The 56309-nt window shown below is 66.4% G+C and carries 55 protein-coding genes and 1 pseudogene (2 of these 56 only partly in view); 34 read left to right on the forward strand and 22 right to left on the reverse strand.

The window, feature by feature from the left end:
- The 4 genes in view from NZ773_04450 to NZ773_04465 are tightly spaced (each overlapping or abutting the next) and all read left to right on the forward strand, a layout consistent with a single transcriptional unit that may run on beyond the window.
- Positions 1–423, forward strand: partial view of a sugar phosphate isomerase/epimerase gene (locus NZ773_04450; protein MCS6801177.1) — the 3' portion only. It extends 438 nt beyond the left edge of the window; the window shows 423 of its 861 coding nt (coding positions 439–861); the start codon falls outside the window, past its left edge; it ends in the stop codon at positions 421–423.
- Entirely contained in the window at positions 390–2024 is a 1635-nt protein-coding gene (gene aroB, locus NZ773_04455) for a 3-dehydroquinate synthase (protein ID MCS6801178.1), read from the forward strand. The genes NZ773_04450 and aroB overlap by 34 nt, the downstream gene beginning before the upstream one ends.
- Positions 2021–2569, forward strand: a complete 549-nt coding sequence (gene hslV, locus NZ773_04460) for an ATP-dependent protease subunit HslV (GenBank protein MCS6801179.1) — start codon at positions 2021–2023, stop codon at positions 2567–2569. The genes aroB and hslV overlap by 4 nt, the downstream gene beginning before the upstream one ends.
- Positions 2566–3129 (forward strand): pyridoxamine 5'-phosphate oxidase family protein, encoded by a 564-nt coding sequence (locus NZ773_04465; GenBank protein ID MCS6801180.1) that lies wholly within the window; start codon positions 2566–2568, stop codon positions 3127–3129. The genes hslV and NZ773_04465 overlap by 4 nt, the downstream gene beginning before the upstream one ends.
- On the opposite strand, the gene NZ773_04470 is transcribed toward NZ773_04465, so the two are convergent.
- The gene (locus NZ773_04470; protein ID MCS6801181.1) at positions 3084–4538 is read right to left on the reverse strand and encodes a hypothetical protein; all 1455 of its coding nucleotides are present in this window, start codon (positions 4536–4538) and stop codon (positions 3084–3086) included. The two genes, NZ773_04465 and NZ773_04470, sit on opposite strands and share 46 nt — an antisense overlap.
- Before the next feature lie 206 nt (positions 4539–4744).
- Between NZ773_04470 and larB the strand changes: the two genes are divergently transcribed.
- From larB to nrdR, 4 genes are all read left to right on the forward strand, one after another.
- Positions 4745–5509 (forward strand): nickel pincer cofactor biosynthesis protein LarB, encoded by a 765-nt coding sequence (gene larB / locus NZ773_04475; protein ID MCS6801182.1) that lies wholly within the window; start codon positions 4745–4747, stop codon positions 5507–5509.
- Positions 5502–6320 carry an ATP-dependent sacrificial sulfur transferase LarE gene (larE, locus tag NZ773_04480; protein ID MCS6801183.1) on the forward strand — a complete coding sequence of 273 codons (819 nt, stop codon included), beginning with the start codon at positions 5502–5504 and terminating at the stop codon, positions 6318–6320. The genes larB and larE overlap by 8 nt, the downstream gene beginning before the upstream one ends.
- 3 nt (positions 6321–6323) lie before the next feature.
- On the forward strand, positions 6324–7505 hold the full coding sequence (larC, locus tag NZ773_04485; GenBank protein ID MCS6801184.1) for a nickel pincer cofactor biosynthesis protein LarC: 1182 nt from the start codon (positions 6324–6326) through the stop codon (positions 7503–7505).
- Positions 7506–7615: 110 nt separating this feature from the next.
- Complete coding sequence (gene nrdR / locus NZ773_04490; GenBank protein MCS6801185.1) at positions 7616–8155, forward strand: transcriptional regulator NrdR; 540 nt, start codon at positions 7616–7618, stop codon at positions 8153–8155.
- On the opposite strand, the gene NZ773_04495 is transcribed toward nrdR, so the two are convergent.
- Positions 8086–9432 (reverse strand): ATP-binding protein, encoded by a 1347-nt coding sequence (locus tag NZ773_04495; protein MCS6801186.1) that lies wholly within the window; start codon positions 9430–9432, stop codon positions 8086–8088. The two genes, nrdR and NZ773_04495, sit on opposite strands and share 70 nt — an antisense overlap.
- Positions 9433–9461: 29 nt before the next feature.
- Between NZ773_04495 and NZ773_04500 the strand changes: the two genes are divergently transcribed.
- A complete protein-coding gene (locus NZ773_04500; protein MCS6801187.1) occupies positions 9462–9695 on the forward strand; it encodes a hypothetical protein in 234 nt (77 codons plus the stop codon).
- On the opposite strand, the gene NZ773_04505 is transcribed toward NZ773_04500, so the two are convergent.
- A complete protein-coding gene (locus tag NZ773_04505; GenBank protein MCS6801188.1) occupies positions 9692–9898 on the reverse strand; it encodes a hypothetical protein in 207 nt (68 codons plus the stop codon). The two genes, NZ773_04500 and NZ773_04505, sit on opposite strands and share 4 nt — an antisense overlap.
- 664 nt (positions 9899–10562) lie before the next feature.
- Here NZ773_04505 and NZ773_04510 point away from each other — a divergent pair.
- Complete coding sequence (locus NZ773_04510; protein MCS6801189.1) at positions 10563–11147, forward strand: WHG domain-containing protein; 585 nt, start codon at positions 10563–10565, stop codon at positions 11145–11147.
- 153 nt (positions 11148–11300) lie between these two features.
- Here NZ773_04510 and bfr read toward each other — a convergent pair whose 3' ends face one another.
- Together bfr and NZ773_04520 are read right to left on the reverse strand one after the other, a co-directional pair.
- A complete protein-coding gene (bfr, locus tag NZ773_04515; GenBank protein ID MCS6801190.1) occupies positions 11301–11774 on the reverse strand; it encodes a bacterioferritin in 474 nt (157 codons plus the stop codon).
- Between the two features lie 403 nt (positions 11775–12177).
- Positions 12178–13278: a class I SAM-dependent methyltransferase gene (locus tag NZ773_04520; protein MCS6801191.1), complete on the reverse strand. Its 1101-nt coding sequence runs from the start codon at positions 13276–13278 to the stop codon at positions 12178–12180.
- Between the two features lie 285 nt (positions 13279–13563).
- Between NZ773_04520 and NZ773_04525 the strand changes: the two genes are divergently transcribed.
- The 6 genes from NZ773_04525 to NZ773_04550 all read left to right on the forward strand — a co-directional run bounded on the left by NZ773_04525 (position 13564) and on the right by NZ773_04550 (position 18723).
- The gene (locus tag NZ773_04525) at positions 13564–14031 is read left to right on the forward strand and encodes a CBS domain-containing protein (protein MCS6801192.1); all 468 of its coding nucleotides are present in this window, start codon (positions 13564–13566) and stop codon (positions 14029–14031) included.
- Positions 14032–14128: 97 nt separating this feature from the next.
- Complete coding sequence (locus NZ773_04530; GenBank protein MCS6801193.1) at positions 14129–15307, forward strand: glycosyltransferase family 4 protein; 1179 nt, start codon at positions 14129–14131, stop codon at positions 15305–15307.
- Between the two features lie 31 nt (positions 15308–15338).
- A complete protein-coding gene (locus NZ773_04535; protein MCS6801194.1) occupies positions 15339–16532 on the forward strand; it encodes a CoA transferase in 1194 nt (397 codons plus the stop codon).
- On the forward strand, positions 16529–17068 hold the full coding sequence (locus NZ773_04540) for a chromate transporter (protein MCS6801195.1): 540 nt from the start codon (positions 16529–16531) through the stop codon (positions 17066–17068). Before NZ773_04535 ends, NZ773_04540 begins: the two co-directional genes overlap by 4 nt.
- Positions 17065–17586: a chromate transporter gene (locus NZ773_04545; GenBank protein ID MCS6801196.1), complete on the forward strand. Its 522-nt coding sequence runs from the start codon at positions 17065–17067 to the stop codon at positions 17584–17586. Before NZ773_04540 ends, NZ773_04545 begins: the two co-directional genes overlap by 4 nt.
- A gap of 36 nt (positions 17587–17622) precedes the next feature.
- On the forward strand, positions 17623–18723 hold the full coding sequence (locus tag NZ773_04550) for a beta-galactosidase (GenBank protein ID MCS6801197.1): 1101 nt from the start codon (positions 17623–17625) through the stop codon (positions 18721–18723).
- A gap of 251 nt (positions 18724–18974) precedes the next feature.
- Here NZ773_04550 and NZ773_04555 read toward each other — a convergent pair whose 3' ends face one another.
- Positions 18975–20159, reverse strand: coding sequence for a CoA transferase (locus tag NZ773_04555; protein MCS6801198.1), 1185 nt, complete (start codon positions 20157–20159; stop codon positions 18975–18977).
- A 146-nt stretch (positions 20160–20305) separates the two neighbouring features.
- Between NZ773_04555 and NZ773_04560 the strand changes: the two genes are divergently transcribed.
- The gene (locus NZ773_04560) at positions 20306–21601 is read left to right on the forward strand and encodes a GGDEF domain-containing protein (protein ID MCS6801199.1); all 1296 of its coding nucleotides are present in this window, start codon (positions 20306–20308) and stop codon (positions 21599–21601) included.
- Positions 21602–21617: 16 nt separating this feature from the next.
- Here the strand turns inward: NZ773_04560 and NZ773_04565 are convergent, their stop codons facing one another.
- The gene (locus tag NZ773_04565; GenBank protein ID MCS6801200.1) at positions 21618–22280 is read right to left on the reverse strand and encodes a response regulator transcription factor; all 663 of its coding nucleotides are present in this window, start codon (positions 22278–22280) and stop codon (positions 21618–21620) included.
- Positions 22281–22305: 25 nt separating this feature from the next.
- Positions 22306–23712: a GAF domain-containing sensor histidine kinase gene (locus NZ773_04570; protein ID MCS6801201.1), complete on the reverse strand. Its 1407-nt coding sequence runs from the start codon at positions 23710–23712 to the stop codon at positions 22306–22308.
- A 182-nt stretch (positions 23713–23894) separates the two neighbouring features.
- On the opposite strand from NZ773_04570, the gene NZ773_04575 reads away from it, so the two are divergent.
- Positions 23895–24323: a helix-turn-helix domain-containing protein gene (locus NZ773_04575; protein ID MCS6801202.1), complete on the forward strand. Its 429-nt coding sequence runs from the start codon at positions 23895–23897 to the stop codon at positions 24321–24323.
- A 185-nt stretch (positions 24324–24508) separates the two neighbouring features.
- Positions 24509–25492 carry an LLM class flavin-dependent oxidoreductase gene (locus NZ773_04580; GenBank protein ID MCS6801203.1) on the forward strand — a complete coding sequence of 328 codons (984 nt, stop codon included), beginning with the start codon at positions 24509–24511 and terminating at the stop codon, positions 25490–25492.
- 3 nt (positions 25493–25495) lie between these two features.
- Here NZ773_04580 and NZ773_04585 read toward each other — a convergent pair whose 3' ends face one another.
- The 3 genes and pseudogenes from NZ773_04585 to lipA all read right to left on the reverse strand — a co-directional run bounded on the left by NZ773_04585 (position 25496) and on the right by lipA (position 27770).
- Positions 25496–26239 carry an enoyl-CoA hydratase/isomerase family protein gene (locus NZ773_04585; GenBank protein MCS6801204.1) on the reverse strand — a complete coding sequence of 248 codons (744 nt, stop codon included), beginning with the start codon at positions 26237–26239 and terminating at the stop codon, positions 25496–25498.
- A 26-nt stretch (positions 26240–26265) separates the two neighbouring features.
- A pseudogene (gene lipB, locus NZ773_04590) lies at positions 26266–26892 on the reverse strand (lipoyl(octanoyl) transferase LipB).
- Positions 26889–27770, reverse strand: a complete 882-nt coding sequence (lipA, locus tag NZ773_04595; GenBank protein MCS6801205.1) for a lipoyl synthase — start codon at positions 27768–27770, stop codon at positions 26889–26891. Before lipA ends, lipB begins: the two are co-directional and overlap by 4 nt.
- A gap of 301 nt (positions 27771–28071) precedes the next feature.
- Between lipA and NZ773_04600 the strand changes: the two genes are divergently transcribed.
- The 7 genes from NZ773_04600 to NZ773_04630 all read left to right on the forward strand — a co-directional run bounded on the left by NZ773_04600 (position 28072) and on the right by NZ773_04630 (position 36007).
- Complete coding sequence (locus NZ773_04600) at positions 28072–28587, forward strand: hypothetical protein (GenBank protein MCS6801206.1); 516 nt, start codon at positions 28072–28074, stop codon at positions 28585–28587.
- A gap of 453 nt (positions 28588–29040) precedes the next feature.
- Positions 29041–29814, forward strand: coding sequence for a glucose 1-dehydrogenase (locus tag NZ773_04605; GenBank protein MCS6801207.1), 774 nt, complete (start codon positions 29041–29043; stop codon positions 29812–29814).
- A 65-nt stretch (positions 29815–29879) separates the two neighbouring features.
- Complete coding sequence (locus NZ773_04610; protein MCS6801208.1) at positions 29880–31391, forward strand: 4-hydroxybutyryl-CoA dehydratase; 1512 nt, start codon at positions 29880–29882, stop codon at positions 31389–31391.
- A 513-nt stretch (positions 31392–31904) separates the two neighbouring features.
- The gene (locus tag NZ773_04615; GenBank protein MCS6801209.1) at positions 31905–32648 is read left to right on the forward strand and encodes an SDR family NAD(P)-dependent oxidoreductase; all 744 of its coding nucleotides are present in this window, start codon (positions 31905–31907) and stop codon (positions 32646–32648) included.
- A gap of 56 nt (positions 32649–32704) precedes the next feature.
- The gene (locus NZ773_04620; GenBank protein ID MCS6801210.1) at positions 32705–33892 is read left to right on the forward strand and encodes a M20 family metallopeptidase; all 1188 of its coding nucleotides are present in this window, start codon (positions 32705–32707) and stop codon (positions 33890–33892) included.
- Between the two features lie 600 nt (positions 33893–34492).
- Positions 34493–34906 carry a hypothetical protein gene (locus NZ773_04625; protein ID MCS6801211.1) on the forward strand — a complete coding sequence of 138 codons (414 nt, stop codon included), beginning with the start codon at positions 34493–34495 and terminating at the stop codon, positions 34904–34906.
- Positions 34907–34999: 93 nt separating this feature from the next.
- Complete coding sequence (locus NZ773_04630; GenBank protein ID MCS6801212.1) at positions 35000–36007, forward strand: P1 family peptidase; 1008 nt, start codon at positions 35000–35002, stop codon at positions 36005–36007.
- A gap of 333 nt (positions 36008–36340) precedes the next feature.
- Here the strand turns inward: NZ773_04630 and NZ773_04635 are convergent, their stop codons facing one another.
- On the reverse strand, positions 36341–38413 hold the full coding sequence (locus NZ773_04635; GenBank protein MCS6801213.1) for a cation-translocating P-type ATPase: 2073 nt from the start codon (positions 38411–38413) through the stop codon (positions 36341–36343).
- 324 nt (positions 38414–38737) lie between these two features.
- Here NZ773_04635 and surE point away from each other — a divergent pair, with 324 nt between their 5' ends.
- Positions 38738–39589: a 5'/3'-nucleotidase SurE gene (gene surE / locus NZ773_04640; GenBank protein ID MCS6801214.1), complete on the forward strand. Its 852-nt coding sequence runs from the start codon at positions 38738–38740 to the stop codon at positions 39587–39589.
- Positions 39590–39657: 68 nt separating this feature from the next.
- Here surE and groL read toward each other — a convergent pair whose 3' ends face one another.
- The 6 genes from groL to NZ773_04670 form a co-directional block, all read right to left on the reverse strand.
- Positions 39658–41286 carry a chaperonin GroEL gene (gene groL / locus NZ773_04645; GenBank protein MCS6801215.1) on the reverse strand — a complete coding sequence of 543 codons (1629 nt, stop codon included), beginning with the start codon at positions 41284–41286 and terminating at the stop codon, positions 39658–39660.
- Between the two features lie 17 nt (positions 41287–41303).
- Positions 41304–41606, reverse strand: a complete 303-nt coding sequence (groES, locus tag NZ773_04650) for a co-chaperone GroES (protein ID MCS6801216.1) — start codon at positions 41604–41606, stop codon at positions 41304–41306.
- A 143-nt stretch (positions 41607–41749) separates the two neighbouring features.
- Positions 41750–41947 carry a glutaredoxin family protein gene (locus NZ773_04655; protein ID MCS6801217.1) on the reverse strand — a complete coding sequence of 66 codons (198 nt, stop codon included), beginning with the start codon at positions 41945–41947 and terminating at the stop codon, positions 41750–41752.
- A 53-nt stretch (positions 41948–42000) separates the two neighbouring features.
- Positions 42001–42903, reverse strand: a complete 903-nt coding sequence (locus NZ773_04660; GenBank protein ID MCS6801218.1) for a methylenetetrahydrofolate reductase — start codon at positions 42901–42903, stop codon at positions 42001–42003.
- Positions 42900–45314 (reverse strand): CoA transferase, encoded by a 2415-nt coding sequence (locus tag NZ773_04665; GenBank protein MCS6801219.1) that lies wholly within the window; start codon positions 45312–45314, stop codon positions 42900–42902. Before NZ773_04665 ends, NZ773_04660 begins: the two co-directional genes overlap by 4 nt.
- Positions 45315–45421: 107 nt before the next feature.
- A complete protein-coding gene (locus NZ773_04670; protein ID MCS6801220.1) occupies positions 45422–46303 on the reverse strand; it encodes a MaoC family dehydratase in 882 nt (293 codons plus the stop codon).
- A gap of 47 nt (positions 46304–46350) precedes the next feature.
- Here NZ773_04670 and NZ773_04675 point away from each other — a divergent pair, with 47 nt between their 5' ends.
- Entirely contained in the window at positions 46351–46965 is a 615-nt protein-coding gene (locus tag NZ773_04675) for a histidine phosphatase family protein (GenBank protein MCS6801221.1), read from the forward strand.
- Between the two features lie 327 nt (positions 46966–47292).
- Here NZ773_04675 and NZ773_04680 read toward each other — a convergent pair whose 3' ends face one another.
- A complete protein-coding gene (locus NZ773_04680) occupies positions 47293–48378 on the reverse strand; it encodes a carotenoid 1,2-hydratase (protein MCS6801222.1) in 1086 nt (361 codons plus the stop codon).
- On the reverse strand, positions 48375–50612 hold the full coding sequence (locus NZ773_04685; protein MCS6801223.1) for an MMPL family transporter: 2238 nt from the start codon (positions 50610–50612) through the stop codon (positions 48375–48377). The genes NZ773_04680 and NZ773_04685 overlap by 4 nt, the downstream gene beginning before the upstream one ends.
- A 186-nt stretch (positions 50613–50798) precedes the next feature.
- Between NZ773_04685 and NZ773_04690 the strand changes: the two genes are divergently transcribed.
- The 5 genes from NZ773_04690 to NZ773_04710 are packed head-to-tail and all read left to right on the forward strand — an operon-like array spanning position 50799 to position 53926.
- Complete coding sequence (locus NZ773_04690) at positions 50799–51842, forward strand: glycosyl hydrolase (protein MCS6801224.1); 1044 nt, start codon at positions 50799–50801, stop codon at positions 51840–51842.
- Between the two features lie 24 nt (positions 51843–51866).
- Positions 51867–52244 (forward strand): VOC family protein, encoded by a 378-nt coding sequence (locus NZ773_04695; protein ID MCS6801225.1) that lies wholly within the window; start codon positions 51867–51869, stop codon positions 52242–52244.
- Positions 52241–53275 (forward strand): glycosyl hydrolase, encoded by a 1035-nt coding sequence (locus NZ773_04700; protein ID MCS6801226.1) that lies wholly within the window; start codon positions 52241–52243, stop codon positions 53273–53275. The genes NZ773_04695 and NZ773_04700 overlap by 4 nt, the downstream gene beginning before the upstream one ends.
- A complete protein-coding gene (locus NZ773_04705) occupies positions 53235–53570 on the forward strand; it encodes a hypothetical protein (protein ID MCS6801227.1) in 336 nt (111 codons plus the stop codon). The genes NZ773_04700 and NZ773_04705 overlap by 41 nt, the downstream gene beginning before the upstream one ends.
- A 35-nt stretch (positions 53571–53605) precedes the next feature.
- Positions 53606–53926: a hypothetical protein gene (locus tag NZ773_04710; protein ID MCS6801228.1), complete on the forward strand. Its 321-nt coding sequence runs from the start codon at positions 53606–53608 to the stop codon at positions 53924–53926.
- 6 nt (positions 53927–53932) lie between these two features.
- On the opposite strand, the gene NZ773_04715 is transcribed toward NZ773_04710, so the two are convergent.
- Both NZ773_04715 and NZ773_04720 read right to left on the reverse strand, forming a co-directional pair.
- Positions 53933–54922 carry a D-2-hydroxyacid dehydrogenase gene (locus NZ773_04715; GenBank protein MCS6801229.1) on the reverse strand — a complete coding sequence of 330 codons (990 nt, stop codon included), beginning with the start codon at positions 54920–54922 and terminating at the stop codon, positions 53933–53935.
- 66 nt (positions 54923–54988) lie between these two features.
- Positions 54989–55927 carry an aldo/keto reductase gene (locus NZ773_04720; protein MCS6801230.1) on the reverse strand — a complete coding sequence of 313 codons (939 nt, stop codon included), beginning with the start codon at positions 55925–55927 and terminating at the stop codon, positions 54989–54991.
- 129 nt (positions 55928–56056) lie between these two features.
- Between NZ773_04720 and NZ773_04725 the strand changes: the two genes are divergently transcribed.
- Positions 56057–56309, forward strand: partial view of an inositol-3-phosphate synthase gene (locus NZ773_04725; protein MCS6801231.1) — the beginning only. It continues 827 nt past the right edge of the window; 253 of the gene's 1080 nt are visible here — the first part of the coding sequence; it begins with the start codon at positions 56057–56059; its stop codon lies beyond the right edge, outside the window.

Genomic DNA, 56309 nt, shown 5'->3' on the forward strand with positions numbered 1-56309 from the left:
CATCTTGAAGGATTTGGCCCGAGCCCCTTCCTGAACAGCGAATTCATCCTGCGGGTGCTCGAACGACATCCGAACCTCGCCTACTGCTTCGATGTCGCCCACAACCATATCGCCGATCAGCGCGCGGACCTGACGTACTACGAGTTCTTGGAGGCGCTGCTGCCGCGTCTGGGGTCGGTGCACCTCTGGCAGACACGCAGTTACGAGGACTATATCGTTTACCGTCACCTTCCCTTGCATCCGTCGCAGACGCCCGAAGAGGGATGGGTCGATATCGAGCGGGTCGTCCGCACCATCCACCGCGCTCAGCCCACCGTGCCATTCGTGATGGAATCTCCCGGTAGGTTCCCTCACCCGTGGCAGCACCTTGACTACCGCGAAGGCGTCCGATGGTTGCAAGAGATCCTCGCAACATCGTCCTAACCGGCTTTTCCACCACGGGCAAGTCCACCGCGGGGCGGATTGCCGCTGCGCGGCTCGGCTTCGAGTTCCTCGACACCGATGCGATCATCGAAGCTCGCGCCGGGCGGCCGATTGCGGCGCTGTTTGCTCAAGAGGGCGAGGCGTGGTTCCGCGACCTCGAAAGCGCGGTGCTGCTGGAGGCACTGAGCGGATCGCGCCGCGTCATCGCGACCGGCGGGGGAGCGATCCTGCGCCAAGCGAACCGTGAGGCGATGCGCGCCCAGGGGATGGTGGTCGCGCTTGAAGCCGGGGTCGAGGCGATCCTGCAGCGGCTGGAACGCGAGCAGGAGGGGAGCCGACCGCTTCTCGCCGGCGAGGACCCCGCAGCGCGCGTCTCCGCCCTGAAACGGGAACGAGCGCCGCTTTATGCCGAAGCCGACTGGATCGTGCAGACCGACCACCTCTCCCCTGAGGCCGTTGCCGCCGAGATCGTCCGCGCGTGGAACCTCGTCCGCTACCGCATTGCCTCGCCGAGCGACGGAGCGCGGGCGGTCGTCACCACCGGTTCCGCGAGCTATCCTCTCTACGTCGGTGCCGGCATCCTCGCTCGCGTAGGGCCGCTGATCCGCGAATGGGCGAGCGGGGCGGTGTGGGTGCTTGCCGACGCGCGCGCAGCCGAGCTGTACGGCGAGCAGACCCTGCGCTCGCTTCACGATGCCGGCCTGACGGCAGCGCTCCGCGTCATTCCGAGCGGCGAAGCGAGCAAGGACCTCGGCGTAGCGGGCGAGCTGTATCGGTGGCTCGCCGCGCAGCGTGCCGAACGGCGCGATGTTATTGTCGCCCTCGGCGGCGGCGTGACGGGAGACCTTGCGGGCTTTGTCGCCGCCACCTTCCTGCGCGGGCTGGCGCTGGTCCATGTGCCGACGACCCTGCTCGCCATGACCGACTCGGCAATTGGCGGCAAGACCGGAGTAAACCTGCCGGAGGGGAAAAACCTCGTCGGCGCGTTCCATCAGCCGCGCCTTGTGGTGGCCGATGTCGAGGTGCTGCGCACGCTCCCAGAGCGGGAGTACCGCGCGGGATGGGCGGAGACGATCAAGCACGCGCTGATCCGCGACCCGGAATTGCTCGCGCTGCTGGAACGCCATGCCGACCGGCTCCTCGCCCACGATCGCGACCTGCTCGTCGACGTCATCGGGCGGAGCATGGCGGTGAAGGCAGAGGTCGTCTCGCTCGACGAGCGGGAGGATGGGCTCCGGATGATCCTGAATTACGGCCACACTGCCGGCCATGCCCTTGAAGCGGCCGGGAACTACGAGACGCTCCTGCACGGCGAGGCGATCGCCGTCGGCATGGCGGTGGCGGCCGCTCTCGGCGAGGCCATCGGCGTGACGCCCCCGGCGCTGGTCAAGCGGCAGAACGCCCTCATCGCCCGCTTTGGGCTGCCGCTGCGCGCACCGGTCGTGCCGTTCGAACGCGTCCTTGCTGCCCTTGCGGTCGATAAAAAAGTGCGCGGCAAGCGCAATCGCTGGATCCTGCTCGAGGAAGCGGGACGAACGACAATCCGCGACGACGTTCCGCCCGATCTGGTCGTGCGGGTGCTGCGCGAGGTGATGGCGTGACGACAATTCTGGCAGTACGGCGCGATGGACGCGTTGCCCTCGCCGGCGACGGCCAAGTGACGGTGGGAGACACGGTCATGAAGGCACGAGCGCGCAAAATCCGCCGGCTGCACCATGACACGGTCTTAGTCGGCTTTGCCGGCTCGGTCGCCGATGCCCTCACCCTCTTCGACAAGTTTGAGAGCCAGCTTGAAAAGCACCAAGGGAACCTCCGCCGCGCGGCTGTCGAGCTGACAAAGGAGTGGCGAACCGACCGCATCCTCCGCCGCTTGGAAGCGCAGCTCGTCGCTGCTGACCGCGAAACGCTTCTTCTCCTCTCCGGCGATGGGGAAGTGATCGAGCCTGACGATGACGCTCTCGCGATCGGCAGCGGCGGAGCCTACGCCCTTGCCGCGGCACGCGCGCTTCTCCAGCATAGCGACCTTGATGCCGCCGCGATCGCGCGGCGCGGCCTCGAGATCGCAGCCGACCTGTGCATCTACACCAACCGGGAGATTGTGGTGCTGACCTTAGAGCCGCTCGCGCCGAAAGGAGAACCGCGGTGAACCGCCAGCCGAACGAATACACGCCGATCACCCGCGCCCAGACCATCGAGCTTGAGAAGGAGGCGAGCCCAGAAGAAGCGGAGCGGGTGAAGCCGGAAGTGCTCGCCTTCATCCAAGGCCGCGGCGCTCCCTTCTTCGCGTTTCTCACGACGCTTCGGAAAGACGGTCGCCCCCATTGCCGTCCCGTCAGTACGTTCGTCGAGGGGTGGACGGTCGGCACGATCAGCCAAGACCTCCACCTCAAGAACCGTCACATCCGCAACAACCCGATCGTCGGCTATCTCTGGGTCGAGCAGTGTCCGCCGCCGGGCGTTCGGCCGAAGAATGTCTGGATGCAGGGAATTTGCGAGATTATCGATGACCCGGCGGAGATTGCCGACTTCTATCGCCGCCGCGAGGCTGCTCTCGGCCGGGGGGACCCGCATGCCGACGAGGAATGGAACCGCCTTCTGCTGCGAACTCGCCCCCAGTTCGTCCGCGCCGAGGGCTTCCTCGGCAGACTGAAGCCGGCAATCTATCGGACGTTCGACGAGGGAATGTCCGGCTCGTCCAGCCCGTAAGCGAGCAGCTGGCCCGACCAGCTCCGCGCTGAGGCGGGCGCGGCGGCGTTCCGCAGTCCGCTCTCGACGACAATCATCGGCGAGCCGCCCACAAGATAGGTGGTGGGCTCGCCGGGAACCGTGTTCGCCGTTGCCGGAGGCAGCTCGATGAAATAGGCCCCGCCTTGGGGCCGGATCGCGCGCGTCCGGCCGAGTTTATCGACCAGCTGGGCCTCGCCTGCAGCAGCCGGCAGGGTGTAGACGGCAGGAGCGGGCGTCATGTTCCAGAGCACGGTGGTCCTTGTCCCCGGCTTCGAGAACGTGACGCGCACTACCCCTTTTTCGACTGAGCGCGTGGCTGGCCCTGCTCCTTCAAGAAACTTCACCGCCGTCTTCACGGCATGGTAGGCAGGCTTCGGAACGCCATTGGCGCTGACGAGCCCATACGGCTCCGCCCCGCGCGGATACTCCGGATCGTCGCGCATCTTGTAGAAGCCGATGCGTTCAACGCCCGCCGCGAGCGCATTCGCGACCGCCTGAATGATGTAGGAGGCCTGCTCGTCCATCGTGACGCGGTAGTCCGAGCGAGGCAGGGGCGATTGCGGATCGTCGTGCGGGACCACGTTCGTCTCGTTGATCCAGATCGGCTTATCGATCCCGTAGGCGGCGAGCAGCTGCTTGTAGTAGACAGGCACCTCGTAGAGACTGGCGGGGTCGTTGTAGAGGTGCAGCACCACGGCATCGAAGTAGTAGCCGTTCGCCGGCGCAGTTTCGTCACCTGCTGCTACATCGAGGAACCGCTTAAAGAACAGTTCGCGGTTATATTTCTTGTCCCACCAATAGGTCTGGCCGCCGAGTGCGATCGTGACATTCGGATTGACCGCTTTGGCAGCGAGGTAGGCGCGCTTGACGAGACGATAGTAGTCCGTGACAGAGCCAGACCAGCTGTAGATGGGGAAGGTCGGGTCCCAAATATCAGGCTCGTTCCAAATCAGCCAGGTATCGATCCGCCCGCGGTAGGTAGAGACCACTCGCGAGACATACGCGGTCCAGAGATTGTGCGGGTCATCGGGAGCCAGGGCGAAATTGCGCGGCGGGTCGGCCGGCCGGCCGGTCCCATTCGCCCAAGCGGGCGGGCTCATCAGGAGGCCGACGATCGTCCGGCCGGCGGCGAGCTCGGCGTTCAAATCCGGGTCAGGGAAATAGAAGGGGTTCCAATCGTTCGGGCCGTTCGGCTGCAGCCCGTGCCAGAGGAAGGAGACCCGCTGCCAGGAGAGCCCGGCTTCGCTTGCGAGCGCTCCCGCCCGAAACGCCTCCACGGCGCCAAAGATCCCCGTCGGTTTCGAGGGAGCGGACCCTGCGGCCGCGAGCGCCGGTGCAAGAAGGGCGAGAAGCGCGGCGAGTGCGCCGCCAAGGGTTACCGTTCGCACACGCGATCCACGATGCCGAAGATTGGCACCAAGGTTGTAGCCGACCAGGCAAGCCATCGTCAAGATGGCCCCTCTTCTTGGATCGCTGCCGCGCATCGTCCTTCCCGTGAGAGCACGCCGCCTGTCAGTTGAAAGCATCCCCGCTGCACGCTTGGGGAACTGCGTGCTGGCGATCGGCGCATTGCTATACTTCGGCGGAGGCTCTCATCGACCGCGCGCACTTGCTGGAACTGCTCCGTCAGGTCAAGACGGGTGAACTCGATGAGCGGGCCGCTCTTGCGCAGCTTGAGCGGCTGCCGACCGAGGACCTCGGCTTCGCTCGTCTTGATCACCATCGCGCGCTGCGCTGCGGCTTTCCCGAGGTGGTGTACGGAGCGGGCAAGACGCCCGACCAACTTGCCGCCATTGTGCCGCGGCTTGCTGCCGCCTCTCCCACGGTGCTCGTCACGCGGGCTGAGCGCGCCGGGTTCGAAGCGGTCGCGGCCGTCGTGGCAGATGCCGTCTACTATCCGGCGTCGCGCGCGATTGTGGTCGACCGGCGCGCCGACCGCTCCGGGACTGGGCTTGTCGCGGTCGTGGCTGCCGGCACTGCGGACCTCCCCGTTGCGGAGGAGGCGGCGCTCACCGCAGCGCTGATGGGCGCGCGCGTCGAGCAGTTCACCGATGTCGGCGTGGCAGGAATTCACCGCCTGTTCGCTGTCTTGCCGACGATCCGGAAGGCGCGCGTGGTCGTTGTTGTCGCCGGGATGGAAGGCGCGCTGCCGAGTGTCGTCGCCGGCCTCATTGCGCGGCCTGTTATCGCAGTGCCGACCAGCGTCGGCTACGGCGCCAATTTTGGCGGGCTCTCGGCGCTGCTGACGATGCTGAATTCGTGCGCTAACGGGATCGGCGTCGTCAATATCGACAACGGCTTCGGCGGCGGGTATCTCGCTGCCCTCATCAACGCGACGCCGGAGGAAGAGCATGCATGAGAAACTCGACCGGCTGCGCGCCATCATCGGCGAGCTCGGGAGCGCGCTTGTCGCATTCTCCGGCGGGGTCGACAGCGCCTTCGTTGCCGCGATCGCCTACGACACGCTCGGCGACCGCGCGCTCGCCGTGACAGCCAACTCGCCCACCTTGCCGGCGCGCGAACTGGCAGAGGCGAAAGCGATCGCGGCGCAGATCGGCATCGCGCATCGAGTCATCGAGACGAACCAGCTCGAACACGCCGCCTTCGTCGCCAACAACCCCGACCGCTGCTTCCACTGCAAGGTCGATCTCTATGAGCGGCTTGTTCCCCTCGCGCGCGCCGAGGGATATGCCGCCATCCTCGACGGGCTGAACGTCGATGACTTAAGCGACCACCGCCCCGGCCGCGACGCAGCGGCACGGTACGGCGTCCGCAGTCCGTTGGTCGAAGCCGGCCTGACCAAGGCGGAGATCCGGGCTCTTTCCCAAGAACGCGGGCTTCCGACGTGGGACAAGCCGGCAATGGCCTGCCTCTCCTCGCGTATCCCGCACGGCACGCCGGTGACGCTCGAAGCGCTGCGGCGGATCGAAGCGGCAGAGGAGGCGCTCAAGGCCCTGGGCTTCCGCCAACTGCGGGTGCGCGACCACTACCCCGTCGCTCGGATCGAACTGCCAGTCGAGGATTTCGCTCGGCTGCTGGATGAGCCGCTGCGCCGGCAGGCGCTGGAGGGGATTCTCGCCGCAGGCTATCGCTTTGTCACCCTTGACCTTGCCGGCTTTCGAAGCGGCAGCCTCAACCCTCTCTCCCTCCTCGGGCTCTCCACCGGGTAAGGCGTGCGGGCCGCCTACTTCGACGTCTTTGCCGGGGCGAGCGGCGACATGCTGCTCGGCGCGCTCATCGACGCCGGCGCCTCGGCAGCGGAAATCACCGCGGCTCTGCGCACCCTTCCGCTGGAGGGCTGGGGGCTGGATGTCCGACCGGAGCACCGCGGCGTTATCGGCGGCACCCGGGTCGAGGTGTGGGTCGATCCGGCCCTTTCTCAGCCGCAGCGCCGGCTCGCCGACATTGTCGCCGCGGTGGAGCAGTCGCAGCTGCCCAGCCGCGTCAAGCGCGATGCGGCCGCGGTTTTTCGAGCGCTGGCGGAAGCCGAGGGCCGCGTCCATCGCCAGCGGCTGGACGATGTCCACTTCCATGAGGTCGGCGCTGTCGACTCGATTGTCGATATCGTCGGCGCGGTGGTAGCGCTCGAACTGCTCGGCATCGAGCAGGTGTTCGTCTCTTCGGTGCCGCTCGGAGGCGGGATAGCCCAGACCGCGCACGGAAAGATCCCGGCCCCTGCCCCAGCAACCCTCGAACTGCTTGCGCGTGCCGGCGCGCCGGTGCGGCCAAGTTTCGGCGCAGCGGCAACAACCGAGATGGTCACCCCCACCGCGGCCGCCTTCTTCGCGGCCCTCGGCGTCTTCGAGCAGCCGGCGCTTCGCCTGACCACAGTTGGCTACGGCCTCGGGGCACGCCGCCTTCCTGACCTGCCGAATGCGCTGCGCGTGCTGATCGGCGAGCGCGACGAGCCCTCCGCCCCGCTCCTCCTCCTTGAAACGAATATCGACGATCAGCCGGCGGAGCAGCTCGGCTACGTGCTGGAACGCCTCTTCGCTGTCGGCGTTCGCGACGCGTGGTTCACTCCAATCCAGATGAAAAAAAGCCGTCCCGCAGTGATGATGAGCGTCATTGCGGAAGCAGCCCAAGAGCGCGAGATCGCCGACCTCCTTCTGCGCGAGACCAGCACGCTCGGCGTGCGGGTCATCCCGATCCGCCGCCACGAAGCTGAGCGGGTTGTCAAAACGGTCGAAACGCGCCTCGGCCCCGCTCGTGTCAAAGTGAAACGGCTCGAGGGACGGCCGGTCGCCGCCGTGCCGGAGTTCGAGGATTGCCGGCGTCTCGCCCTCGAGCATGGGCTGCCCATCGCTGAGGTGTACCGTCTCGTCGAGAGCGCGGCGCGCGGCGCGATGGACTAGTCCAAGCACTCGAACGGCCGGCCGACACCGCCTCCGCAGCCCACCACCAGATGTGGTACAGTCGGCAGCAAGCGACAACAGTCCACGGCCCGAACGGGGCGGAGTGACCGATGAAATGCCCATACTGCCACCACCGCGATTCCAAGGTGGTTGACTCTCGCGATAGCGAGTTGAGCATTCGTCGCCGGCGCGAATGTCTCAACTGCGGACGCCGTTTCACCACGTACGAACGCGTCGAACTTGCGCCGCTGATCGTTTCGAAGCGCGACGGGCGGCGCGAGGAATTCAGTCGCGAGAAGCTGCTCGCGAGTGTGCGCAAGGCGACGGACAAGCGTCCAGTCGCGCCGGGACAGGTGGAAGCGATCGTCGAAAGCATTGAAGCGGAACTGAACCGTCTGCCCGGCAATGAGATCGCAACCGCTGAGATCGCCGAGCTCGTTATGGCGCGCCTGCGCCAGCTTGATGACATCGCCTACATTCGCTACGCAAGCGCCTACCGCGAATTCGGCGACCTCGAGCGGGTGCGGGAAGAGCTTGAACGTCTTGCGACAACGCGAGAGCGTGAGCGGCAGCTGCGCGCTCAGCCTCCGCTGTTCTCGCTGGACGATTTCGAGACCGTTGCTCGCACCGAGCGCGCGCCGACGCGGTAGTTCTCCTGCTCGCCGAGCAGGCTGACGACCAACTGGCGCGCCAGCCGCCCCGACCGTCCGGAGTGCTGGATCTCCCAGTGGATGGCGCGCTGCCGGAGCTCCTCGGCCGAAAGAGTGAGGCCGGCTTCGGCCGCAATCGCCTCAACCATCCGCAGATAGAGCGGCCGATCTGGAGGGGGAAAGAACACCCGGATCCCAAAGCGGTCGGCGAGCGACAGCTTCTCGTCTTGGCGTTCGCGGGCGTGGACCTCGACCTCGGCCGACCGCTCTGTCCACAGTTCGGCGACTAGGTTGTGTCGGTTCGAGGTCGCGTAGACGAGCACATTCGGGGGGCGGGCTTCGATGGTGCCGTCGAGCAGGGCCTTCAGTTCCTTGTACTCGCTCTCCCCTGCTTCAAACGAGAGGTCATCAACGTACAGGATGAACCGCTCGTGACGGTGACGAAGCGTCTCGACGATCGCGGGGAGGTCGCCGAGATCGGCTTTCGCGACTTCGACCAAACGGAGGCCGCGGTCGCCGAAGCGGGAGAGGAGCGCTTTGATGGTTGACGATTTCCCGGTGCCGCGTGCGCCCGCGATGAGGACGTCGTTTGCCGGCAGCCCCGCGACAAACTGCTCGGTATTGCGGATCACCGGCGCGCGCTCCCGCTCGTAGCCGACCAGCATTTCGAGCCGCGGCAGGTCGGGCGCGTCCACGCCGCAGAGGCGGCCGCCAGCCCAGCGGAAGGCGCGGTAGCGGCGAAAGATCCCGCTACCGCGCCGGTAGGCCGCGAGGAGCGTTTCGAGCGCAGTTTCGGCGTCTGGGGCAGCAAGCAGCGCCGCCTTCTCCTGCTGACGCTCTGGGTCAGCGGGCTGAACCGGCAGCGGACAGACCTCTGTCCACGACTGTGCCGCTCCTGAGAGCGCCTGACGCACGCCGCGAAGGAGGCGGAAAAGGACCCCCAGTTCGTCGCGCGCGCGACGGCGGATCGCCTCGCCCAGCGGGGCATCCGGAGCGCGGTCGAGCTTCTGCGCCAGCACATTGCTGTCCGCAAGGAGGCGGTCGAGCATCCAATCGGTAAAGGCATCGCCGACCACCGGCGCCGCGGCAAGCTCGGCTCGGGCAACAAGCGCGAGGCTGAGGCGCGCTTCCGCCGCCGGTCCGGCAGCGGTCGGCGCGGCGCTCAGCGCGGCCTTGAGCAAGGAGCCGATTTCATCCTCGAAGATCCCGGCGAAGAGCGTCAGTTCCTCGAGCGCCTCGCTCAGAGCCGAGGGAAGATCGGCGGAGCGATCGTGCATGATTCTGCCCACCCTTTGCGCATGCAGCGATGAATACGACCTGTCATTTCTGCGATGGCGAGCATCCGCTCGATGCTGCGGGAGCGCTCCTCTGCCGGCCGAAACGCCGCTTCAAGAGCGCGTTTGAGGCGGCACTCGGCGCGCCGCCCCATCGCCAAGTCGAGGTTCTGCTCGGCCGGGTGGTCTTCCTCGGCGAACGGCCGAACCCGGAGTTCGTGCGGTCGCTGCTCGAGCGGATCGCCCGCGACGGCTGGCCTGCCTAAATCCGCAAGGCGGTAATTTCGCGCGAGAGCGTGTTGCCCTTGATATGAATCCGCACATGGGTCACGCGCAGCCGGATCGTTCCGCCGGCTGTCTCGAGCGTAAATTCGTCATTGCGCTCGAAGCGATAGTCGCTGTCGATCGTCGCGAGCGATTTGGCTCGAGCGCCGCTAAAGGGGTCGGCCTCGAAAATCTCGGTGCGCATCGCTCTCTCCTTTCCTGCAGTGTAGCGGAATTGTGGGGTTGTCACCGGCGAGTACGATTCCAGGGAAAGAGGTCGTCCTGCCACCTTGGGAGGCTGGAACGCGGGGCGCAGCGCGCGCTGGCGGGTCGTCGCGCCGGCGAGCGCGGGTTCGGACAAGCACCAACGCCTCGCGCTGACCGGCTCTGAGACGAGGGCGCTCCCCTGCGGCGAGCAGCCCTCTGCACGCTGCTGTTTGAGGGGCAGGAGCAGCGGTTCCTGAACGGTCGCGGGCGCGGCAAGAAGAAAACGCCCTCCCGCCCGAGCGCGCTGGCGGTGCGTTCCGCTGCTGCGGTTCTGACACGATCTCTTCGCTTGGTGTGAACGATACGGGGTGTCCGTCTGATGCTGGAACCGCAAGCGCACTTTCGTTGACAACGTCGGTCCTTGTTGAGCAGGAAGGAACTCGGCGCTGCCAAGAGGCTGCGCGCGCCGCGAGCTACGCTGCCCTCTCCGCGATCGCGAAAGGGCCGCCGAAAGGGGCCGCAGCCGGGAGAATGCGCCGCCGACGGAGCGGCGTATTCCCGCCCTCCCCTTGGCGCGCCGGCAGATTGCGGTCAAGCTGAGCCTTGCCCAGCGCCGGGCGCAACCTCATGCCCGAGCGGCCGCGATCACTCGGGAGTGTGTGATGCCTCGTGCTCGCCTCGATACTGCGACGGTAATTCGAGCTGCGGCGGAGCTCGCGGACGAGCGTGGTCTCGACGGCGTCAGCTTCACCGCGCTCGCAGCGCGTCTAGGAGTTCGCGGGCCGTCGCTCTATCACCATGTCGCTGGACCCGCCGCACTACGCCGCGCGATCGCCTCGCTTGCCTTCACCGAATTGGCGGACCGTCTCTCTCGGGCGACAATCGGCAAGGCGCGCGACGAAGCGGTCTATGCGCTTGCCGAAGCGTTTCGCGACTATGTCCGCGCGCATCCCGGCCGATACGCCGCAACCGTCCCCGCGCCGCCGCCGGAAGACCGGGAACTCGCGCGCGCGAGCCGCGAAGTGCTGCGCGTGGTCCTCGCGGTGCTCGCTGGCTACGGCATCAGCGGTCCAGACGCGGTTCACGCCACGCGGCAGCTGCGCGCCGCAATGCATGGCTTCGCGACCCTCGAAAGCGCAGGCGCCTTCGGCGCGCCGATCGACTTCGATGAGAGCTTCCGCCGCCTGATCGCGACGGTTATCGCCGGCGCCCTCCGGCCGGCCGCAGGGTCAAGTTCGCTCAGCTAGCGCTCCTGACGGCTCCCGATGAAAAGCGGGGCCAAAGGATGGCGGGCGGCCAGCGCGCCGTGTCCGCGAGCGCACGCCCCCTGCTTGAGCATGGCGCTGCTTCAGAGTGGGAGAGCAGCTGGCATCCGGGGGGAGGGGTGCGCCGGCTACCCGCTAGCCTTGGCGCAGTTGGCGGCTGAGATAGTATTCGAGGCCGATCTGGCGGATGATCTCAAGCTGGGTCTCAAACCACTCGACGTGCTCTTGTTCCTCGCGGATCATCTCCTCGAGCATCGCTCGGGTCGCATAGTCTTCGGCGTCATTACAGACCGCGATCCCGGCCTGGAGGGTCGCGATCGCCCCGAGTTCTGTTTCTCGCCCGAGATGAAGCATCTCCTCGACGCTGCTGCCAACACGCAGCGGGCTGAGACGCTGGATATTCGGCTTTCCTTCGCGGAAAAGGATGTATTTGATCAGCGCCTCGGTATCGCGCATCTCCTCGATGCTCAGCGCGCGGAAGCGGTCATGGAGCAGCTCGAACCCCCAGTTTTGGCACATCGCAGCGTGAATAGCATATTGGTCGACCGCTGTCAGTTCGTTGGCCAATGCTTGGTTCAAGATATCGAGAACAGCTGGGTCCGACTTCATGAGAGCGCTCCTTTCTGTCGCCGCTATCGGGCGCGGGCAGCAGCGTCCGCGCTGAGCAGGACGCAAGCGGTGCGCGGCGGAGACAATGGATTAGTATTAGCGAACTTTTGAGATTAGGCAATACTAATCATTTTTCTCTGCGGTGAGCGGCAGGAACGCGCGCTCTCCGGCAGCAGCGGAACGACGCGACGTCGGGAGCAGAGGAGGAGGCGGCGGCAGTATTGAAGGTCAGGCAGGAGCGAGGCGAGCGTTCTGTTTCCTCGCTCTGCGGCGCTCGGCCGGCGTGCCGGCAGAACGACAGCCCGCCTGACTCGCGGAGGGATGGCGGAGGCAGGCGGGCGGCTGGCGTCGCCGTCGCGGCCAAGCGGCCGCTGACGGTCCATCTTTGAACGGGGGACAGTTCCTACGCCGGCTTATAGGCGAACCAGCGGCTGTGGTGCGCCGACGTGCTGCTGGGGAAGTTTTCGATCTCAGAGTCCGGGCCCGCGCTCGTCTGGAAGCCTGCGGCGCGCAGGGCGGCCGGGAAATCCCAGTAGGCCCAGCCGAGTTCGTACGGCTCGGCGTTGTCGCGAATGATGAATTCGCGCAGGTAGGCGTCGAGGGGGTTCCATTGCGGCGCTTGGCCAACATCCATCACCGAGAAGAGGCCGCCCGGGCGAAGAACGCGGTACACTTCGCGCACCACCTGCTCGCCAACCTCGACGGGCACTTCATGGAAGAGGATGAAGCAGTGGACGATATCGACGCTGTTGTCCGGCAGCTTCAGGTCCTCCGCGAGCATCTGGGCGAAGGTGACATCGAGCCCCATTTCGACGGCGCGCTTGTGGGCATAGCGCAGCATCGGCGCTGAACAGTCGATCCCCCACACCTCAGCGTGCGGCAGCCGCTCTTTCCAGGCTGTCGTGCTTTGGCCGATTGCGCACGCGAGATCGACAACCCACTCGACCCGGCCAGCAGGGAGGGGAACGCTGTTCACCATGTTCCGCTGGAGGGAGTCGTCATCATTCTTGCCGCCGAACAGCAGTTTCGTGCCGTAGTGATAGAAATAGCCGGCGAGCGGATGATCCGCGTAGCCTCCCGGTTGACGATGGAAATACACCTTGGTGTAGTACTCCGGCAGCTTCAGCGTCGGGTCCAGCAGGAGCCGGCCGGGACCGCGGCTGGCGAATTCCTCCAGTTCGCGGAGAAGCTCCGCTTCGCGCTTGCCGTATGTCTCGAGCAGCGCGACGCCCCGCATGTCTTGGGTCGAGCGGAACAGCCGCCGGTGGGCCTGCAGGATCGGCAGCGCATCAAGCTCAGCGCGGATCTCCTCTACTGAGGCCGGCTTGCGGCCGTGGCGCGCTTCGAAGGCAGCCTCGAGCTGGGCATACCGCTGCTGGAGGGCCGGGGTCAGGTCGTTGATCGCAAAGACACGCATCCCCTCAATGAAATCGAGGTACGCGGCATCGTCAGCGTCCGTCGCCCCGTCAAGCGTGCCGATGCGGCGGGGGAACACATCAACCATTATCTCCTCCAAACATTGCCTCTTTCTTCCTCAGTGTAGACGACACGCGCAAAGATGTGCACCCGGCGCGATTTCGCGCCTCTCGCAAGCGCTCTTCCTGCAGCAGCGATGCCCGCGAACTGCAGCTGTTCGCGCTCCGCGGTGAAGCTGGCGTGCTACAATCGGCCGAAAGAGGGGTCTCATGACCGCGACCGATATCGTTGCCCTGCTGATCCTCAGCTTCGTAGTTCTCGTCCTCGGCGCGATCATCGTACCGGAATTCCTTCGCCGCCCCTCGATGAAGCCGTGAAAGTTGAAGAGTTGATGGACCGTCAGCCATTGACGGCCCGCCCCGAGACGCCTGTTCGCGAACTGGCGCGCCGCATGTACGAGACGCGCCGCAGTTCGGTCCCCATCGTCGATGAGGCGGGGCATGTTGTCGGCATCGTCACGATGACCGACCTCGTCGCCCGCAACGCCAATCTCCACTTCCCGCGGTATATCCAGTTGCTCGATAGCATCATCTATCTCGAGAGCACGAAGGAGTATGAAGAGGAGCTCCGGCGGATCCTCGCCTCGACCGCGGGCGAGCTGATGACGGCTCCCGCGCGAACCGTTCGTCTCGGCAGCGACGCCGGTGACGCTGCGGCGGAACTGTTTGAGCAGAAAATCACGGCGCTTCCAGTCGTGGACGATGCTGGTCGGCTAGTGGGACTGCTCAGCCAGTATGAGTTCCTTAAGCTGATCGCCGAAGAGCCCGCTCCCGCCGAGTGAGCGTCCCCCTGACCGTCTGCCGCCTGCGGGAGCAGCCGGCCGGGAGGATGAGGGCTGACTGCTGCGGTTCTCTTCGACCGACTGGTGGGACGTCGGCGTGAACATCGTTCTGCTTGGCTGCTTTGCGCTGTCGCCCAAAGGCACCGTCGCTCAGCGCGCCTTGCCGCTTGGCCGAGCGCTCGCCCGACGGGGGCACCGCGTGACCCTGCTGATCCCGCCGTACGACAATCCGCAGGAAGCAGGGCAGACCTGGACGGAGGAGGGCGTCCGCGTCGAAGCCTTGACGGCTCGGTTCGGCCTGCTCGGCTGGACCGCGGCGCTCATCCGTCGCGCGCTTGCGCTCCGCCCCGACGTCATCCACGCCTTCAAGCCGGTCGGCCCTTCCGGAGCAGCGGCCTTCCTGCTCGCCCGGCGTTTCCCGCTCGTGCTCGACCTCGACGATTGGGAAGGGTGGCGCGGCTTTGCCCGCGTGGGCGGCTACCCGTTCCCGGTTGCGGCGGCGATGGAGATCCAGGAGCGGCTGACTCCGCGGCGAGCGCATCAACTGACGGTGGCGAGCCGAGCGCTCCGAAAGCGCGAAATCGGGCGCGGCTGCCCTCCGTCACAGCTCCACTACCTCCCGAACTGCGTCGACGCGGCGGCCGTGGCGGGCGACCCTCCTTCTCCGGAGGCAGTCGCCGCCTTTCGCGCGGCGGTCGGAGCGACCGACTGCCCGATCGTCCTTTTCGTGGGACATGTTCCTGCCCACAACGACCTCGACCTTGCGCTCGCGGCGCTCGCCCCGATCGCAGAAAGCAGCGTCGACTTCCGCTGGGTGGTGGTGGGTGACGGGCCCGGACTTCCTCCGCTTCGGGCAGCACTCCCGCCCGCTCTCGCCGAGCGGACCCGGTTTCTCGGGCGGCTGGCGCGGCCGGCGCTCCGCGTCGCGTTTGCGGCAAGCCGGCTGCTGCTTGTCCCCGCGCGCGACACTCCCATCAACCGCGCGAAGTGCCCGATGAAGGTCGTTGATGCGCTCGCTGCTGGGCTGCCTGTTGTCGCCCCGGCGATCGGCCAGCATCTCGAGTACATCGTTCACGGCGAGACGGGGCTCCTCACTCCAGTCGGCGACCTGCGAGCGCTGGCAGCGGCCGCACGCCAGCTCCTCGTCGACCCCGCGTTCGCCTCGCGGCTTGGGAGAGCGGCCGCCGAACGGATGCGGCATGGCTTTACCTGGGACCATTGGGTCGGGCAAGCGGAGCGCGCATACCGCGCCGCTGCAAACGGTATACCATTCTAGGGAGATTTGGGTGAACCTTCTGGAGAGAGCGATGGCTGGTCCGCTCGTCGGGGTACGGGTCCTCGATCTCACCTGGGCTCTTTCCGGCCCCTATGCGACGATGATCCTCGCTGACCTTGGCGCAGAAGTAATCAAAGTCGAGCGGCCGCCTGCCGGCGACATCGCCCGGGAAAATGGACCGTTCATCGGCGATGTCTCGTCCTATTTCTTCTCGATCAATCGCGGCAAGCGGTCGATCACGCTCAACCTGAAACATGAGGAAGGCAAGCGCCTCCTGCGGGACCTGGTAAAGCATGTCGATATCCTGACCGAAAATTTCGTCCCCGGAACGATGGATCGCCTCGGGCTCGGCTACGAGGTGCTGAAAGCGGAAAATCCCCGGCTGATCTACGCGGCGACCTCAGGGTTCGGGCAGACTGGTCCGTACCGCCACAAGCCGGCGATGGACGTCATCGTTCAGGGGATCTCGGGCTTGATGAGCATCACCGGACCGGAGGGCGGCCCGCCTGTTCGGGTCGGGACCTCCATCGGCGATATCGCCGCCGGGATGTTCACCGCCATCGGCATCCTCGCCGCGCTGCACGAGCGGGAGCGGAGCGGGCTCGGCCAGATGGTGGATGTCGCCATGCTCGACAGCCAGATTGCCATCCTGGAAAACGCCCTCGTCCGCTACTTTGTCGCCGGAGAGGTGCCGAAGCCGCTCGGAACGCGGCATCCGATCCTGACCCCCTTCCAAGCCTTTCCGACGAAGGACGGCTACATTGTGCTGACGCTGACCGGCGGCGGCGAGAATATCTGGGCACTCTTCTGCGCCAAGATCGGGCTGTACGAGTACATGGACGACCCCCGCTTCCAGACGAACGCCTCCCGCACCGAGCATCATGCCGAGCTGGAGCAGATCGTTTCGGCGGCGCTTCGCGAACGGACAACGGCCGAATGGCTCGCCGAGTTCGAAGAGCTCGGGATCCCCTGCGGCCCTCTGAATACGATTGCCGAGGCAGTCGCCGACCCGCAGGTGCGCGAGCGCGGGATGATCGTTCCTCTTGTGCATCCGCGCGCTGGCGTGATCCCGGTGAGCGGCAGCCCCGTAAAGCTGTCGCGCACGCCAGCCGATGTCAGCCGTCCTGCTCCTGAACTGGGCGCCGACACCGATGCCGTGCTGCGCGAACTGCTCGGGCTGTCCGACGAGGAGATCGCCCGCTTGCGCGCGGTCGGCGCAGTGTGAACGCTCCTCCCTCCCTCGCGGCATTTCTCGGACGGGTTGCGTTCATCGCTGCCACGGCCTTCGGCGGCGGGATGAGCGTGCACTACTACCACCATTTCGTCGAGCGGACAGGATGGCTGCGCCGCGATGAGTTCTTTCAGGACATGACCCTCGCGCAGCTGCTGCCGGGGCCCAACATGGTCAATGTCGTCGCTATCATCGGGCAGCGGCTGTACGGCCCGCGCGGCGCAGCGCTCGCCACGATCGCCGTGCTCCTGCCCGGCACGGTTCTCCTTGTCGCCCTCGGGTCGTTCATTGCCGCAGTCTCGAGCGGCCCGGCGACGCTCCGCGTGCTCGACGCGGTGGCGGCGGCCGCTGCCGGGCTGCTCGCTGCCACGATTGTCCGGCTTGCGCCGAGTGCCAAGGGCGTGCGCGGCAATGTGGGCATCGTCTTCGTCCTCGTCCTTCTGCTTGCAGTGGTTCGCCTGCCCATGGCGCTGGTCCTGCTCGTCGTCGTGCCTGTCGCCATCGTTCTCAATCGGCCGAGGGCACCATGATCGACTTCCTCACGCTCTTCCTCGTCTACCTCAAGCTGGGTGTTCTCGCCATCGGCGGCGCGGCGGCAGTACTGCCGGAGATGTATCGCGAATTTGTCGTCATCCGGGGGTGGATGACCGACGCCGAATTCGCGCACGCCTACGCCGTCGGTCAGCTCGCGCCCGGACCAAACATGCTGATGCAGGTATATGTCGGCTACCAGCTGGGAGGAGTGGGGGGAGTGCTCGCCGCCTTGCTCGGCTTCTTCGCTCCGACCGCCGCCCTTTGCGCGGCGTTCAGCCGCTGGTGGTACGGGCGCGCGGGGTCGGCGTGGACCGCGGCGCTGATGCGCGCCCTCGCGCCAGTCGCGCTCGGGCTGCTCCTCAGCGGCCTCTGGACGGTCGGCCACGCCGCGATCGTCGACCTGAAAACGGCCGCAATCGCGCTCGGCGCGGCCGCGCTGCTGCTTGGATGGCGGGTCAATCCGCTGCTCGTCATGGCGCTCGCTGCCGTTGTGGGCTACATCCTGCCGGGATAACTTGTCGCTCTCCTCACCGGCCGCTACTCTGCCCCCATGCGTCCTCTTGGCGGCATCGCGCTGAGCGCGCTTATCGGAGCGGTTGTCTTCTCTGCAAGCTGGACGGCGACGGACCCAAGCCCGGCGCCGCGGGCGAGCGGTCAGCTGGCGCATCCCCTCCTCGGCGTTCACACTCGGCTGACCGACGAAGTGGAGCCGTGGAAAATCCGGCGCACGATGGAGATGGTGCGGGAAATGGGGGCGCGCTGGGTCGTCGAGTATTTCCCCTGGACGTACATCGAACTGGCCAAGGGACAGTATGACTGGGCGCATGCCGATCTGGTGGTCGATGCGGCGTATGAGCAGGGGCTGACGCTGGTCGCTCGGATCGATCATGTGCCGGCGTGGGCGAGACCGCCGGGCACCACAGACCGCTATATCGACAGCCGCGGCATTCAGGACTACGGCGATTTTCTCGCCGCGTTTGTCCGTCGCTATCGGGATCGCGTCAAGCACTACATCGTCTGGAATGAGCAGAACACGACGATGGAATGGGGCTTTCGCCCGGTCGACCCGGAAGGATACGTTGAACTGCTGAAGGTCGCTTACCGCCGCATTAAGGAGGCGGACCCAGAAGCGATTGTCCTTCCCGGTGCGCTTGCGCCGACGCTTGAGCAGTCTCGCGACGCGCTGGATGACTTGATCTACCTCCAGCGCATGTATGACGCCGGCGCGAAGGCGTATTTCGACATGATGAACATCCATGCCTATGGCTTGCGGAGCCCTCCCGACGACCCGCCCTCGCCCCAGCGGATCAACTTTGCGCGCGCCGCCCTCATCCGCGAGGTGATGGTGCGCAACGGGGACGGCGACAAGCAGGCGTTGATCAGCGAAGCCGGCTGGAACGACCATCCCCGCTGGACAAAGGCAGTTCGCCCCGCGCAGCGGGTCGAGTACACGGTGCGCGCCCTCGAGAAAGCAGAGGCAGAGTGGCCGTGGCTCGTTGGGCTCTGTTTCTGGACGTTCCGGCTTCCTTTTCCGGCGCGGAACTACAACGACTACTACACCTTTGTCGATGCCGAGTTCCGGCCGAAACCTGTCTACAACGCGGTGCGCGCATGGGCGCACCGCTCAGGAGCGCTCGCGGCTGGACCGTAGCAGAGGGGCTGCGGATATCTCCGCCTCCTCGTCCTCGCTGGCCTCCCCTCGCAGGCCGTCCCCTCGCTCCTGCGGCGGGAGGCAGCCCGCTCCGCTTCACCGGGGAATGCGCGCCTGCGCGAGGGCAGCGGCGTGAGGAGCGGGAGAGCCAGCTCTCCCTCGCTCTCGACTGGGCGCGAGCCCCGCGCTTGGTCGCAACAGCGGAACCGCACGTCAAGAGGCATGGTCCGCCGGCGGCTTGCGTCGGCCGCTCAGACCACGCCTTGCTGCCGCAACGCTGCCCGCTCCTCAGAGGAGAAGCCGATCTCGGCGAGGATCTCGTCGGTGTGCTCGCCCAGCGCCGGCACGGGCAGCGCCTGCGCCTCGGCGCCGCGGGCATTGATCGGGTGACGCATCACCTCGATCTCCCCCACGGGAGAGCCGACCGTCGCGAAGCGGTGGCGGGCGCGCAGTTGGGGATGCTCCCACACCCCTGCCAAGTCGTTCACCCGGCCGAAGGGGATATCTGCCTCTTCGAGACGCCGCTCGACCTCTTCGACAGACAGGGCGGCAAAGTAGTGCTCAATGAGCGCCTCGAGCTCCTGCCGGTTCGCGAGACGATGCGCATTCCGGTCGAAGCGAGGATCGCGCGCCAGCTCTGGCCGGCCGAGCACGCCTGCGCAGAACCGCGCCCACTCCCGCTCGTTTTGAATGGCAAGGTTGACAGCGCCGTCAGCGCATCGGTACGGCCCATAGGGCACGATGCCGCTGTGGCGCATGCCTGCCCGTTGGGGCGGCGTTCCGCCGTACTGGGCGAAGTACAGCGGAGCGGACACCCATTCCGCAATCGCATCGATCATCGCTATGTCGAGGACCGTGCCCTCGCCGGTGCGCTCCCGCTCATAGAGCGCGGCGAGGATACCGCTCAGAGCGTACATGCCGGCAGCGATGTCGGCCACGGAGATGCCCGCCTTGGCTGGCTCCGCCGGCGTGCCCGTTACCGCAAGAACGCCCCCCTCGCCCTGAAGGAGCAAGTCGTACGCTTTCCGGTCGCGCAAGGGGCCGTCCGGGCCATACCCCGAGATATTGCAGACGATCAGGCGGGGGTAACGCGCGCGCAGTGCCTCGCCGCCGAGGCCGAGACGTTCGATTGCGCCCGGCGCGAGGTTCTGAATGAACACGTCGGCGCGCGCGATGAGGCGCGCCATGATTTCGGCGGCTTGCGGCATCTTCAGGTCGAGCGTAAGGCTCCGTTTGCCGCGCCCCACCCAAACAAACCACGACGACAGGCCCCGAACTGTGCTGTCGTAGGCGCGCGCGAAATCTCCGCCGTCGGTGCGCTCCACTTTGATGACATCAGCGCCGAGATCGGCGAGATGGCGCGAGGCAAGCGGAGCAGAGATCGCCTGCTCGACAGCGACAACGCGAACGCCGCGCAGCGGCGCATAGCTCGACATGATCGGCTCCGTACAGAGGTGGACGAATCCTAACTGACGGCGCCTCGCGAGAGGGGCCTTCTACAATAGGGGTGAGGCGGGGGCGACAGGACGCAGCGGCAGAGCGCGGCCGGCATCGTTTCGCCTTGGAGGCGGGAGGGCAATCGGTGAACAGATTGCCGTCGTGGCGGGCAGAAAATGACCCGGAGCTTCCCGCCGGCTATCGCGGGCTGGCATTTCCAGAGCCCCTCGAAACCGCCTACCAGCGCTATCTCGACCGCCGTTTCCGCAGCTGGCTCACGGTAGTTGCCGCCGCAATCGTCGTTTCGCTCGTCATTCGCGCATTCACCATCCCGTTTTTCACTCTTCAAGACATTCCGCCGACGGTCGTCGTAGCGGGATTGTCGATCTCGACCTTCGTCCTGTTCGTCGGCTGGAACATCGTCGTCCTCCTGATCGCTCTTCTCGCCTTGATCCATCTCCTGCGCGGCGGCACAGTTCTCTCAACGCAATGGGTGGCGGTCGTTGGCGGGCTGATCCTTGTCCTTTCGTTCCTCGTCGCGCATACGCTCCGCACAACTCCGAGCTATCTCAGCCCGATCGCTATCCCGGTCGTTGTCTTTGTTCTCGTCCTCGGGTTCCGATTGGGGTTCCTCCTCACCGCGAGTTTCATCGGGCTGATCGTGGCCGCCCAAGCAGCGTTCAGCGCGCTCAACACTTTCTCGCCGCTTGTCAACGTCACTGCTCTGTTCATCGTCCTCCCGTATCTTGCGCTCGCGCTGCTGATCGCCTACTTGCTCGAACGCGACGCCCGCAACGATTTCCTCGCCCAGCGCGCGCTCCAGCGCCAGCAACGCGCATTGGCCGAGCATTCGCAGCGCCTTGCGGAAGAAGCGACCACCGACGAACTGACCCAAGTCGCAAACCGTCGAAAGTTCGAAGAGACGATCGCCGCCGAATGGCGGCGCGCCCGGCGCACGGGAGAGCCGCTGTCGCTCGTGATGATTGACATTGACCACTTCAAGCAGCTGAACGACCGCTTCGGTCATCAGCGCGGGGACGAGGTGCTGCTGCTCGTCGCCGAGCGGCTGCGCGCCTTCGCTCAGCGGCCCGGCGATCTCCTTGCGCGGTATGGCGGAGAGGAGTTCGCACTCATTCTGAGCGGCGCCGCGCTGCCAGCCGGACGCGACATCGCAGAACGGCTTCGGAGAGCAGTTGAGGGCTTAGCCATTCCGAACGGTGCCGATCCTCCGGGCGTCGTCACGGTGAGTGCCGGGGTGGCGACCATCTGGCCCCGGCTCGGCGAGGAAGCGGCACTCCTAGTGCAAGCTGCAGATGCCGCCCTCTATCGGGCCAAGCTGCGGGGGCGCAATCGAGTTGAGACCGCTACTCTCGCCGTTCTCCCTCCCGAGCAATCGGAGCTGGAGCGCCCAGAGAGCAGCAGCGCCCGCAGCGACGCCTGAGTCGAGCGAGGGGCAGTCATGTCAGGCTGATAATCCCCCGCTGGATTGCGATGCGCACCGCCTCGGTACGCGTGCTCGCTCTCAGCTTTTGGAGGATGACGCCGACGTGAAATTTCACGGTGCGCTCGGTGATGACGAGACGCTGCGCGATCTCTTTGTTCCGCAGGCCGGCCGCGACCAGTTCGAGCACTTCGATCTCGCGTTCGGTGAGGGGTTCGATATCAGGCTCACGCGTGATCGACTGCACCCGGTCGAGCAGTTTCGTCGCCACCGCCGGGTGAAGGAGGCTCTGCCCTTGGCTGACAAGACGGACAGCGCGAAACAATTCTTCGCGGGGCACGCCCTTAAGCAGATAGCCGCGCGCTCCCGCTTGAATAGCGCTGATAATCCGCTCATCGGTGTCGTATGCGGTCAGCACGAGCACTCGGCTCTCAGGGCAGGTGGAGACAATCCGGCGGATCGCTTCTGCCCCATCGAGGTTCGGCATTTCGAGATCCATCAGCACCACATCAGGTCCGTGCTCGCGGGCGAGAGCGACTGCCGCTTCGCCGTCCGCTGCTTCGGCGACCACGAGAAAGTCCTCCTGCGTGCCGAGCATGCCGGAAAGCCCTTCCCGCACCACGGGATGATCGTCAACGATCAGGATGCGGATCGGTCGGCGGCTGTCAGTGGGGTCCACGAGGCACTCCGTGGGAGGAAATTCGTCACGCCGGCTTGATTGGGACGTACAGTTCGATGGCAGTGCCGTCGCCCGGCGTCGACCGGATGTGAAGCGTTCCTCCCAAAAGATGCGCCCGCTCCTGCATTCCGATCATGCCGAAGTGCCCCTCATTCACTCCCGCCAAGGAGTCGGGGTCAAACCCGACACCATCATCCTCGATGAGAAGCCGCAACCCGTTGCCGTTCAGTTCGATGGAAACGTTGACCTCGCTTGCTTGGGCGTGCCGATTGATATTGTTCAGCGCTTCTTGGACGATCCGGTAGACGCCGTTTTCGATCGCGGGCGCGATTTCGCCTTCGACATTGTGCCGGAAGGAGAAGTAATACCCGTTCTCCTTGCTCGACTGCTCAAGCAGCGCGCGCACTGCATCGGCGAGGCTTCTGCGCGCCAAGGAACGAGAGCGGAGGTTCTGAACGGAACGGCGCGCTTCTTCAAGGTTGAGCCGGGCGAGCCCAAGCGCGCGGGAGATCGCCTCGCGGGCGCGCGCCGGGTCGGTTGGCAGGGCCGCATCAGCAAGCTCAAGCTGCATGGTCAGCGCGCTGAGGCCTTGGGCGATGGTGTCATGAATTTCGCGCGCGAGGCGGTTGCGCTCTTCGGTGACGGCAAGCTCCCGCGTCTGGTCGTAAAGGCGAGCGTTCTCGATTGCAACAGCGATGAGATCGGCGAGGGTCTGCGCGGTGCTCAGATCGGTTTCGTCAAAAGCGTTGACATGACGGCTCTCGATATCAAGCACGCCGAGCACTTGGTCCCCAATCCGGATCGGCACCGCAAGCTCAGCGCGCGTCTCGGCGAGCCAATCGCGGAACAGGTAGCGCGGCTCTTGTTCGACGTCGTTCGCCATCAAGGGCTGGCCACTTCCGGCAACCCAGCCGACAATCCCTTGCTCGCCAACTTTCAGGCGGTGATGCGGCGTCTCCTGCCCGTACTTTCCCGCGGACGCGCGCGCCTCGAGGACGGTCGGGTCATCTCCGATCAGGAAGATATTGACATTCTCGAAGCTGAAGGCTTGGGCGAGCTCAGAAGCGATGAACGGCAGCAGCTCATCGAGGTTGCGGATCTGGACGAGCCGCTGCCCGACGAGGTTGATCGTGCGAAGCTGCTCCGCGCGGTGGTGCAGACGAGCCGTCCGCTCAATGACGAGCGCTTCGAGCCGCTGCCGATCTTCGGTGTCGCCGTTGTCTGCGCTTCCCGCATTCGTCTGAGGCGTGGGCGACGAGACCACAGGCGCCTCAGCCGTGCGCGGTTTTCGCGCGAACAGCACAAGCAGGCCCGCAACGCTAAGAAAGCAGAGCGCCGCCCGCGACCAGCGGGAACGCCAGCGTGACGACGCGATAAGCGACGTGAGGAAACCGCTCCAGAAAGCGAGGATCATCAGCATCGGGTCTCGCATCGACCGGCCCCTCTCCCTCGCGAAGATTGACACTGCTGTCGATTATGCCGTTGCTCCGCAATGCCGGCAATGTCGGCAGCATTGCCTCTTCCTCCGCTACGCTGCCCCTGCCCGGGCTGCCGGCAAGCGCGTTGCCGCTGCCGCCCTCCAAGAATCCCCCGAAGCGGCTTTATAATCAAGCGATGTCCCCGTCCGACGACCCTGCGCTTGCCCCGGATGAGTCCTCCGAACTCGCTCCCGAGGCGTCTTCTCACCATCGGGCGTCTGCGGGCGAGAGCCACCCCTCGCGCCCTCGCCACCACAGGACAGGCAAGCTTCGCGTAGGCGACATTCGTCGTCGGATTGCGTACGAACGCCGAGAAGCGCTTGACACGCGGGAGCCGCTCGCCATCCGGTTTGCGGGCGAACGGTACGAAGTGCTGTCGGAAGTGCTCGCGGACTACAGTGATGACGCCCGGATCGACCCTTGGGCAGTCACCGTGGGGGTGAGCCAGGCCGCAAAGATGCTGGGGTTCAACGTTCGCGAGGTCCGCTCGCTCATCCGCTTGGGACGTCTTCCCGCGCGCAAGCAGAAGAATGAGTGGCGAATTCCCCTTGACGCCGTGCTCTGAACTGCCGCCGGCAGCGGTCGGACGCAGGGAGAGTATTTCGTGCTGCGCGTCCGCCCGTTCCCACCCGAGAAACGCGCAGGAACGGCGCCAGGGTGGGAGGGCAAACAGCCGCGCCGCCTGACGCTGTCGGTGAGAGCAGCGGAGGGGGTGGGCGGTTTGCGCCGAGAGAAGCGACGGAGAGCGGGATGCCCGCAATTGAGATTGGTCTCAATGAAGACTCGCTTCCCCTTCTCGAGACGCTCGCTATCGCGCGCGAGGCGCAGCGCCTCGGCTTTAGCGGGTTGTGGACGCCGGAAAACCGCGAACGGAGCGGCTTTGTCGCCTGCGCGTTCTGGGGCAGCCATATCCCCGACCTCCGCGTTGGCATCGGCGTCCTCCCCGCGCGAGCTCGCTCGCCGCACAGCATTGCGCTCGATGCCTTGACCGTTCAGGAGGTGACCGGCGGGCGTTTCACGCTCGGTCTCGGCGCTGCAGGCGGGGGACCGGCTTGGGGAACGCCAGCTGACCGCCCGATTGCGGCGATGACCGACTACGTGCGCACCGTTCGCGCCCTCGTCGCGGGCAAGCGGGTGTTCTATCAGGGGAAGACGATCCAGCTCGCGGGAGATGAGATCGTCATGCCGGGCGTTCCGCCGGTTCCGGTCTTTCTTGGGGCGCTGGGACCGCAGATGCTGGCCGTCGCGGGACGCTGGGCTGACGGCGTTCTTCTGAACTGGGCCAATGAAGCCCGAGTGCAATTCGCGCGTGAGACGGTGGCGCGCGCGGCGAGCGCAGTCGGACGCGACCCCTCCTCGGTCACCATCGCCGGCTACATCCGCGTCAGCGTCGACGACGACGAGGAGCGGGCGCGCCAAGCAGTCGCAAGGCAGACACTCAAGTTCTGGCGCATGCCGCACTACCGAGCGCAGTGGGAAGCGATGGGGTTCGGAGAGGCACGCCGCAAGGCGGAGGAGATCCTTGCGAGCGACGACCCGTTCACGGCCGCCGCCAGCCTGCCCGACAGCTTTCTGCGGTCGGTATCAGCGTACGGCACGCCGGCGGCGGCGGCGCGCCGCTTCGCCGAGCTCGCCGCGGGACTAGATATCGCAATCGCTCGTATTGTTCCGGCGCGGCCAGGCCGGGATGGGGTGCTCGCCGTGCTCGACGCGCTGGCGCCCGCCCGCCAGTGACGGTCAGGCGCTGCGCCAGCGAGGAGGCCGTTTTTCTCGGAACGCGGCGATCCCCTCGCGGCGGTCCTCCGTCGCTTCGAGCAGGACGTACAAGTCTCCCTCCACCTCAAGGGCATGGGCAAGGGGGAGGTCGAGACCGCGCTGGATCGCTTCCTTGGCATAGCGGACGGCGAGCGGCGCTTGGCGCGCCATCGTCGCGGCGAGCGCGCCTGCGCTCGCTTCAAGCGCATCGTTGGCCACGATCCGGTTGAGCAGTCCGGCTGCCGCAGCGCGGGCAGCGTCGATCGGCTCGCCGGTCAGCACCATTTCGCTGGCGAGCCCCGGGCCGACCAAGCGGGAGAGCCGCTGGGTTCCCCCCCAGCTCGGAATTCGCCCCACGGTCACTTCCGGAAAGCCGAGCTGGCAGTCGGGCGTTCCAATGCGGACATCGCAGGCGAGGGCAAGTTCCAGCCCCCCGCCGAGCGCGTAGCCGCGAATTGCGGCGACTGTCGGCCAGGGAGCGGCAGCAAGACGCTCCACATGCTCCCCGGGGAAGCCCTCGGGCGACTCCTCTAGGTCGAGACCAGAAGAGAAGGACGGTCCCTCCCCGATCACCACGAGGGCGCGAAGAACGTTTTCCTCCACGAGCGTGTCGAGGAGCGTCACCATCTCCCCGGCAAGGAGCGCATTCTGCGCATTGTGCTTTTCGGGACGCGCCAGCCAAAGCCAGCCGACGTCCTCGCGGACCTCAAAGCGCAGCGTCCGCATCAGGGAGCGGCTCCGAAAATGCGTTCCGCGTGGCGCACGACAAGCGGCTTCACCGCATCGATCTCGACAGTGACGCCGAGCTCCTGACTGATCGAGGTCACGCCCCGATCGCGAATGCCGCAGGGAATGATGAGCGCGAACCCGGAGAGATCCGGTCCGACGTTGAGCGCGAAGCCGTGGCTTGTCACCCAACGCGACACCTTGATCCCAATTGCGGCGATTTTCCGCTCCCCGACCCAGACGCCGGTTCGCCCGTGGACCCGCTCGCCGCGGATGCCAAGCTCAGCGAGGGTGTCGATCAACAACTGTTCGAGGTCACGCAGATAGCGATGAAGGTCACGGCCGCGCGGAGCGAGGTCGAGGATGGGATATCCCACCAACTGGCCGGGACCGTGGTAGGTGACATCGCCGCCGCGGTCGGTCGCATAGAGAGCGACGCCCCGCCGAGCAAGCTCACTCTCCGGCAGCAGCACATGCTCGCGGCGCGCTCCCCGCCCGAGCGTGATCGTGGGAGGATGCTCGACGAGGAGCAGCGTATCCTCTCCGCGGCCGGCCGCCCGCTCGGCAGCGAGGGCGCGCTGGTGCAGAAGGGCGGCGGCGTATTCAAGCTGGCCCAAATCGACAACGCGGAGCGCGCTTGTGGCAACCGTCATCGTGAGGGCAGGAGGTCGGCGCGCTGCGCTTGTTCGTGGGCATGGTACGAACTGCGGACAAGCGGCCCAGACTCGCAGTGCGCAAAGCCGAGTGAAAGCGCGTATTCCTTCAGCTCAGCAAACTCATCGGGGTGAACATACCGGTCGACAGGAAGATGCTGGGGGGACGGGCGGAGATACTGGCCGATGGTGACAATGTCAACGCCGACAGCGCGGAGATCCCGCAGCGTCTGCCGAACTTCTTCGATCGTTTCGCCCAGCCCCACCATCAGCCCTGACTTTGTCGGCACGCTCGGCGCGATCTCCTTGCTCCGAGCGAGCAGCTGGAGCGAGCGCGCGTAGCGTCCGCCCGGCCGTGCCCGCTTGAAAAGCCGGGGCACCGTCTCGATGTTGTGGTTGAGGATGTCCGGCAGCTCTTCGAGAACAGTGGCCAGCGCCTCGGCAGAGCCTTTGAAGTCCGGGATGAGCAGTTCGATCGTGCAGCCGGGATTAAGCGCTCGAATCCGGCGCACAGTCGCGGCGAAGAGAGAAGCCCCGCCGTCCGGGAGATCGTCGCGCTGGACCGACGTGATGACCGCGTGACGCAATCCCATCTTCTTCACCGCGAGAGCGACACGCTGGGGCTCAAAGAGGTCGAGCCCTTGCGGCAGGCCCGTCTCGACAGCACAGTAGGCGCAGGCGCGCGTGCAGACCCGCCCGAGGATCATGAACGTCGCGGTGCGGTGGCCCCAGCACTCGCCGATGTTCGGACAGTGCGCCTCTTCACAGACCGTGTGAAGGTCCAAGTCTCGCATCAGCTGTTTCAGCTCTCGGAAGTTCTCGCCAGCGCCGATCCGCACCTTCAGCCACGCCGGCCTTCGGACGAGCGGTGCCTCCATCGCAGCTCCTTCACCCGGTCGATGCTGAAATTCTACCCTACCTTCTCTCCTGCAGCCGGACTGACCGCCCGACCTTCAGCCCCTTCCGCTCTGCTCTAAGGACTCTCTGGTGAGCGAGCGCGGCTGCGGCAGGCCGCCCCGACAGCGTGAAGGAGACAGCCGAGCAGCCTGATCGATCGTCCAGGGTGATACTCGACCGATGACCAGTCCGGCCATCCGACAGGGGACGCCACACTCCCCCCTGAACGCGTGCTTTAGCGTCTCCATCCGAACGTCAACTGCCGTCGATTGGAGGTCTGTCATGAACACGCTTGGACGCGGTTTTCGCCTTCTTGCCGTTGTCATCGCCCTCATCGCCGTTCCAACCGTGCACGCGGCGGGGGAAGAGGCGCTCCAGTGGGCTCCGCCGCTGGCAGCGCTTGAGCAGGACGCTTCGGCCGCGAGGGTGTGGCCGGGCTGCATTCCCGGCCAGCCAGTGCGCCCAAGCGCTGCGGTCGGGCTCGACGCCGAGGATCCTGCAGCGCCCAAGGCTGTCGAGATAGAGCCGGCGCAGCCAATTGACGGCGCGCCGCGCGCGCTCGGCACTCCTCGTGGAGGGAGGGAGAGCGCAATCATCTGCAGCCCTACCGGAGAATTCCCGTATCCGGTCGACCCATACGCGTACTGGCCGGATTTTGAACTGCTGCGCGGCCGCGTTGAGGAGCGCATCCGCCCCATCATCTCGCCTCTTCTCCGCCTTGGAAAGGTGGACGAGCAGGGAGCTGAAGAGATCGTCACCGAAGGGCCGATCGCGGTTGGTCCGGAAGAGGACGAATAGCATCCCCCCTCGGCGACCTGAGACGCGGGCAGCCGGCACGCCGTCCGGCTCTCCCGAGCTGGGGGCAGATCCGCATCGACATCCCAACGAAGCAGGATAATGGGGGAGGGCATCTCCCTCCCCCATCGCCGTTCCCGCCGCTCTCGTCAGGCTGCACGCGCGCTCGATTTCCCCTGCGTATTCCAACGCTGCGCCGCCGAGCACCGCACTTTCGATCGGGCTCGGACCGCCGGGCGGCGCCTGTCGGCACGCCGGCTGCCGATTGCCGCCCGTGCCGCTCACGGCGCGGGGAGCGGCGGAGCCTCCTGCCTGCAGAGAGCCCAGGGGCAGGAGGAGCACGCCGCCAGCACGCAGTTGGACTCCCCGGCTGGGCTCGGTGATACTCTATTCTCCGGTCTCGCATGATCGTGTCGTGCTTGGAACCGCAACCGACCCGCGTCTGAGGAGAGAACGATGGCCCTGCTTGAGGGAAAAACGGCGCTGGTGACTGGAGGGGCGAGCGGCATCGGCCGCGCCATCGTCGAGCGCATCGTCCAAGAAGGCGGCAACGCCGCGATCGCGGATATCGACGATGAGAAAGCGAACGACCTGCAGCGGGCGCTTGGCAACCGCACGATCGCGCTGCGGGTCGATGTGACGGATGCCGCCGCCGTTGCGGACGCGGTCCGCCGAACTGTCGACGCATTCGGGGCGCTTGACATCATGGTGAACAATGCGGCGATCATGCTTGTGTCGCCGGCGATCGACATCACTCCCGAGCAGTGGCGGCGCGTCATCGATGTCAATCTGACGGGCGTGTTCCTTGGAGCACAGGCAGCGGCGCGCCAGATGATTGCCCAAGGACGCGGGGGGGTGATCATCAACGCATCGTCTGGAGCGGGACGCCGCGGCTCGGCATATTTTTCTGCCTACTGTGCTTCTAAAGCCGGCATTATTTCGCTCACCCAGTCGCTCGCGATCGAACTGGCGCCGCACAAAATCCGGGTCAACTGCTACACGCCCGGACACATCATGACCCCCTTCTGGGACACAATCGCTGAGGGCTATGCTCGGGTGACGAACAGCACCCGGGAGGAGGTGATCGAGCGGTTCCGGAAGTCGGTGCCGTGGGGCCGGTTCGGCAGGCCGGAAGAGGTGGCGAGCGCGGTTGTCTGGCTTGCGAGCGATGAGGCGGAGTATGTCAGCGGCCAAGCAATCGCGATGAACGGCGCCGAACTTCCTTGGTAGCCCGAGGGAGGGGTATGCTCGGCAGCTCGGGAGGGTGAACGATGACAATGCAAATGCGCGGGTCGATGAGTGCCGATATCGCCTCGCTCTGGTCGAAGCCGCGCCGGCCGACCCCGATCGTGACGGGGGAGGACTACCGCGAGTCGCTGCGGGGGCGGAAACTGCGGGTCTACCTGTTTGGGGAGCGGATCGAGGAGCCGGTCGATCACCCGTTGATCCGGCCCTCTATTAACGCGGTCGCTGCGACCTACGACCTTGCCCTTGCTCAGCCGGAACTGGCAACCGCTTGGTCGTCGATTGCGGGCCGGCGGGTAAACCGCTTTCTTCAGATCGCCGAGAGCGTTGAGGATGTCGTCGCCCAGAACAAAATGCAGCGGCGGCTCGGCCAGCTGACCGGCACCTGTTTTCAGCGCTGCGTGGGCATGGACGCGTTCAACGCCCTGTATTCGGTCACCTATGAGTGCGATCAAGCGCACGGCACGGAGTATCATCAACGGCTGCGCGAGTTCATCCGCTACTGTCAGGAGGAAAACCTCGTCGTCGGCGGGGCAATGACCGACCCGAAAGGCGACCGCAGCAAGGGACCGAGTGAGCAGGAAGATCCCGACCTCTTTGTTCGGGTGGTCGAACGCCGCGACGATGGCGTGGTGATCCGGGGCGCGAAGATGCACCAGACGGGGTGTATCAACTCGCACTGGATCGTCGTGATGCCGACAATGCGCCTTCGCCCGGAAGACCGCGACTACGCTGTTGTCGCTGCGATCCCCGTGGAGCACCCGGGCCTCACCTTCATCTACGGCCGTCAATCATGCGACACCCGCGCTCTCGAAGGCGGCGCGATCGATCAAGGCAACGCCCAGTTCTCGGGACAGGAAGCGATGATCGTCATTGACGATGTCTTCGTGCCCTGGGACTTCGTCTTCCTCAACGGGGAAACCGAGTGGGCAGCGCCGCTTGTCGAACGGTTTACGGCCTTCCATCGCCGCAGCTACGTCTGCAAGACCGGCCTCGGCGATGTCTTGATTGGCGCAGCCGCCCAGATCGCCGAGTACAACGGGGTCGCCAACGCCTCGCACATCCGGGAAAAACTGGTCGAGATGGCGCACCTGAACGAGACGATTTACGGGGCGGGTATCGCTTCGTCATACGAGTCGAAGCCGACCGCGGCGGGAAATTACCAGAATGACGACCTGCTGGCGAATGTCTGCAAGCACAACGTCACCCGTTTTCCTTATGAACTGGCGCGCCTCGCCCAGGACCTCGCCGGCGGGCTGGTTGCCACCCTGCCGTCGGAGCGCGACTTCGCTAATCCGGAGACTGGCCCGCTCCTGCGGAAGTATCTCAAGGGGCGCCCCGGGGTCGCCGTGGAGGACCGGGTCCGGATCTTGCGCCTGATCGAAAATATGACGCTCGGCCGGAATGCTGTCGGCTACTTGACCGAGTCGCTGCACGGCGCGGGGTCGCCGCAGGCGCAGCGGATTCAGATCCAGCGCGCGCTCAATCTCGAGGAAAAGAAAGCGCTGGCGCGGCGCCTTGCCGGCATCGAGGACAGCGCCGAGCACCAGCCGGGAACATAGCGCTCCGCGTGCAGGACTGCCGCGCTCGGAAAGCACCGCGAGCGCGGCGGCCGTTGTCCCGCAGTGGGCTGCCGACAGACGTTTCGCCTGCTGTGCCCTGCCGCCGCGGGCGGGACAGGCTGCCGTTTCCAAGATCACCGCGCTAGCCGGCAGTGGCAAATCATCTTGTCTGACGGCAGCGCTGCTTCCGCCACCCTCGTCTCCCGTTCGGCGCAGATTGCGCCCTCTCCGCGGACAGAACAGCCGGCGCGCCGTTGCGGCGGCCCCTCCTTGGGCGGAGCACGCCGACTGGACCATCGTTCCGGCCGGGCAGGCGCCTGCGGAGAGGGCATCGGAGAAGCGCCCGCGAGAGCAGGGAAGCCGGTACGGCGTCAGCGGCTCACTGTGTTGATCGCCGCGAGGGAGGGGAAGCAGCGCAGAGACGGCTGCGCGTCGAAGAACGCGCCTCTCGAGCGCGCCCGGCGGTCGTCGGCATCCTGCGTCCGAACAGGCTACACTGCGCGCGGGGAGGACATGATGAACCTTGAAGGCGCGGTTGCTCTGGTCACCGGTGCCTCGGGCGGGATCGGGGAAGCGCTCGCAGTTGATCTCCAAGCCGAGGGGGCAAGCGTGGTGCTTTTCGCCCGCCGCGAAGCTGAACTGAAGCGGGTGCTCGGTCGCTTGGACGCCGACCGAGCGGCGATTGTCGTCGGCGATGTCGCGGTGCGCGCGGATATCGAACGCGCTGTGCAGGTTGCCGAGGAGCGTTTCGGCGGGCTCGACCTGCTGATCAACAACGCCGGCGTCGCCGTCGTCGCCCGGATTAGCGATGTGCCGATCGAGCTGCTCGACCGCGGCTGGCGCACGAATGTGCTCGGCCCGATCCTCGCCGTCCAAGCAGCGACGCCGGCATTGCGCCGGCGCGGCGGAGGCATGATTGTCAACATTTCGTCGGGGATGTCGCTTCGTCCCTCGGCAACGATGGGGATCTATTCGATGACCAAGGCGGCCCTCAATGTGATCTCGGCCTCGCTGCGGGTGGAGCTTGCAGAGGACAACATCCGGGTGATGACGGTCTTTCCGGGACTGATCGCGAATGATTTCGGCCGGAATTCACTGGCAGCCGACGAACGCCTCGTCGCTGACCGTCGGGCAACCTCGCGCACGCGTTCGAGCAGGACCTCTGAGGATGCCTCGCGGGATATCATCGCCGCGATCAAGGCAGACCAGAACGTCTTTCGGGCGAACCCGGAGCAATCGCTGGAGGTCCCCCTTTAGCGCGTTGACGCTGGACGCGGCGCGTCACTACCCTACACGGTGAGGGGAGAGACGCCATGCGAGATGAGCGACGGCTGGTGCTTCGCCAGACGATCGAAAGTGCTGCCGCTGACCTGCGCGCGCTCAGCCTCGCCATCCATGATCACCCTGAGCTGAACTTCGAGGAGCGGTTTGCGCACGCCCTTCTGACCGACTTTCTCCACGACGCTGGCTTCCACGTTGAACGCGGCGCCTACGGGCTGCCGACCGCATTTCGGGCCTCGGTTGGCGAGGGGTCGCCGTGCGTCGCGGTGCTCTGCGAATATGATGCGCTGCCGGAGATCGGCCATGCCTGCGGTCACAACCTGATTGCCGCTGCTGGGGTGGCCGCGGGCCTCGCGCTCAAAGCGGCCGCTCCGGCCGGCACGGTTGTCGTGCTCGGCACCCCTGCCGAGGAAGGCGGGGGCGGCAAAGTGGTGATGCTCGAGCGCGGCGCGTTCGACGGGGTCGATGTTGCGATGATGGTCCACCCGGCGCCCGGCCACTCCGCCTGGCCGAACGTCATCGGGGTGGAGGCGCTGGAGGCGCAGTTCTTTGGCCGGAGCGCTCACGCCGCGATGGCGCCCCATGAGGGGGTGAACGCCCTCGACGCGATGGTGCTCGCCTTCAACGCAGTCGCCCTGCTGCGCCAGCAGCTGCCGCCGGACACGCGGGTTCACGGCGTCATTACCAGAGGGGGGACAAAACCGAACATCATCCCCGACCACACGGCGGCCGAACTGTATGTCCGCGCTCGCCACCCGCACGAACTCGACCGACTGAAGGAGCGCGTTGTCGCCTGTTTCGACGGCGCGGCTCGCGCCACTGGCTGCCGGCTCGAAGTGCGCTGGCCCGGGCCCCGCTTTCGCGACCTGCGGACGAACGACCCGCTGGCGGCACGGTACGTCAGCCACCTCGAAGCGCTTGGGGTGACGGTTCCGCCCCGCGGCGACAACCCTCTCGACCGGATGCTCCTCAGCACTGATATGGGCAATGTCAGCTACGCGGTGCCCGCTATCCACCCCCTGTTCCGGATTGAGACCGAGGGCGGAAACCATACGCCGGCCTTCGCCGAGGCAGCGCGCTCCATGGAAGCGCACCGCGCGATGCTGCTGGCGGCGACGGCAATGGCAGAGACCGCGTTCGACTGCTTTGTCGACCCGGCGCTGCTGAACCAGGCGCGCGCGGCGTTCGCTCTTCCGCTTTCGACGACAGGCGAGGAGTGAGTGGCAGGCAGCGTGCCCCCGCCGTGTTCTCGCCGCCGCCGCGTTCCCCTCTTCGCTGACCCGAAGGGCTCTCGCCGGCGGCCTCCTCCGCGACGATGGGCACTTCCTTGGGCTGTCCACCGCTGAGGCATGCTGCCGGTGACGATCGGCGCTCTGCAGCCCTTGTCTCCAAGTGTCTACTGGCGCACGGGGCTGCTTGGGGTCGGGTCCCGAACGGGATCGGACTCGCCCCCAGCGAGCCGGGCAGCTGGTTCTGCGAGACCTGCGGCTTGGCCGACGCCATCGTCCTCGGCTTCCATCTTGCTCAGCTCGGGTACGAGCCGGGATGGACCGCTGCCGAGCGCATTGTCCGCAATCAGCTTCGTCAGGTCGAGCGCATGATCCCTCCCGAACGGGCTGCCCGCAGCGTCTCAAATGCTGCCGCAATCCTCCGGGGGCAGCGTCGATGCGAGGAACGCATCCCGCACAAACGCAAGCTCTTCCGGAGCTGCCGCAATCCTCCGGGGGCAGCGTCGATGCGAGGGCGCCCCTCGACGGGCTCCGTGACGGGCTGACCTCCTTGAGCACAGCGATCTCGAGGAAGGCTGCACAGGGTCGGCGGTGATGGCGGTCCGGGAAGCGGTGAATGCGGTGACCGCCCAGCGCGACAGCGGGCGGTGGATCAACCTGCCCCTAACGCTCCGGACCTGGCTTGCCGAGATCATGTCTCGCGAGCCGGCGGAAGGGGCGCTCATCGTTACCCTGCGGGTCGGCGGTCCGCTTGGGAACCGCCCAAACGCGCAGCCGCAGGAGGGAGGATCGATGGAGGTTGCCATCCCGTTGGCGGCGCGGGCGACGACGGTTCTTCTCCTCGCCGCCGCCCCCGGAAGCCGGGTGACCATCCGCTCTCCCCTCATCGAGCGCGTCAAGTCGCGGCAGCGGGGCGGCATCACCCTGACGGTGCAGCGGGCAGGCGCGACCGTCGTGAGGGTTGTCCCGCCCCGAGAGCGCTACGCGGTCGTCCCGGCAGGCTGACCCCCGCCTCCGACGAGCCCCCTTCTCCCGCCGCCGGACGGCGCTGAAAGCGTTTCCCCGCTCGACCTCGCCCCCAGCTTCCGCAACAATTGGATGAACGCGCCTGTCGGCCGGCAGAATGGTGCGGGGATCGCGACGATGACGGCAGAAGAGCGCGCGGCGCTCCCACCCCGACTGCCTCCCGAAGGGAGGATTACCGACGTTCCGGGCATCCGCGTCGGCCATTGGACCAACCGGGACGCCGCGACCGGCTGCACGGTGGTACTTGCGGACGGCGGAGCAGTTTGTGGCGTCGACGTGCGCGGGTCGGCGCCGGGCACGCGCGAGACCGACCTGCTGCGGCCCGGCATGCTCGTCGAGCGGGTGGACGCGATCCTGCTTGCTGGAGGAAGCGCGTTCGGGCTCGCGGCGGCTGACGGGGTGATGCGCTATCTCGAAGAGCGCGGCGTCGGGTTCGATGCCTGGGTCGCGCGCGTGCCGATCGTTCCGGCGGCAGTGATCTTCGACCTTGGCATCGGCTCAGCACAGGTTCGGCCCGACGCCGACGCGGGATGGCGCGCGTGCGCTGCGGCGGCCGATGGAGCAGTCGAAGAAGGGTCCGTGGGGGCGGGCACGGGAGCAACTGTGGCGAAGCGCTATGGCATGGCGCGAGCGGTCAAGGCAGGGCTGGGAACGGCCTCGACCGTCCTCCCTGATGAAACGCGGGTCGGCGTGCTCGTCGTTGTCAACGCTGTCGGCGCAGTGGTTGATGAGCGCGGCGTGCCCATCGCTCAGGAGCGGCCCGGGTCAGCGGGCGGCCCGCTCCCCATCGGCAACACGACCCTCGCCGTCGTCGCGACTGACGCGCCGCTCGACAAGGCGATGGCGACGAAGGTGGCCCAGATGGCGCACGATGGCCTCGCGATCGCGCTGCGGCCGGCGCATACGATGGTCGACGGCGATGTCGTCTTTGCGCTCGCGACCGGCCGCCGTGCTGGGCCGGCTGACGTGTCCGCAATCGGCAGCGCCGCAGCGCTGCTGGTTGCGCGGGCGATCGTCCGCGCCGTTCTGCTTGCGACCCCGCTTGGCGGCGTGCCCGCGGTCTCCTCTCTCCAGGCGTAACCGTGCTCAGCGGCTGCCGCTCCCGGCAGAACGCCGTCTTCTTCTCGTATCCGCGCTCGGCTCAGCGGGTCGCGGGGCTCCTCCGACAGAGGGTAGCCGTCCCTGCTTGGGTGCCGCGGCAAGCAACGCGCGTTCGGCCTCTGCGCGGCGCTGCCGCAAGGACGCAGCGGTAAGGGCGAGGGAGGCGTCCCCCCGCTGACGGGGCCGGTCACCCTCGAGCCAAGCCGGCCGCCGCGCTGCAGGCAAGGGGCAGGACCGCGGCGACCGAGCCGGATGGCCGCGATGCGGGCTCCGGAGGACTGGCCAGCAACCGCTGCATTCCCGCCGGCAGCTCTACTGCTGACGGAGCAGCCGCGCCGAATTGAGAAGAATTCCTACGTCGGGCAACGACTGCGCTGCGGCGGCGAGGGAGAGCGGCAAGATGCCGGCGGCCGCGAGGGCGAGGCCGACGAGGTTGTAGATGCCGGTGAAGGCGAGATTCGTCTTCACCACGCCCATCGTCCGGCGGGCAATGCGCAGGAGGTCCGGCACCAGCATCCAGTCTTCGCGCATGAGCGCGATGTGCGCCGCTTCGATAGCGATATCCGTGCCGGCAGCGCCCATGGCGATGCCGATGTCCGCCTGTGCCAGCGCCGGCGCATCGTTGACGCCATCCCCGATCATGACCACGGTATGCCCGTTCGCTTGATACTCCCGGACAACCGCGATCTTCTGCTCGGGCAGGAGGTTGGGGCGGTACGGAACGCCCAGTTTTTCGGCGAGCGTCGCGGCAGAGCGGTCGTTATCGCCGGTGAGGAGTTCGATCTGCGCAATGCCGAGGGCACGCAGCTGATCGAGGGCAGCAGGCACTTCGGGACGGAGCGTATCCGCAGCGGCGAGGATAGCGGCCGGCGTCCCGTCGAGGGCAACCACGAGGATCGTCTTCCCCTCCGCTTCCAGCTGATCCGCGACGGAACGCGCTTCGGGGAGGGGGATGAAGCGGCGGTTGCCGACGGTCACCCATCGACCGTTCACCCGCGCCCGAACGCCCAAGCCAGGCAGCGCTTCAAAGTCTTGCGGGTCCGCGAGGGAGCGGTTCTGGCGGCGCGCCGCGGCGCGCACCGCTTCGGCGAGAGGATGCTCGGAATACCGTTCGGCCGAGGCAGCCACAGCGAGGAGGTCGGAGGAGGGCATGCCGTTGAGCGAAATCACGTCGGTAATTCGCGGCTCGCCGAGGGTGAGCGTGCCGGTCTTGTCCACAAGCACAACATCGGCCCGCGCAAGCAGCTCAAGATATTTGCCGCCTTTGATGAGCAGGCCGCGCCGAGCGCTCGCACCGATGGAGGCGAGCATCGCGATCGGCGTGGCTAACGCGAAGGAACACGAGCAGGCGACCACCAGCACCGCCGCTGCCGCGAGCGGGTTGCGGCTGAGGAGCAAGGTGAGCGCAGCGACCCCGGCAACAACCGGCAGGTAGAAAGCACTGAACGCATCAGCGAGGCGCTGCATCTCCCCTCGGTTCGCTTCCGCTTCCTCCACCAGCGCAATGACACGCCCAAATGTGGTGTCTGTGCCGACGCGAAGCGCCCTCACCCGCAGACTGCCCAGCCTTGCAATCGTCGCGGCGAATACCCGAGCGCCCGTGGTGACATCAACAGGCATGGGCTCGCCCGTGATCGTGGCTTGGTCGACGGTGGCGTGTCCGTCGACGACTTCGCCGTCCACCGGGATCGTCTCGCCGGGACGGACGAGAACGATGTCGCCCACCCGCACCTCGGAGACCGGCACTTCAACTTCGTCGCTCCCCCGCTCGACGCGCGCAGTTTGCGGCGCCGCAGCAGTAAGGTCGCGCACCGCACGGCGCGCGCGCTCGGTAGTAAACCGCTCCACGTAGTCGCCCACCCGCATGAACACCACGACAATCGCCGCCGCAACCCATTCGCCAACAAGGAGCGCCGCAAGTGCGCCGACCGTCATCAGAGTATGCGAGGTGATTTGCCGCTTGCGGGCGGCGCGCGCGACCGCACGAAAGACGGGAAAGCCCCCCGCGATGACGAGGGCGGCGCCCACAGGAAGCGGGACCGCCGCATTCAAGAGATCGAAGAGGCCAAGCCATTCGCCGGCGACCACAGTGCCGAGCACGGTGACGAACGCGACCGCGAGCAGCGCCGTCAGCTGGCGGCTGAGAGAGCGGGCAGCGGAAACGGACGGCACGGCGGCCGCCGGCACTGCGTAGCCGGCGCGAGCGAGGGCGCGGCGGATCACCGCTCCATCGACGCGGTCGGGGTCGCCGAGGATAACCGCCTTCTCTGCGGCAACCAGAACGTTGACCGACTCTACGCCGGGCAGCTTCGCGATCGCTTCTCGCACCTGCGCTGCACACTCCGCGCAGTCGATGCCTGCGATGGGAATGTCAAACCGCTGCAGCTTCGCCGTGGCACGCCTCCAGGACGGCGGAATGAAGAGACGGGTAAACGCCTTTGGCGATACCAGCGCGCGGCGTAGCTACGCGCTGGTCGCTCAAGGCAGCGAAGACAAACCGCCCGCGCCGTGCGGCTGCGGCCAGCCCGCTCTCGCGCAAGACAGGACGGTGATGAGAAAGTGTGAACTGCTGCGGCCTGTAGCCTCAGCGATCTCGCTCACGGTCCGAGGGCCGCTCCTCAGCACCTCACCTCAACAGATTTTGATCATATTCTCCCCCGCAGGGCGCGGCGCGCGCCACTGCTCCTGCCTTGACGCATTCCCTCCCCCTTGCGTACAGTCGATCGTGGGCAGCCAGCCCATGGAGAGCCAGCAATCGCCCGCATTCTTGTCACTAACGACGACGGTATTTATGCCCCCGGCCTGTGGGCGCTTGTCGATGCGGTCAGCTACCTCGGCGAAGTTGTGGTGATCGCGCCGGACCGTGAACAGAGCGGGATTGGCGCCGCGATCTCCCTGCATCACCCGCTCCGCTTATCGAAACTGCGCATGCCGGCCCATCCCGAGATCGATACCTATGCCGTGCAGGGAACGCCCGGCGACTGCGTCATCCTCGGTTTGCAGAACATCATGAAGGATGGGGTTGACCTCGTTGTCAGTGGGGTCAATGACGGTGCTAATCTCGGCAACGACGTGCTGATCTCGGGCACGGTGGGCGGCGCAATGCAGGGCTATTTTGCCGGTATCCCGGCGATTGCGGTTTCGGCAGCGTGGAAGACCACCGATTTTCGTCCCGCAGCGCGCGTGGCTGCGGTGCTTGCGGACTTTATTCTCTCCGAGCGGCTGCCCTCGGAGGTGCTGCTGAATGTCAACGTGCCGGACCGGCCGCTCGACCGCATGAGCGGGATCGCCGTGACGACGCTGGCGCGTCAGACCTATGTCGACGTGATCGAGCAGACAGAGGATGCTCGCGGCCGCATGATCTACTGGATCACGCGCGGCCGGGCCACCACCGACGAGTTTGAGCCGGGCACGGATATCTGGGCGATGCGCAATCACTATATCTCGATCACGCCGCTCCAGAGCGACCTCGCGAGCCGCGAGCAGTTTGAACTCCTCGAGGAGCTGATCCCCGCTCTCCGCCAGCATCTCCTCGCTCCCCTGCCCGTCCTTGAGGACTGACGCGCCGCCGCAGAGAACAACGCCCCGTCCGCAGCGGGACGGGGCGTGAGCGGAGGGCGAGGGAGAGGTTAGTAGTCCATGTCGCCGGCGGGGGTAGGTGTCGCTGGCTTCTTCTCGGGGATGTCAGTGACGAGCGTCTCGGTCGTCAGCACCATCGTCGCGATAGAAGCAGCGTTCTGGAGCGCCGAGCGAGTCACCTTGGCAGGGTCAATGATGCCCCGGCTGACAAGGTCGACATACTCATCGCGCAGCGCGTCGTAGCCCCAGTTGGCGGAGCCTTTCTCCTTCTGGAGCGCGCGGACCCGCTCAACAACGACCGACCCTTCTTGGCCGGCATTGATCGCGATGCGGCGCAGCGGCTCCTCCAGCGCGCGGCGCAGGATCTGGACGCCGACTTGCTCTTCCGGATCAAGCTGCAGCCCCTCGAGCGCGTCCGCCGCGGCGACAAGCGCAACCCCGCCGCCCGGGACGATGCCTTCTTCGACTGCCGCGCGCGTGGCCGAAAGCGCATCTTCAACGCGATGCTTCTTCTCTTTCAATTCGACCTCGGTCGCTGCGCCCACCTTGATGACCGCGACGCCGCCGGCCAGCTTGGCCATCCGCTCTTGGAGCTTCTCGCGATCGAAGTCGGAGGTCGTCTCCTCGATCTGGGCCTTAATCGCCTTGATGCGGGCTTGGATCGCCGAGTCTTGGCCCCGGCCCTCGATGATGGTCGTTTCGTCCTTGTTCGCGACAACGCGGCGCGCTCGCCCGAAGTCCTCAACGGTCACGTTCTCGAGCTTGCGCCCCACCTCTTCGCTGACGACGCGGCCGCCCGTCAGGATCGCGATATCCTCGAGCATTGCCTTCCGGCGGTCACCGAAGCCCGGCGCCTTCACGGCCAAGGCATTGATTGTGCCTCGCAGCTTGTTCACCACGAGAGTGGCGAGCGCCTCTCCATCGACATCTTCGGCGATGATGACGATATTCTTCGTCACCTGAAGCGCCTTCTCGAGAACCGGCAGGATATCCTGCACCGAGGAGATCTTTTTGTCGGTGATCAGGATGACGGGCTCTTCGAGAACGGCCTCCATCCGGTCGGCGTTGGTCACAAAGTACGGGCTGATATAGCCGCGGTCGAACTGCATGCCCTCGGTGTATTCGGTCTCGAACTTCATGCTCTTCGATTCTTCGACCGTAATAACACCGTCCTTGCCGACCTTCTCCATCACCTCGGCGATCAGCTTCCCGATCTCCGGGTCTGCAGCGGAAATCGCGGCAACTGCAGCGATCTCATCCGCACCCGTGACCGGCGTCGCCAGCGCCTTGATCTTTTCAACGGCTTTCTCGACGCCCTTCTCCAGCCCGCGCTTGATCGCCATCGGGTTCGCGCCCGCAGCGACGTTCTTCAGCCCCTCGCTGACCATCGCTTGCGCAAGCACGGTAGCGGTGGTCGTTCCGTCGCCGGCGACGTCATTCGTCTTGGTGGCGACTTCCTTGGCAAGCTGGGCGCCCATGTTCTCGAAAGGATCTTCCAATTCGATCTCTTTCGCGATCGTCACGCCGTCGTTCGTGATCGTGGGGGCGCCGAACTTCTTGTCGAGGACGACATTGCGGCCGCGCGGGCCGAGCGTGATCTTGACCGCGTCGGCCAAGGCATCGACGCCACGCTTCAGAGCCCGGCGGGCATCTTCCTTAAAAAGGATCTGCTTCGCCATCGTTCGCTCGCTCCCTCTTACTTCGTGCTGTTCGTAACCACCGCGAGCAGATCCGACTCGCGAAGCACGAGATACTCGGTGTCTTCAATCTTGAACTCGGTGCCGGCATACTTCGCGTACAGCACCCGGTCGCCCACTTTCACTTCCATCGGCGAGCGCGTGCCGTTATCGAGGATGCGGCCGGGACCGACAGCGACGACCATCCCCTCCTGCGGCTTCTCCTTCGCCGTGTCGGGCAGGACGATCCCGCTCTTCGTCACTTCTTCTTGCTTCAGCGGGGTAACGACAACGCGATCACCAAGCGGCCTGAGCTCAGCCATGCGAGGTTCCTCCGATCACCCGAAATAGTTTGCAGCCAAATTAGCACTCGAGCAGGGCGAGTGCTAATCCGCTCGCATTCTAGCGAAGCGCCGACGAGTCGAGCAAGGATGCGTTGCGTTAGAGCAGACAACCGCTCGGAAGACTAACGATCTTCTAATGTCTCGCCGAAGATCAAAGCTTCAAGGCGCTCTGGCTGGTATCCCCACACCGCGACGCCGTCGATGACAGTGACGGGAGGAGTTTTGAAGCCGGCAGCGAGGAACTCCGCCCGCGCCGCCGGATCGATCAGCACGTTTCGTGCCTCAAACGGCACCCCCAGCTCGCGAAGGAACTCCTTCACCACCCGACAGGGGCTTCAGCGATCATCCGTGTAGAGAATGATGCGCTTCGTGTTCATCGCGCTCCAACATAGGGCGTTGTCTGGATCACAGTGGCAATTGTGGCGCGCACTTCTTCGGCGATGTCCGGGCGAAATCCGAACAGCATCAGGTTCACGCCGTGAACGCCGCGGATGGACCGCAGCGCGCGCAAGGTCTCTGCAAACACGGCAAGCCCTTCGCGCTTGGGGTCAGCTGCCTCTCGGATTCGGCTCAGGATATGCTCGGCAATGACGATTCGGAGCCGGCCGGGCACCCGCTCGACAGCGTCTCGGGAGAGAAGCGGCATCATCCCTGGCAGCAGCCAGACAGGGCGGGACAATCGGGGACGGAGCGCGTCAAGAAACGCCTCCACCCGCTCTGCCTCATACACTGGCTGGGTGAGGAGAAATTCTGCGCCGGCTTCGGCCCGGCGTGCTGCCTGCTCCGCGGCTCGCTCCGCCGGAACGCTGTTGAGGTCGACCGCCGCGCCGACGAAGAAGGGCGCCCCGGCGTCCCGCCGCGCTGCCACGAGCCGGATCAGGCCGAAGGTACCAAGGTCATGCACCGGCTTTGCTTTGACCCCTTCCGGGAATTCATCGCCGCGCAGGCAGAGGATGTTGCGGACATCGAGCGCCTCGGCGGAGATGAGGTCCGACTCGATTGCAAGGCGGTTCTGGTCTCGGGTGATGCAGACCCAGATCGGCTCGATGCCCTGCCGGACGAGCAGGCCGGCGGCAGTGAGACTGCCGAGCTGCGCTGTTCCTCCATGATTGTTCGTGACGGTGATCGCGCGGGCGAAGCGAGAGAGCGCAGCGGCACGCCGGAAGAATGCGCCGAGACGCGCCGAAGCAGGCGGCACGACTTCGCTGGTGACAACGAAGCGCCCCGCGGCGAGGTCCGCGGCGAGCCGGCTGACAGCGCGCAGCGGCCCGCTCACTGAAGGACCTCGCCGAGATACGCGGCAACGAGCTCTTCCTCGTCGAGCCCGAGCAAGTCGCGCAGAACCGCCTCGGTGTGCTCGCCGAGCAAAGGCGGCCGCCGGACCGCTTCCGGCCCAATGCCCGACAGCTGAAAGCTCGGGCCATTGACCCGGACCCGCCCCAGCTCAGGATGGTCGAGGCGGAGGATCTTGCCCCGCGCGGCGAGGTGGGGGTCGCGGAAGAGGTCAGCGGCAGTTTGGACCGGTCCCGCGGGAACACCGGCAGCTTGGAGCACCTCGGCGGCCTCTGCCGGCCTCCGCAGTCGGGTCCACGCCTCGATCGCCGCGTCGATCCGGCCGGCCGCCTGCTGCCGGCCGGCAAGGTCCGCAAGGGCAGGGTCAGCGGCAAGATCAGCGCGGCCGATCGCATGAGCGAGCCGCTGCCAGTCCTCGTCGCTCTCGCATGCGATGGCAACCCAACGGTCGTTCCCGCGGCAGCGATACACCCCATGCGGCGCTGCCTCAGGATGACGGTTTTCGCTGGGCCTTGGTACGACGCCGTTCACGGTGTAATCGAGGATCGCGGGTCCATTGAAGACGACCGTGCTCTCATGCTGCGAGAGGTCGATTAGCTGGCCCTCGCCGGTACGGTCGCGGTAGTGCAGCGCAGCCAGAATAGCGATCAGCAAATGGTAGGAGTTGCAGGAGTAATCGGGATGAGCAGTGCAGGACGCAACGGGAGGGTCGCCGGCGAACCCCGAAAGCGCGTTCAACCCGGCCGCTGGCCCGATCGTGTAGCCGAAACCGACGTACTGGGAGCGCGGTCCGGACCGCCCCATGACCGATGAGCGGGCCACAATGAGGTCAGGACGGATCTTCATCAGTTCGTCAGGAGTGAGGCCCCATTTCGGCAGCGGGTCGACGCCGTAGTTGTCGACCACGACGTCGGCAAGCGCGATCAGCCGTCGGAGGAGGGCGGGCCCGCCTTCGGTCGCCATGTTGATGGTGACGGAGCGCTTCGAAGTGTTCATGAGGGTGAAGATGCCGCTCTGATTCAGACTGTCGGTCCATGGCGGCCGCGGGAGCGCCATCACGCGCAGGCCGTCGGGATGAACGGCGCTCTCGATCTTCAGCACCTCGGCCCCATGGTCGGCGAGCACCTGCGTGGCAGCGGGACCAGCAATCTGCCAAGTGAGGTCGACGACCCGGATCCCCTCGAGCGGGAGCCGGCTCGGTCGGCGCGGGCGGGGGAGCGCGGGGCGGTCGCGCCAGCCTTCCGTATCATGCTCGCCGGCCGCGGGCGCAGGACGCCGGATTTGCCAAGGCGTCCGGCTCATTTTGAACGGCGCGCCGGGATAGCGGACGAGCGCTGTCTCGCCGGCCGGCAGACGGTGTTCGACCTCGACCCAAAAGTCGCGGGCGATGAGCTGCGGGTCGCGCTGAAGGTCGGCGACGTCGGCGACAGGGGCAGCGGCGAGGCGATGCGCCTGCGCCGCATCGGCAGCGAGCGTTTTTCGCTTGCCCGCAGCGGCTTGGCGGATCGCGGCGGTCAGCTCGGGGATATGCCGCTCGCGGAAGGCAGGGTCGGTCCACTCCCCGCCTTCGAAGGGCGCGGTGGGCACCCCCATCTCCTCGAGCCAAGCGAGCAGCCCGTCAAACCGGCCGCCCGGCCAAAAGGCGAGCCAGCCGTCGTCGCAGGGAAAGAAGAGCGAAAAGCCGGTGAAGGCGCGGTCGCCGAGGCGGGTGCGGAGATGCCCCATCAGGTCGAGCAGAGCGAGGTTGTTCTCCGTCGTGAAGACAATCGCGTCCTGCAGCGAGACATCGACCTGGCGGCCAACCCCGCGCATCCGGCTGTCGCGCAGCGCGACGAGCGCGGCCGCAGCGGCAACGATGCCGGCCTGCAAGTAGCCCTGCTCGCCGCCGAGATGCGTCGGCGGGCGGTCTGGCATTCCGCCGAGATGCACCAGCCCTCCCGTCGCCATCCCGATCAGGTCGGTGCCGCGCCAAGCGGCGCGCGGACCAGTTTGGCCGAAGGGAGTGATGGAGACAAGAACAAGGCGAGGATTGCACCGATGCAGTTCGGCGAGGCCGAGCCCGCGCTCAGCCAGCCAGCCGACCGGAAACGTTTCAACCAGCAGGTCGGCCTCGGCCGCCAGCTCGAGCAGCCGGCTGCGGCCATCGGCGCGCTCGAGATCGATCACGAGCGAACGCTTGCCGGCGTTGAACCACCAGTAACGGAGGCTCGCCCGGTCATCCCCCCGCGCATACGGCGGCCGCCGCCGTTCGGGGTCGCCGCCGGGAGGCTCAATCCGCAGGACATCTGCCCCCAGGTCAGCGAGGAGGCGGGTTGCATACCATCCGATCGGCCCAGCGAGGTCGAGGACACGCACATCGTCGAGCGCCCCCGCGGGGCGCAGAACGTCCGCCATTCGGTCTCCAGATCGTCGCGTCGCGCAGCGGGATTATCGAGGATCGCCGGCGCTGCTGCCGGCTGGGAGGAAGGGGCGCAAGCCAGAGCGGGAAGGCGGCGGACAGCTTACGGCGCCGCCGGGCGCGCGGTCGCGCTGCCGACAACGGCAGTTTCGCCGCGCTCATTCACCACCCAAACGCGGCAGGTGACGCGGTCGGCCACCTCTTCGACAAGGGCGCCGTGCGCGGTGACCCGTTCGCCGGCGTAGCAAGGACGGACAATTTTACAGTCAAGGGTGCCGCCGACCTGCCAGCCGGCGCCGAAGCGAGCGAACATCATGCGGCAGACCGGCGCGATGACGAGCGCGCCTTGGGCCAGGGGCGCAGGATGACCGTGGCGGTGGGCAAGTTCGACGCTCGTGTGGCCATTCTCTTCTCCTGGTCCTTCAAAGGCACGCATCCGCTCCAGCGTCAGGTCGAACGCGACCGGTTGAAGCAGTTCACGAGCCGGCCGCTCATCTTGGGGCGGCTGCGCAGCCCGCTCCGGGACGCGCTCGGCAGCGCGGCTCGGCCCAAAGAACGCCCACGTTCTCGTGGCGACCGCGATCGGGGTGGCGCCATCGAAGATGTCGAGACGATAGGCGACGAAGAGCCGGTCCCGCCGCCGCCAGCGGTCGGTGATCGTCGTGCGCGCTGTCACGGTCCGGCCGACGAAGATCGGTCCGCGCGCCTCGAAGCCGATCGCCGCGAGCACGCCGTTGAAATCGCGGCGGGGAGGAAAGGCATTCTGCCCCGCGTAGTAGAAGATGGAGTTCGGCGCGACGGGGCCGCCCCACGGAGACGGGCCGGTATACCAGGGATGATGGTCGTCGTACAGGTCGCACCAGCGCGCGACTTCCTCCGCCGAGATAGTCAGTTCCAGTTCCGGCCACCCTCGATCCTCCGCCAGCCAGTCGAAGTCGAGGGGCTCGGGCACCTTCGGCAGCTTGTAGGTGAGCGGAACGCGCATTCTTGCCTCCGCCGCTCATTGTACCGCCCGTCCGATACAATCCGAAGGTGACGACAACCATCTACCTCTGCCGCCACGCCGAGGTGCACAACCCCGACCGCATCCTCTACGGGCGGCTTCCCGGGTTTGGCCTCAGCCGCGCTGGTCACGAACAGGCGGCACGCCTCGCCGCCTACCTCAGCGCCCAGCCGCTCGCCGTCATCTATACCAGCCCGCTGCTGCGCGCGCGTCAGACCGCTGCCTATGCCCTTGCGCTCCAGCCGGAAGCGCGGCTGATCATCGCTCAAGGGCTGCACGAGGTCTTCACCTCATGGCAGGGGAAACCGTGGTCGCAGCTGAGCGGAGCGATGTATTACGAGCCGCCCGCCGACCCCGGCGATGAGACGATGCTCGACGTCGCGCGCCGCATGCGGGGCTTCCTCGAGCATGTCGTGCGGTGTCATCCGGGTCGGGCGGTCGCTGCCTTCAGCCACGGCGACCCTATCGCCATCGTGCTGATGGCGCTTCACGGTCTGCCGCTGAGCGAGCGCGAGCTCCGCCGCAACCGGACGTTTTATCCGGACCTCGCCTCGGTCAACCGCCTTGTTTTCGATGCCGAGGGCACCCTCATCGAGCGCACTTACCTCGCGCTCCAGCAGCTGCCCGAAGTTTCCCGCCTCTAGCGAGGAAGCGCGCCGCATCGACCCGCTGGGCGGCTGAGCAGCATGCCGCCGGACACGCCGAGACGTCCGTCGAGCGCGCGCCGCGCCGTCGCGAGACAGCTCCCCGGCGGCAGCAGCAGGCGGCCGGCCCGCCGCCTCTTCCATCGGGGGGAGCTGACCGCGCTTCAGCAGCTGGAACGGGAATGGCGATACCGCTAACACCCTCCGGTCTCCTCAAGGCGAGGCTCCCAGCGACAGGCTGCTGCAACAGGAGGAGGCAGGGGCCGGGTGGGAGAAGCTGAGGCCGCCTGCGCCGAAGCACGGCGGGCGCATTCTTCCGCCGAGCGGTCAGTTAGCGTAGCCCGTCAATTCGGCGTAGCCGCGCCCGCGGATCGGAACGCCGTTTCGCTCGCCGGTCACTGCCACCGCACCCTCCCAGTAGGCGACACCGGTCTGTTCAGTGACCAGCTCTTGGTCGGCCAGCTTGGGCGTCACCACGAGCCGCACACCGTCCACAGGAATAGCAATCTCCCAGCCGGCAGGGTAGGTCGCACCGGTGCGGGGGCTGGTCCACCGCGCGGTGACGGTAAGGGCGAACTCGTCAACAGGGAGGTCGACTGCTGTTCCGTCTGGGTCGATCCGGGTGGCGAAGCGGTCGTACGGCTGGCCGGTGGTCTGGTCGCGGATCTCATAGACCATATAGTCGGTGCCATCCTCAAGCTGAAGGCAGAACCAATCCCAGCCGCCGCCGAGCAGGGCGATGAAATCGCCCCACTGATGGTCCATCCACGCCTCGCCTGTGACGGCACGTTCGACCCCGCGGTCGAGCAAGGTGCCGGCAACGCGCATGCGCGGGCGCGAGTAGTAGTAGGAGTAGCCGGCCTGGCCATACTGGATCAGCCCGGTGCCTTTGTGGAGCACGGCGGGCTTCGTGGCGATGAGCGTGAGGTCGATGGCATAGCCGGGCAGGGCAGCACGGAGCCGATCGACCCCCTCCCGCCCCTCGATGGTCCAGTCGCCGACATTCAGCCAAATGCCCGGGCGGGCGCGCCGTGCCTCATCGGTCAGCAGGGGAAGCCGGTCAGGACGGCTCTCGCTGCGCTCGGCGTAGTGGAACTCGCCGCGCGCGATGTCCGAGATCGCGAAGTGGGCCAGATAGAGCGGAGGGAGCCGTCCTCGGAGCACCTGGAATACCACGAGCTCAAAGCCGACTTCGCGCCCGTCGTCAAGGTCGAGGTGGCCCGTGTAGTACCACCACTCCATGAGACGGTCGTGCGCTCCCTCATCCTCGGGAAGGCGCACCGTGGGGAAGGGAGGCGCAGGCCCGGCGGCCGGTGTCTCGGGAAGCTGCCCGTCTTGCGGGATCGTCCCCGGAAGGCTGCAGGCGGTGAGGAAGAAGAGCAGAACCAGGGCGAGGAGCGGGCGCCGCGTCATCGCGCCGCCTCCGCAAAGCTGGTCCGCTCGTGCTCGACCCGAGGCAGCAGCCGGTCGAGCGAGGGCGGGAGCCACCAGTTCCAAGCCCCCAGCAGCCGCATCGTCGAGGGGACAACAAGGGCCCGAACGAGCGTCACATCAACCGTCACCGCAATCGCAATCCCAAGGCCAAGCGCTTTGACCAGGATCATGTCGGCGGAAAGAAAGGCGATGCTGACGGCAACGACGATCAGGGCTGCGCTCGTGACGATGCGCCCGCTTCGCTCGAGCCCCTCGGCGACCGCTCGGAGGTTATCGCCCGTCTGCTGATACACCTCCTGCACCCGGGAGAGCAGAAAGACCTCGTAATCCATCGACAGCCCGAACAGCGCGCAAAACATGATCACCGGGATCGACGCTTCGATATATCCCAGCGGCGTAAAGCCAAGCACGCTGCTCAAGTTGCCATGCTGGAACACCCAAACGAGGGCGCCGTAGCTGGCGACGATAGAGAGCAGGTTCATCACAATCGCCTTCAGCGGCAGCAGCAGAGAGCGGAACAGCACCAGCAGCACGAGATAGGTGACCGCCATGATCGCGGCGATTGCGATGGGGAAATCGCGATAGAGAGTGTTGACGTAGTCGACGACCCCGGCGGAGCCGCCGGTCACGAGTACCGTAAATTCCAGCGGCCGACTGTTCCGAAGCGCGCCCACCAGCTCGTACGAACGCGGGTCGGTCATTCCGTAGCGGCTGATGACGCGCACGACGGTGGTGTCGCCGCTTACCAAGCCGCGGACTGCCGCTTGGACGAAGGCGTCGCTGATCCGGTCAGGATTAGCGTACATCAGCAGGTAGTGGTCGAGCGTGAACCGCGGGTCGAGCGAGACGATGCTTTCGACGCGGCTGACCGCCGGATGCGCTTGGATCCGCCGAACGTACTGGTCTAAGGCAGCAAGGTTGGCAGGGTCGAACAGTGCGCCGTTGCGCGCTTGGACCGCGAGCAGGATCGGCGTCGTTTCGGTTGCCGGAAACCGGCGGTCGAGGAGCTCAAAGGCCTCCCGCGACGGTGTGCCCGCAGGAAGGATGGAGGCATCCGGGGCCCCCAGCTTGATCTGCAGGAACGGCGCCCCCAAGCTGAGGAGGACGATCATGGTCGGGATGAGCACGATGCCCGGGCGGCGCATCACGTTTGTCGCCAGCCGCCGCCAGAACCCCTCCTCTCGCGGACGGAGCGCCCACGGGAGCGGCAGGGCGTTGACGCGTCGGCCAAGGATCGACAGCACGGCCGGGAGGAGAGTGAGTGCGGCGGCGACCGCGAGGAGCACGACCACAACCCCGCCGATGCCGACGGAACGGAGGATATTGAACCGGAACGCAATCAGGGCAGCTAGCCCGATGGCGACTGTCAGCCCGGAGAAGAACACCGCGCGTCCCGCTGTCGCCACCGTCGCGACGGTCGCTTCGGCGACACTCGGAGCGCGCTCAAGCTCCTCGCGGAAGCGGCTGACGATGAAAAGGGAGTAATCGACGCCGAGGCCGAGCCCGAGCAGAGTGGCGACATTGAGCACAAAGATCGAGAGCGGCGTCACTTGGGCGATGCCGGCAATCAAGGCGAGCGCAATCGCGGCCGCCACCCCGCCGACAAGCGCCGGCAGCAAGGCGGCCACAACCGAGCGAAAGACAAACAGCAGCGCCGCCGCAGCGAACGGAATAGCAAGCAGCTCGGCGCGCCGGAGATCGTTCTCGCTGACGCGCTGGATATCCTCGTAAAAAATCGGCCCGCCGCCCAAAGCGAGACGCAGGTCGGGCTGCGCGGTCAGCCGCTGCTCAATCTCGGCGGGGAGGTTTGGCAGCTGCTCAGCGCGGCGGTCGAGGATCACCGTGACATAGGCAGCCTTTCCGTCGCTCGCGATCTGCTCCGGCGCCGCCGTGAACGACTTGACTTCCTTCACCAGGGGCCACTGACGGAGCGTCGCCAGCGCTGCCTCGCTCTGCGCGACAAACTCCGGCGTCCGCGCATCGAGACGCTCGCTCGTCATGATGACCTGCACCGCGACGCCATCGAGGCCGAGCCGTTCTCCCAGCAGCGCAAGCGCGCGCTGCGACTCGAGGTCGTCGCTCGCAAAACCGCCGGGGCGGAGCGTCTTCGCGACTTGGGGCAAAAACGGGAGGCTGATCGCAAACGCTGCTGCCCAGAGCAGGATGATTAGCCAACGAAACTGGACTGCTCGGCGACCAATCGCGCTAAACACGAAGGCGATGCTCCATGAGGACGTGCGGGGCACCAGAATTGTCGGACCGATTGCGGCAAACGTCAAGTACGAGTTGAGATTTTCGCCCGGCGCGGGCGCTGCTTGCGTTGGCGCGCTCTCGCAGTAGAATGCGCTCACAGCGGAGGTCGCCTCTGCTGGCATGCCCCGCACGGGGTGGAGGGGAGAATGCACGGTAATCCCGGTCTTGTGCTGGGGCCCGGTCCGGAGGGGTGGTGGGACTCAGAGCGCGTTTCCTCGCCGCAGGTGCTCCGCGAGGAAGACGGCACCTGGAAGATGTGGTACTACGGCCGAGACCCTTCGTTCGACCGCGCTATCAACTTCCCTGCCGGCCGCTCCGGACTGGCCGTCTCGGCGGACGGCATCCAGTGGGAGCGCGTTCGCGGACCGTTGACCATGGGGGCAGTGCTCGAGCCGCACCCTGACCCCAGCCGATTTGACAGCGGACACGTCGGCGTGACGAACGTCCAGAAGATCGACGGCCTCTACTGGATGTGGTATCTCGGCGGCGACCAAGAAGAAATCGGCCGGGGAGGACTGCGCTATAAAGGGCTGCGGATGCTGCCCGGCTGCGCCGTCTCGCGCGACGGGATCCACTGGACGCGGCTGGCAGGGCCGTACCGCGGTGCGCTGCTCGCTCCCGGGCGCGCGGGTGAATTCGACGCTCTGCTCTGCAACTGGCCGCGCGTTCTCCGGGACGACGACGGAACGTGGAAGCTGTATTACCACGCCCGCCGTCCAGACGGGGGTGCCACCGTCGGCCTGGCGGTCTCGCCGGATGGTCTCCGCTGGGAGAAAGTTGGCCCGATCTTGGGCGATGGTGCTCCGGGCGCGTGGGATGCGGCCGGGCCGGGCTGCCGCCACGTCTTAAAAGTGAAAGGCGACTACCTGATGTTCTACGAAGGACGCGACGCCGACGGCTACTACTCCATCGGTCTCGCAGTCTCCCACGACGGCATTCACTGGGAGCGGGACGCCAATGGCGAGCAGCCGGGCGGCCCCTACTTCCGCCACGCGCCGAAAGGCTCTGGGCGCTGGGATGCGCGCGCCGTCGGTACGCCGTGGGTCGTTCCCCTTGATGACGGCAGTTTTCGGCTGTACTACGTCGGCGTGAATGAGGGCGGACACGACGAACTGTCGTCGCGCCACCAGATCGGGATGGCAGTGAGCGACGGTCCCAACTACCGGCGCTGGTTTCGCTACGACGAGTAAGACACCTGAGAAAGGACCTCGGCGATGCACGCTGTTCAAGCCCTGACGCTGCTCATCATCCGCGTCAATGACCTCGAGCGGGAGGTCGCGTTCTACCGCGACGGGCTTGGCATGGAGGTAACGCGCCACGTCGAAGGCCGGGTCGCCCAGTTTGCGCTGCCGCAGGGCGGCGCCCTCGAACTGACGCCGGGCGGCGAGGTTGTCCCGCCGGTCCAGGATCGGCGCGAGGTCCAGACGCTGCCGATCTTCCGAGTTGCGGACGTTCATGCCGTCGTCGACCGCGCCGTCCGCCACGGAGCGAGGGTCGTCAACGCGCCGTTCGAGTATAACGGCCAGTGGCTCGCCTACCTTGCCGACCCCGAAGGCCATGTCTTCGGCGTGGTGGCGGCGCAGTCGGCATGAGCGACCCCGGCTTGATTTTCCGCCCCGGCCCCGCGGGCTGGTGGGACTCCTTCTCTGTCTCCTCTCCTCAGGTGCTCCGCGAGGAAGACGGCACCTGGAAGATGTGGTACTACGGCCGAGACACTGCTTGGAATCGCGCGATCGCCGGCACCGATGGGCGCAGCGGACTTGCAGTGTCTGCGGACGGAATTCGCTGGGAGCGGGTTCGGGGTCCGCTCACGCTCGGGGCAGTGCTCGAACCGAGCAGCGATCCGGCTCGGTTCGACAGCGCGCATGTCGGCGTCACGTGCGTTCTCCGTTTCGACGGCCTGTATTGGATGTGGTACCTCGGCGGCGACTGGTCGCCGACGCTGTGGGACGGGGTGGAGCGCATCGGCATCCCCTATTTCATCGGCTGTGCCATCTCGCGCGATGGGCTCCACTGGACGAAGCTCCTCGGCCCGTATCGGGGCGCCGTGCTTCCCCTTGGCGGGCCGGGCGAGTTCGACGAACTGTCGGCGACGTACGGCCGGGTGGTGCGGCTGCCGAATGGCGAATGGCGCCTCTACTACCACGGGCTGCACCCGACGCGCGGGGCGCGGATCGGCCTCGCTGTCTCGGGCGATGGGCTGCATTGGGAAAAGTGCGGTCAGATCCTCGGCAACGGCGAGCGCGGGCGGTTCGACGAGCGAGGCGTGTCGTGCCGGGCCGTCATTCCCTTTCAGAGCGGCTGGCTGATGTTCTATGAGGGCAGCAATTTCGCCAACTATTACGCAGTCGGGGTTGCGACCTCGCCGGATGGCCTCCGCTGGACGAAGGAGGCGGGAGACGAGGCCGGCGGCGCAGTGCTCGCACCGAGCCCCTCCGGCTCGGGGCGGTTCGACAGCCAAGCGGTCGGAACGCCCTGCGTTGTCCCAATGGATGACGGCAGCCTGCGGCTCTACTACGTCGGCGGTCCGGAGCGGCGAGCGGGCGCCGACTACCGCCAAGCGATCGGTCTCGCGGTGAGCGATGGGACCAACTATCGGCGCTGGCACCGCTGGGAGCCCTGAGCGGGAGCGAAGTCAGCTGCGGCGCGCTCTCCGCGCGTTCTCGCGCGCGCATCTTCGGCTGCCGCTCTGCGCGGCGGCGGGGGTGATCGGGGCGTGGATCTGGCATCTAGGCTATCAAGACCCACCGTGGCAGCTGGATGACCCCGCCTTCTGGGCGCATTTGGCTCTCGAAGGCATGGTCGCGCTCGGCATCGGCGGCTCACTGTTTGTGCTGAGCGGCGCTGCGCTCCGCTACGTTGAGGCGCGCCGCGCCCCGGAACAGCTGTCGGTTGATAGCCCGGAGCATACTCAGTAGACTGTACATCCGGAGTTGACCGCAGCGGAGGAGCGATGGCCTACGTCCGAGTGACTTCAGTGATCTTTTCCGAACACGACGCCGCGGAAGGCGCCAAAATTCTCCAAGAGTTGAACGACGAGGCCGATAAGTACGAGGGACATATCCTCGGCATGGTGCTCCGGTCGGTCGTCAACCCGCACCATTTCTTGCGGATCAGCATGTGGCATAACCGCCATCAAGCGGACCACGCCTCAACGAGCGATCACGTTGTCGCCCTCCGCGCGCGGTTGAATGTCCTCACCGTCGACGGTCACCACCGCGAAGACTCGTTCGAGTATGTCGGCGATATCAGCAAGCTGCGCCTGAACCTGTGACCCGGCTCAGTAGCCCCGCGCAGGATCATACCGGTGCAGCAGCGGTTCGCCGGCGAGGTAACGCCGCAGATTGTCGAGAAAGGGCGTGACCACCCGTTCCTCGAGCCGCTGGGAGAGAAAGCTCCGGTGGGGGGAGAGCAGGATATTGGGCGCGGAGCGGAGGGGCGAGGTTTCGGGAAGGGGCTCGACGCGGTAGACATCGAGAGCGGCGCCCGCGAGCCGGCGCTCGCGCAGCGCTGCGGCGAGCGCTTCTTCATCGAGGATCGTGCCCCGGCCGACATTGATCAGGCGCGCCGTCGGTTTCATCTGCGCCAACTCGGCAGCGCCGATCAGGTTCTCGGTTTCCGGCGTCGCCGGAGCCGCAAGGACAAGGTAATCCGACTCCCGCAGTAGCACCGGCAGCCCCTCCGGACCGTACAGCGCCTCCACATAGGGAGGAGGCGCCTCCGGCGTCCGCTTCGCTGCCAGCACTCGCATGCCCAGCGCATGAGCGAGACGTGCCGTCTCTCGGCCGATCCCGCCGAAGCCGAAGATCCCGACCGTCTGCCCGAGGATCTCCTCGACCTGCCCGCCGGACCACTGGCGCCGCGCGTCGTCGTTCACCCACTTCGGATACCGCTTCGCGAGGAGCAAGATCGCGCCAATCACCCACTCCGCGATAGGACGGCTGGCCCACCCGCGCCCGAGCGTGATGATCGCCTCCGACTCGAGAAAGCCCGAGGCCCGATAAGCGTCGATGCCCGCCTGCGAGCCGTGAAACCACCGCACCTTCGGCGCGCGCGCTGCAATCCCGCGCGGCGTGAAGGTCGCGAAGAGGACCTCGCACTCGGCGAGCTGAGCGTCCAGTTCCCGCGCTGCCGGCTCGTCTTGCCGGGGAACGCCATGCTGCGAGGCGACAAGATGGCTCAGATCGCGCACTTCCACATCACCGACAGCGCGAATCCGGTCGAGCTGTGCGGGGGAGAGCGCCGTCAGGACGCCGATGACAACGGTCACCTGCTCCTTCCTCCTTCGGTCATCAAGCGCATGCTGCCGAGCTGGGGAAGGACCCCCAGCCGCAGGCTAGCCGACCTGGTCGGCGACTCGGTCGAGCGCCGCCACATCCTCGGGGGAGAGCCGGAAGCGCAGGGCGCCGGCATTTTCCGCTGCCTGCCGACCGGTCTTCGCCCCGGGTATCGGGATAGTCCCTTTCTCAATCGTCCAGCGCAAGGCGATCTGCGCGGGAGAGCGACCGTAGCGCTCGCCCATCCGGCGCAGTTCCGCGAGCAGCGGGTCGATCCGCCGAAGCCGCGGGAGGAGCGAGAGCGAACGCACGCCGGGCGGCCGCTGCGCGCGAGAGTACTTCCCGGTCAGCAGGCCCTGCCCAAGCGGGCTGTAGGCGATCACGGTCACGCCGAGCTCCCGACAGAGGTCCAGCAGGCCTGTCCGCTCCGGCGCGCGCGCGAGCAGGCTGAAATTGATCTGGTTCGAGGCGAGGGGTATCCCGTGCCGATCAAGCGCGCGGTAGGCGCGTCGGAGCTCCTCGTACCCGAAATTCGAGACCCCGACCTGGGCAATCAGCCCGCGCCGCACAGCGGCCGCCATCCATTCCATCAGTCGCTCGATAGGGACCAATGGGGTCGGCCAATGGATTTGGTAGAGGTCGATCTGGGAGCGCCCCAGCCGGCGAAGGCTCCCCTCGAGCGCGCGGAAGAAGTCAAGCTCCCGCTGCCGCCAGGGGAAGGGAAAGAATTTTGACGCCACCAGCACGGGAACGCGAACCGTCCGCAGAAAGCGCCCGATCAGCCGCTCTGAACGCCCCATGCCGTAGATTTCTGCGGTGTCGATGAGCGATACCCCTGCCGCGAGGCTGGTCCAAAACGCGTCCTGCACGTCGGCAGCAGAATAGCTTCGGCCGTAGCCCCAAACCCAGCGGTCGCCCCACTGAAAAGCGCCCACTCCGAGCGGAAGGAGCGTGGGGCCCTCTCTCCCGAGCGTGACGCGGGCTGTTTCATCGTGCATAGGAAGAGGATACTCGGTTATCATCGGCCATGGGAGGTTCTGCGGTGCGCCCCGCAGCCTGCGGCGCTCGGGGGCTTCCTCTGAGGCGGAACCTTGCCTCGGACCATAAGAAAGGAGCACGGTTCCAGCTTGGGAACGATTAACGTCGCAATCATCGGAGTGGGGAACTGCGCCTCATCCCTCGTGCAAGGCGTCGAATTTTATCGAAACGCGCCTGATGACCAGTTTATCCCCGGCCTGATGCACACCCGGCTCGGTGGCTATCACGTGGGCGATATCCGGTTCACCGCCGCCTTCGACATCGATGTCGAGAAGGTGGGGAAAGACCTGTCCGAGGCGATTTTCTCCGGGCCGAACAACACGGTGAAGTTCGCGGATGTTC

It is taken from the genome of Dehalococcoidia bacterium, from assembly GCA_025054935.1.
GTDB lineage: Bacteria > Chloroflexota > Dehalococcoidia > SpSt-223 > SpSt-223 > JANWZD01.

Excerpts from the sequence above, each read along its gene's own strand:
- aroB (MCS6801178.1), top strand. The coding sequence starts at position 390 with ATGGTTGCAAGAGATCCTCGCAACATCGTCCTAACCGGCTTTTCCACC.
- larE (MCS6801183.1), top strand. The coding sequence starts at position 5,502 with ATGCATGAGAAACTCGACCGGCTGCGCGCCATCATCGGCGAGCTCGGG.
- nrdR (MCS6801185.1), top strand. The coding sequence starts at position 7,616 with ATGAAATGCCCATACTGCCACCACCGCGATTCCAAGGTGGTTGACTCT.
- NZ773_04495 (MCS6801186.1), bottom strand. The coding sequence starts at position 9,432 with ATGCACGATCGCTCCGCCGATCTTCCCTCGGCTCTGAGCGAGGCGCTC.
- NZ773_04500 (MCS6801187.1), top strand. The coding sequence starts at position 9,462 with ATGAATACGACCTGTCATTTCTGCGATGGCGAGCATCCGCTCGATGCT.
- NZ773_04505 (MCS6801188.1), bottom strand. The coding sequence starts at position 9,898 with ATGCGCACCGAGATTTTCGAGGCCGACCCCTTTAGCGGCGCTCGAGCC.
- NZ773_04510 (MCS6801189.1), top strand. The coding sequence starts at position 10,563 with ATGCCTCGTGCTCGCCTCGATACTGCGACGGTAATTCGAGCTGCGGCG.
- bfr (MCS6801190.1), bottom strand. The coding sequence starts at position 11,774 with ATGAAGTCGGACCCAGCTGTTCTCGATATCTTGAACCAAGCATTGGCC.
- NZ773_04520 (MCS6801191.1), bottom strand. The coding sequence starts at position 13,278 with ATGGTTGATGTGTTCCCCCGCCGCATCGGCACGCTTGACGGGGCGACG.
- NZ773_04535 (MCS6801194.1), top strand. The coding sequence starts at position 15,339 with ATGGCTGGTCCGCTCGTCGGGGTACGGGTCCTCGATCTCACCTGGGCT.
- NZ773_04545 (MCS6801196.1), top strand. The coding sequence starts at position 17,065 with ATGATCGACTTCCTCACGCTCTTCCTCGTCTACCTCAAGCTGGGTGTT.
- NZ773_04550 (MCS6801197.1), top strand. The coding sequence starts at position 17,623 with ATGCGTCCTCTTGGCGGCATCGCGCTGAGCGCGCTTATCGGAGCGGTT.
- NZ773_04555 (MCS6801198.1), bottom strand. The coding sequence starts at position 20,159 with ATGTCGAGCTATGCGCCGCTGCGCGGCGTTCGCGTTGTCGCTGTCGAG.
- NZ773_04570 (MCS6801201.1), bottom strand. The coding sequence starts at position 23,712 with ATGCGAGACCCGATGCTGATGATCCTCGCTTTCTGGAGCGGTTTCCTC.
- NZ773_04575 (MCS6801202.1), top strand. The coding sequence starts at position 23,895 with ATGTCCCCGTCCGACGACCCTGCGCTTGCCCCGGATGAGTCCTCCGAA.
- NZ773_04580 (MCS6801203.1), top strand. The coding sequence starts at position 24,509 with ATGCCCGCAATTGAGATTGGTCTCAATGAAGACTCGCTTCCCCTTCTC.
- NZ773_04585 (MCS6801204.1), bottom strand. The coding sequence starts at position 26,239 with ATGCGGACGCTGCGCTTTGAGGTCCGCGAGGACGTCGGCTGGCTTTGG.
- lipA (MCS6801205.1), bottom strand. The coding sequence starts at position 27,770 with ATGGAGGCACCGCTCGTCCGAAGGCCGGCGTGGCTGAAGGTGCGGATC.
- NZ773_04600 (MCS6801206.1), top strand. The coding sequence starts at position 28,072 with ATGAACACGCTTGGACGCGGTTTTCGCCTTCTTGCCGTTGTCATCGCC.
- NZ773_04605 (MCS6801207.1), top strand. The coding sequence starts at position 29,041 with ATGGCCCTGCTTGAGGGAAAAACGGCGCTGGTGACTGGAGGGGCGAGC.
- NZ773_04610 (MCS6801208.1), top strand. The coding sequence starts at position 29,880 with ATGAGTGCCGATATCGCCTCGCTCTGGTCGAAGCCGCGCCGGCCGACC.
- NZ773_04615 (MCS6801209.1), top strand. The coding sequence starts at position 31,905 with ATGATGAACCTTGAAGGCGCGGTTGCTCTGGTCACCGGTGCCTCGGGC.
- NZ773_04620 (MCS6801210.1), top strand. The coding sequence starts at position 32,705 with ATGCGAGATGAGCGACGGCTGGTGCTTCGCCAGACGATCGAAAGTGCT.
- NZ773_04630 (MCS6801212.1), top strand. The coding sequence starts at position 35,000 with ATGAACGCGCCTGTCGGCCGGCAGAATGGTGCGGGGATCGCGACGATG.
- groL (MCS6801215.1), bottom strand. The coding sequence starts at position 41,286 with ATGGCGAAGCAGATCCTTTTTAAGGAAGATGCCCGCCGGGCTCTGAAG.
- groES (MCS6801216.1), bottom strand. The coding sequence starts at position 41,606 with ATGGCTGAGCTCAGGCCGCTTGGTGATCGCGTTGTCGTTACCCCGCTG.
- NZ773_04665 (MCS6801219.1), bottom strand. The coding sequence starts at position 45,314 with ATGGCGGACGTTCTGCGCCCCGCGGGGGCGCTCGACGATGTGCGTGTC.
- NZ773_04670 (MCS6801220.1), bottom strand. The coding sequence starts at position 46,303 with ATGCGCGTTCCGCTCACCTACAAGCTGCCGAAGGTGCCCGAGCCCCTC.
- NZ773_04680 (MCS6801222.1), bottom strand. The coding sequence starts at position 48,378 with ATGACGCGGCGCCCGCTCCTCGCCCTGGTTCTGCTCTTCTTCCTCACC.
- NZ773_04690 (MCS6801224.1), top strand. The coding sequence starts at position 50,799 with ATGCACGGTAATCCCGGTCTTGTGCTGGGGCCCGGTCCGGAGGGGTGG.
- NZ773_04695 (MCS6801225.1), top strand. The coding sequence starts at position 51,867 with ATGCACGCTGTTCAAGCCCTGACGCTGCTCATCATCCGCGTCAATGAC.
- NZ773_04700 (MCS6801226.1), top strand. The coding sequence starts at position 52,241 with ATGAGCGACCCCGGCTTGATTTTCCGCCCCGGCCCCGCGGGCTGGTGG.
- NZ773_04705 (MCS6801227.1), top strand. The coding sequence starts at position 53,235 with ATGGGACCAACTATCGGCGCTGGCACCGCTGGGAGCCCTGAGCGGGAG.
- NZ773_04710 (MCS6801228.1), top strand. The coding sequence starts at position 53,606 with ATGGCCTACGTCCGAGTGACTTCAGTGATCTTTTCCGAACACGACGCC.
- NZ773_04720 (MCS6801230.1), bottom strand. The coding sequence starts at position 55,927 with ATGCACGATGAAACAGCCCGCGTCACGCTCGGGAGAGAGGGCCCCACG.